Genomic DNA, 57671 nt, shown 5'->3' with positions numbered 1-57671 from the left:
GAGTCGGGGCCCTCGTTGGGGAAGATCCCGGGCTTGAGGCGGGCGATGAAGCGGGTGGCGGTGAAGGAGGTGTCGGCCTTGTCGGTCCACAGGTACACGTTGTCGAGTCCCGCCCTGGCCGCCAGGTAGTGGCGGAGGGTGCCGTGGACGACGGTGACGAGAATGGTGGAGCCGGTCTGCGCGAGGGTGACGGTGGAGGCGCCGAGGCCGGACTCGACGTGCGAGTGCTTGCCGCCGTACCCCTCGTACTCCTTGCCCTTGTACACGAGCGAGGTGAGGTCGCCGGTCGACTTGGAGACCTTGAAGACCAGTCCGGCGCCGGTGTCGACGACGTACTGGGCGCCGTCGTCGCTCCAGCCGAAGCCGGCTGCTCGGGCAGTGCCTCCGACGGTGGTGAGAGCGGCTCCGGCCGCCGCCGCACCGAGGAGGGTGCGGCGGCGGAGCGGGGAGGTGGAGGTGTCGTACGGGCTCATCGGTGCGGCTCCTTCGACGGCGTGCGGGCCTGGTGTCCCTGGGTCGCCGCCGGACGGAGAAGGGTTGCCGCCCCGGGCCCGCGTCAGGGGACGAGGCGGACGACCTGGGGGTCGTGGTCGCTGGCCTGGTCGGCGAACTCGCTGTTGACGTGGACGATGTCGTAGTCGTACGAGGTGAGGGCCGGGCTGGTCAGGATGTGGTCGATGGCCTGGGAGTTGCCCTCGTAGACGTAGGTGTAGCGCTCACCGGCCGGGAGGCTGTTCACGAGCGGGGTGAGGACGCCGCCGGAGGTCAGCGTGGTGACCGTGCCGGAGAACTCGAAGTCGTTGAGGTCGCCGAGGACGACGACGCGGGCGGAGGGCTGGACGGCGAGGAGCTGCTTCACGAAGCCGTTCACCTGGGTGGCCTGCTTGCCGCGCTGGGTCTCCGACGGGCGGGCGGGCGGCTGGAAGCGGGAGTGGAGGGGCTGGTCGCCGCCCTTGGAGGTGAAGTGATCGGCGATGACGAAGACCGTGCTGCCCTGGAAGGTGAACTCGCCGGCGAGCGGCTTGCGGCTGGCGTTCCAGGCGGAGTCGGCCGGGTTGATCCGGCCGGGCGAGGCGGAGAGCGCGGCGGTGCCGCCGTTGTCCACGACGGAGACGGCGGTGGTGGAGGTGCCGCCGGGGCGGTCGGTGAAGCCGACGCGGGCCGGGTTGTAGAGGAAGCCGACGCGGATGTTGCCGCCGGGCTCGCCGCCGTCCTGGTCATTGACCGGGTTGATCTGGCGGTACTGGTAGGCCGGCCCGCCGGCGGCCGAGACGGCGGCGATGAGCTTGGCGTAGGTCTGGTCGGCGGCGACGACCCCGTTGTCCGTCGCACCGTTGTTGTCCTGGACCTCCTCCAGGGCCACGATGTCGGGCGAGGCGAGGTTGCCGACGATTCCTGCGGCGAGCCGGTCGAACTTGGCCTGCGGGTCGGTCGGGTCGAGGTTCTCGACGTTGTACGTGGCCACCGCGAGCTCGCCCGCGGCCTGCGCCCGGGTGGTCTCGGGGGCGAGGGCGTTGTCGGTGAGGGTGCCGAGGGTGGTGGCCTGGATGCCGTAGCCGCCGAAGTCGTCGTAGTCGAGCGGGCCCGCGGTCGTGCCGCTGAGGACGTCGCCGACGTCGGCGACCGGGAAGGCGGAGGTCAGCAGGGACTCGATCTTGACGCGGCCGGCGTTCTGGGAGGCGTACGAGCCGTAGACGGTGCCGCCGCGCGGGGTGGGGTGTTCGGCGGGGTCCGCGGTGACGAAGAGCTCGCTGTAGGGCGTGGTGGCGCCGACGACCCCGGTTCCGCTCACCTGGACGCGCATGCCCTCCAGGGACTCGTACCGGTCGAGCGCGTACGTCGACGGGGAGAGGGTGAGGCCCTCGATGGAGGCGCCGCCGGCGTCGGGGGCGTAGGTGTCCGGGACGGAGGCCGCGTCCAGGGTGAAGGCGGCGGGGAGCGCGTTGCCGGTGGAGAGGGTGGCGGTGATGGTCGCGGAGGTCAGCTCGGTGAGGGACTGGCCGCCCTCGGCGGAGCCGCCGGGGTAGTACTCGGAGACGGTGCCCCGGACGGTGATCCGGTTGCCGGCCTTGGTGGAGGGGGTGGTGGATCCGGTGTACACGAAGAGGGCTTCGCTGGTGGCCGCGTTGCCGTCGCCGGCCGGATCCTGGATCCAGTATCCGCGGGAGGTGCCGGTGGAGCGGATCGCGGTCACGATGCCGGTGACGGTGACCTGCTGGCCGCTGTAGGGCGAGAGCCGCTTGGTGCCCTGGACGGCGGCGATGGTGACGGTGGCGGCGTGCGCGGGGAGCGCGAGCAGGCCTGCCGTGAGGGAGCCGACGAGGGCGGTGGCGGCGAGCAGGCCGGTGCGGCGGCCTCGGGCGGGTATGTGACGGGGGGTCATGGGGTGCCTTTCGCGAGGGGCGTGGAGGGATCGCGGAGCACCGCGCCTGGCGCGCGTGGGGACGCGCCGTGGCGGCAGGGCAGTTGTAGTGGCGGCGGATGACGCGGAGGGAACCGGCAGGTGTGCGACGCGTGTCACCTCTACGCGCGTCACACGGTGTGGGCGGTTTGCCATGGTCCTGTCATGCTTGCCCGCGGCCGCTCCTGTCATCCATCCTCGCTGCGTAGGCGTCCGGTTCGGTCGGACTTAGCTGCGTACACGCGGGTTCGGTCGGCCCTCGCTGCGTACGCGGGTTCGGTCGGCCCTCGCTGCGTACACGTCCGGTCACGTCAGCCCTCGCTGCGTACGCGTCCGCTCCCGGCGCGCCGCCGCGCGTACGCGACGGTGAGCACCCCGAGCAGCGGCCCCCACAGCACGAGCGGGGCGTAACAGACGTAGTACGAGACGGCCATCCAGCCGCCCGTCCGGCTGGGGAAGTCGGCGGGGAGGGCGTCGCCGCGGATGGTGGTGCCCATGATCTCCGTGGCGAAGGCCAGCACGGTCCACAGCAGCGTGAGGGCCGTGGCCCCGAGAGCGGCGGGGACGAGCACCGCCGCCGGGGGGATCCGGCGTCCGCGCAGCACCGGGACCCAGGAGGGGACGACCTCGCCCCAGCGGGCGACGAGCCCGATCGCCGTGAACGCGACGGCCTCGGAGAAGAGCGAGAGGAAGACGATGTACGCCCGCTCGCCGATGCCGATCCCCGCGTCGAAGGCCGCCGGGAGCCGCCAGAGTCCGGCGGGAAGGACGGTGAACGGCACGGCGAGGGCGAGGGCCCGGGTGCGGCGCGAGACACCCGGGACGGGAGTGTGGGCGGCGCGCCAGGCGGCACGGAGCCGCCCGGGAGCGACCGGTACGCGGCCTTCGCTGCGGGAGAGCGTCTTCATCGCGCGGTCCTCGGTGTCGGTGGACCGGTGGTCGGCCCGTCGCCGACGACGATTCCGTCCGCGGGCGGTCCCGCGGATCGCCCGACGGACCGAACCCCCTCCGCCGCACGGGCGAGAGGGGGTCGGCCGGGAGTCGCGGGGCGCACCCCTCGACCTCAGCTCAGCCGGGTGTCCGCGTACACGTTCATCGCCTGCTGCTGGTACTCGGCGAGGCCGACGGCGATCCGGTCGAAGTTCTCGCGGAACCGCGGGTCCTCGGCGTAGGTCCTGGCCAGACCCCGGTACGCCTCGGCGTTCGGGGTCCAGAAGCGGCTGACGCCCGCGTGGTGGGCCTCCACCTCGGCCTGGACCGCCGGGTCGGCGACCGGCGTGCCGGCGGCCATGTGCTCGGCGAAACGGATCATCTGGGCGGTGGCCTCGCGCTGCCACTCCTCGGTGGTCTCGGGGGTCATCCCCTCGATGACCTGCTGGGTCCGCTCGTACGCCTCCGGCCACTTCTCCCGCGCCTCGGCCTCGATGTCCGGGTCGGCCTGGAAGCCCTCGAAGAGGTTCTCGGGGCGGTTGATGCTCACCATGTCCTGGTCCTCGCTTTCCTCGAGTTCGGCGATGGTGCGGGCGACCGTGCGGGCCAGGGTGCCGAGCCGGTCCTGCTCGGCGAGCAGCCTGGCGTGGTGCTCGCGCAGGACGGTCACGCGGTCGGCCCCGCTGTCCAGGACCTCCCGGATCTCGCGCAGGCCGAGGTCCAGCTCCCGCATGACCAGGATCTGCTGGAGGCGCAGCAGCTGGGGCTCCTCGTAGTGACGGTGCCCGTCGCTCGCGGTCCACGCGGGCGTCAGCAGGCCGATCTCGTCGTAGTGCCGCAGTGTCCGGGAGGTCACCCCGGACATCCGGGCCACGTCCACGATCGACCAGGCCATGACGGTGTCCTTCCTTCGCCGGGGACCGGTGTCTCCGGCCCCGTACGAAGACCGTAGGAGTTGACGCCGCGTCAACCGCAAGTCCTTCAGTCTCCGCCGCCGGGGCCGAAGCCGCCCCGGAGGGTGGTGCGGCCGCCGTCGGCTCCGGTGAGGAGCACGGTGTACGTGTCGGCCGAGGCGTCGCGTACGCCTTCGGCGTGGTTGTACTGGGCGGCGAAGGTGTGGGGGCCGGGCGGCACCGTCCGGCCCGGTTTGAGCACCCACCGGTAGACCAGGGCCCCGGGCTCCTCGGTCACCGTGACGGTGAAGTCCTCGGCGGGGCGGGTGCGCCAGTGGCCGGTGCTCACCATGCCGGGCGTGCGGGCGATCCGCAGCTCGACGGTGAGGCCGGCGACCGGCGATTCCGTCGTGAGCGCGAGGTCGGTCTGCGCCCACCAGCGGTTGCTGCCGGGGTCGATCGTGCCGGCCGCCCGTGCCGTCGGGCCGGGTGCGGGCAGGGTGGTGGCGGGTCCGGCGGGCCGGTCGCCCAGGGTGGTCACCGCGAGGCCGCCGAGGCCGACGACCCCGGCGACGGCCGCGGTGACGGCGACGACCGCGGTCCAGCGGCGGCCGTTCCACGCGCGCGGGGGCCTGGTCGGAGGGGTGTCCGGGGCGGGCGCGGCGAGGCCGCGTTCGACGCGGGCGAGGATGCGGGCGTGGTCGGGCCGGTGCGCGAGCGCGGCCTCCCGCAGTTCGCGGCGGAGCTGTGTCTCGTCCATCAGCGCCCTCCCGCGGCGAGTTCGGTGGTGGCGGCCCGGTCGCCGAGCAGCCGCTGGAGTTCCGCCATGCCCTTGGCGGTCTGGCTCTTGACCGTGCCGACGGAGACGCCGAGTGCGAGGGCCGTGTCGCGTTCGGAGAGGTCGAAGGCGTGCCGGAGCACGACGCAGGCGCGCTTGCGGAAGGGCAGGGCGCGCAGCGCGGTGCGGACGTCGAGGACGGCGGGGACGTCCGGGTCCTCGGTGTGTTCCGGGCGGCGGTCCCAGAAGGCGGCGATCCGGCGGCGTTCGCGGACGGTGCCGCGGATGCGGGTGCGGACGAGGTTGGTGACGACGCCCCGGGCGTAGGCGGCGGGGTGGTCGGCGGCGCGGACCCGGTCCCAGCGGTTCCAGAGGGCGAGCATGGCGTCGGCGGCGAGGTCGTCGGCGGCGTCGGACTCGCCGGTCAGGAGGTGGGCGAGGCGCGCGAGTTCGGCGTAGTGGCGCTCGAAGAAGGCCCGGAACTCCGTCGCGCTGTCGTCGGCCTCAGTGTCCGCCGTGATCACGACGGTCCTCGGTGCGGGGCGTGCCGGGCGCGGCAGGGCCCGTGCTGGCGCGGGCGGTCAGGCGGGGCGCGATGAGTTCCGTGCCGCGCGGGGCCTCGCCGGACAGGCGGGCGACGAGCCGTTCGACGGCGAGGCGGCCCATCTCCTGGGCGGGTACGGAGACGGCGGTGAGCGGGACGGAGGCGTGCAGGGCGACCTGGTCGGGGCAGATGGCGACGACGGAGACGTCCTCGGGCACGGCGCGGCCCTGGTGGCGCAGGAGGGCGAGGAGCGGTTCGACGGCGGCCTCGTTCTGGACGACGAGGGCCGTGGTGCCGGGGCGCTCCTCGAAGACGCGGGTGACGGCGGCGGCGACGGCCGCGTAGGTGCCCTCGACGGGCCGGTGGAGCAGTCCGAGGCCGTGGGCGCCGGCGGCGGCGCGCAGTCCGGTGAGGGTGCGGGCGGCGAAGCCCGTACCCCGCTCGTACACGGTGGGCGGTTCGCCGAGGACGGCGATCCGGGTGTGGCCGAGGCCGGCGAGGTGCTCGACGCAGCGGGCTCCGGCGGCCTCGAAGTCGAGGTCGACGCAGTCGAGTCCGGTGGCGTCGGCGGCTTCGGGGGTCTCGGCGGGCAGGCCGATGAGGACGGAGGGCCGTTCGGCCTGCTGGAGGAAGGGCAGCCGGGGGTCGTCGAGCCCCACGTCCATGACGATCATGGCGTCGGCGACGGCGCTGCCCTCGACGCGGCGGACGGCCTCGGGGCCTTCCTCACCGGTGAGCAGCAGCACGTCGTAGCCGTGGGAGCGGGCCGTGGTGGTGACGGCCATCGCGATCTCCATCATCACCGGGACGTAGAGGCCGGCGCGGAGCGGCATCATCAGGGCGAGGACGTTCGTCCGGCTGCTGGCGAGGGCGCGGGCGCCGGCGTGCGGCCGGTAGCCGAGGGTGTCGATGCTGTGCTGGATCCGCTCGCGGGTGGGGCCGGATATGGAGCGTTTGCCGCTGAGCACATAGCTGACGGTGCTGGCCGACACCCCGGCGTGGCGGGCGACATCGGCGAGGGTGACCACGTGCGTTCTCCTGGACGGTTCCCGGCGTTCCGGGCGGCCGCCCGACGATTCGGCTCCCGACCCTAAGCGGCGCTTCGACGAGCTGTCCAGGCGGGGCGCGAAGAGTCCAAGGGGCGGGGGGCCGGGCGGGGTTGTGCGCGGGCTTCCGGCGCGGTGGGATGGACACCGTCCGGCAAGCGCTTTCTGCGCTGCCACGGAGTTCCCCTTCCTCTCTCCGACAGGAGGACCGTGTCCGCCCTGCCCTGGTACGAAGACGTCTCTCCCGGTCGCGGTACGCTCCCGCCGCGCGCCTGGTACGCCCGCTCCGACGCCGCCGCCCTCTCCCTCGACGGCGACTGGGCCTTCCGCCTCTCCCCCACCGCCGGGACCGAGGACGCCTCCTTCGCGGCACCGGACTTCGACGCGAGCGCCTGGGGGACGGTCGCGGTGCCCGGCCACTGGGTGCTCCAGGGAAAGGGCGGGGAGTACGGCGGCCCCGCCTACACCAACGTCCGCTACCCCTTCCCCGTCGACGCGCCCCGCGTCCCCACCGAGAACCCGACCGGCGACCACCTGCGCCGCTTCGACCTGCCCGACGGCTGGCCCGCGGAAGGCGGGGCCGTCCTCCGCTTCGACGGGGTGGAGTCCTGCGCCCGGGTCTGGCTCAACGGCACGGAACTCGGCGACTTCAAGGGCTCCCGGCTGGCCCACGAGTTCGCCGTCGGCCCCCACCTCAAGCCTCGGGACAACGTCCTCGCCGTCCGCGTCCACCAGTGGTCGTCCGGCTCCTACCTGGAGGACCAGGACCAGTGGTGGCTGCCGGGCGTCTTCCGGGGCGTGACGCTGCTGCACCGGCCGGAGGGCGCGCCGGGCGACTTCTTCGTGCACGCCTCGTACGACCACGTCACCGGCGGCGGCACCCTGCGGGTCGAGTGCGACGTGCCCGGCCGGGTCACCGTGCCGGGGCTCGGCCTCGACCTCGCCACCGGGGAGGCGGCGACGGTGCCGGTCGAACCGTGGAGCGCCGAGGTCCCCCGCCTCTACGAAGGCGAGCTCGCGACCGCCGGCGAACGGATCCCGCTGCGGATCGGCTTCCGGACGGTCGCGGTCGAGGACGGCGTCCTCAAGGTCAACGGACGGCGGATCCTCTTCCGGGGCGTCAACCGGCACGAGTTCCACCCGGAGCGCGGCCGCGCCCTCGACCTCGCGACGATGCGCGCGGACGTGGAGCTGATGAAGCGGCACAACATCAACGCCGTCCGCACCTCCCACTACCCGCCGCACCCGGCCTTCCTCGACCTGTGCGACACCTACGGACTGTGGGTGATCGACGAGGGCGACCTGGAGACGCACGGCTTCGAGGACCTGGCCTGGCAGGGCAACCCGGTCGACGACCCGCGCTGGACCCCGGCCCTGCTCGACCGGGCGGCCCGGCTCGTCGAGCGGGACAAGAACCACCCCTCGGTCGTCCTGTGGTCGCTCGGCAACGAGTGCGGCACCGGCGCCGGGCTCACCGCGATGGCTCGTTGGATCCGCGACCGGGACCCGTCCCGGCTCGTCCACTACGAGGGCGACCGTTCCTGCGCCGACACCGACGTCTACTCCCGGATGTACCCGCCGCACGCCGAGGTCGAGGAGATCGGCCGCAGGGCCGACGAGGGCCCGGAGGCCCGGCGCGCGCTCCCCTTCATCCTGTGCGAGTACGCCCACGCCATGGGCAACGGGCCCGGCGGGCTCTCCGCTTACCAGCGGCTCTTCGAGACGTACGAGCGCTGCCAGGGCGGCTTCGTCTGGGAGTGGATCGACCACGGACTGCCCCACCCCGTCCACGGGTTCGGCTACGGCGGCGACTTCGGGGAGGAGCTGCACGACGGCAGCTTCGTCTGCGACGGGCTGTTGTTCCCCGACCGGACGCCGTCGCCGGGGCTCCTGGAGTACAAGAAGGTCATCGAGCCCGTCCGCATCGCCCCCGGCGGACCGGGCTCCGTGCTCGTCACGAACGGTCACGACGTCGCCGGTCTCGCGCATCTCGCCTTCACCTGGTCCTTCCTGGCCGACGGCGAGCCCCTCGCCACCGGCCCCCTCGAAGTGCCGGCGCTGGCCGCCGGGGAGAGTGCCCGCGTCGCGCTGCCCGCCCCACCGACGCATCCGGCGGGGGCCGAGACGCTGTGGACGGTACGGGCGACACTCGCCACCGACACCGTCTGGGCGCCGGCCGGGCACGAGGTCGCGTGGGGGCAGCTCCCGGTGTCGGCGGCCCCGCCCGCCCCGTACGGGACGACGGCTGTACGGCCTGACCGTGGGGCGGACGGGGAAGCCGTGGCCCGGACCGTCCCCGCCCCGCGCGAGACCGCGGCCGTGCGGCCGGTCCGCGCGGCGGACCGGATCACCCTCGGCCCGGGGGTGTTCGACGCCCGCACCGGAGCGCCGCTGGCCCTCGGCTCCCTTCCGGTCAACGGGGGCCTCCGCCTCGACGTCTGGCGGGCGCCCACCGACAACGACGAGGGCGCGCCCTGGCAGCCCGACGAGCGGCACGGGCCGCTCTGGCGCGAGCTCGGACTGCACCGGATGCGGCACCGCGTGGACGAGGTCGCCCTCGACGGCGACGCCCTCACCGTACGGACACGGGTGGCGCCGGCCGCGGAGGCCCTCGGCCTGCGCACCACGTACCGCTGGACCTCGGACGGCACCGCGCTGCGGCTCCGGGTGGAGGTCGAGCCCGAGGGCGACTGGCGGGTGCCGCTCCCCCGGCTGGGCGTCCGCCTCGGTCTGCCCGCCGCCCTGGACCGGGCCGTCTGGTACGGCGGCGGGCCGGGCGAGGCGTACCCGGACACCCGGGCCGCCGCCGGGCTCGGCCGCTGGGAGTCGACGGTCGCCGGGCTCCACACGCCGTACGTGCGCCCGCAGGAGAACGGGGCCCGGATCGACACCCGGTGGGTGGAACTGACCTCCGGGACGGAGGGCGTACGGGTGGCGGGCGACCCTGTCTTCGCGTTCACGGCCCGCCGCTGGACCACCGAGCGGCTGGACGCCGCCGCCCACGACAACGAGCTGGTGCCGGGCGACACGCTCTGGCTGCACCTGGACCACGCCCAGCACGGCATCGGCTCCCAGTCCTGCGGACCGGGGGTGCTGCCCGAACACCGGCTGGACGCGGCCCCGGCCGCGTTCTCCCTGACGTTCACCCCGCTCGGCTGACCGCCTCCCCGGTCCCCCAGGGGGCCGGGCTCAGGTCATGTTGAAGTACGGCAGGGGGCCGGCGGGCTGGTCGGCGGTCACCCGGCGGATGACCGCGAGCGCGAGGATCGTGCAGAGGATGTTGAGGCTCTCGTCGACCGGGTTGCGGTAGTCCGTCTGGTCGAGGATCAGGAGGTGGACGGCGACCGAGAGGGGGCCGTCGCAGAGCCAGGCGAACCACCAGGCGTTGATCAGCCAGGCGTCGCGGGGCGGACCGCCGGCCCGGCGGATGTCGAGGGTGATGCGGCGCGGCAGCCACCACATGGCGAGCGGAATGATCCAGGCGCCGAGGGCGAAGCCCGGGCCGTACCTGTGGGTGCCCGGGGCGAGCACCTCGGCGTTGCAGCGGACGCGATGGAACCAGACCAGGAACGCGATCCAGCACGCCACCTGGAGCACGGCCGGGAACGGGACCATCTCCTCGGAGAGCCAGGGCGAGTCCTGGCCCCCGGTCGCGAGGATGTAGACGTCCGCGAGCCCGGACGTGGCGATCAGCGACTGGGCGACGAGCGCGGGCCCGTTCGGGTTGCGGAATCTGTAGCGCGGCCCCCGCACGGCGGCCGGCCCGACGGGCACGTTGTACGCGTCCATGAACTGCTTTCCCCCCGGGATACGGTGCCGCCGCCGTGGTCCGCCACGGCGGCGGTGATCACCGCATCGTAGGTGCGCCCCGGAGGGGTTTCCAAGGGTCGGCGCCCCTGGGAAACCGTCTAACGGAACTGCGGTTCGGGGACGATGCCGCGGGCCCGTAGCTCGGCCGCGACGAGCGCCGCGTACTCCGTCGCCCCGCGGACCGAGGTGTGGGTGTTGTCCCGCTTCTCGGCCGTCAGGTAGAGCGCCTTGGACGCCTCGGGCCCCAGCTGTTCGACCCGGGCCTTCGTGAGGGCGGTGAGGTCGATCAGCGGGGTGCCGAGGGAGCCGGCGAGGGCCCGGATCTCGGCGGGGTGGTCGACGCCGAGGCCGTTGACGAGCAGGGCGATCCCGTTGTCCAGGGTGCCGTCGGCGTTGAACCAGCGGCGGACGATGGGGGTGACGAGGACGGGTTCGCCGCCCCTCGCCCGTACCCGCTCGACCAGGGTGGTCAGATTGGCCCGGTAGGTGGCCGCATCGGTCTGCTTGTCGTTGTGGGCGAGCTGGATCAGCACGGGGTCGCCGGGCCGGATCTCCGCCTCGACCCGGTCGAAGAGCGCCGGGTTCGCCAGGAAGGTGACCGTGCTCTCGCCGGAGTCGGCGTGGTTGGCGACGGCGACACCCCGCTCGAGGTGGACGGGCAGCATCTGGCCCCAGCCGGTGTACGGATCGCCCGGCTGGTCGCAGACCGTCGAGTCCCCGACCAGGAAGAGGCGCCGGGCGGCAGGGGCCGGGGTGATCCGCAGCGAGGTCACGCGCGGGGCGGACCCGCCGAGGACCAGGTCGAGGCCCGGGCTGCCGGCGGGCCCGGTGGGCTCGCCCTCCGGGTCGCGGACGTCCACGGTGAAGGAGCGCCGGAGCCGCTCCCCCGCCCCGGTGGCGGTCTCCGCGAGCAGCGCCCGCCGGGTCTCGCCGGTGACGGCGGTCGCCCCGGCGCTCTCGCCGCCGAGGGTCACGGTCACGTCGTACGTACCGGGGGCGACGTCGAAGTGGCAGGCGAGCGCCCCGGTTTCGGTGGGGACGCAGTGGTCGAGGCCCTGGCCGTAGGGACCGTCGGCGTGGGCGGCGGGTGCGGCGGCGAGCGTCCCGAGCAGGGTCGCCGCGGCGGCGAGGAGTGCGGTCTTCCTCATCGTGCGCCTCTCTGTGGTCACTTGGGGAGCTGGTCGCCGACGAGGGCGAGGTTCTGTATGGCGGCGAGGCCGAACAGGGCGGTGGTGTTGGTGCTGATCCACAGGTGCTCGTAGCCGGGTTCGAGGGCGGCGGAGCCCTGGACGGGGGTCTTGTCCCAGACCATGGCCGCCGTGTAGCCGTCGCTCTTGTCGAACTTGGCCCAGGCCCGCTGGGCGAGCTTGACGTCGTTCACCTGGGCGGCGGCGTAGGCGTCCAGGCGCGAGTGGCCCTGGAAGAGGAGGAGGGTGCCGAAGTTCTGTCCGTAGCGGGCGGCCTGTTCGGTCTTACTGGCGTTGAAGTAGCGGCAGTAGTCCAGCCAGGCGCTCTTGAACGCCGGCATGTCGACGAGGTCGATGAGTTCGGCGCACATCTCGACCAGGCCGAACATGGCGGAGAGGTGGGAGACGCCGACGACGGGCTTGTCGGCGACGGCGAAGCGGCCGGTGTCGAGGTCGTAGAGGCCGGTGCCCTGGACGAAGCCGTTGGGCTGGGCGGCGATCGTCTCCATGGTGGAGCGCAGCCGGGCCTCCGCCTTGGCGGCCTTCGGGCCGCCGCGCTCCCACTCGGTGAGCCATGCGGCGGCGAGACCGCTCCAGTCGGTGCCGAAGCCGACGGAGAGGGCGTGCCGGTCGGGGGTGTAGGGCTCGGTGCGGATCTTGCGGATGGGGTCGAGGACGAGGAAGGTCTCGTCGGAGTCGACCTGGTCGTGCATGAGGTCGCCGACGCGTTCGTCAGCGGTGAGGAAGTAGTAGGGGCGGCGGTAGACGGCGGTGGAGATGCGCTGCTGCTTGGCGCTGTCGGCGAAGTGCTGGACGCCGTGGCGGGTGCCGAGGCCGGCCCACTGCCCGAGGTGGTAGACGTCGACCTCCCCGGTGTGGCGGGTCATGGCCTCGGCGAAGCGGAAGACGTCGGCGCGGCCGGAGCGCAGGTAGGCGTACCAGAGCCAGAGGTCCGGCGAGAGCTCGGAGTTGTCCCAGGCGTAGCCGCCGACGTCGTACCGCCACTGGTGCCGGTCCTCGTCGTAGGTGTGCATGATGTCGCCGTAGTCCCAGAAGCCGTACCAACGGCGCTGCTCAGCCTGGTCCTTGTAGTAGGTGAAGAGGTAGTCGAGGTGGTCCTCGATCCTCGCCTTCGCGGGCGTGGAGCGGTCGACGGGCGAGAAGAGCCCGCCGAACACCCGGGCGCGGACGAGGTCTTCGGGGCTCACGGCCAGCTGCGGCGGGGTACGGACGGCGGCGGCCTGGGCGACGAGCGCGCCGGCGGTCGGCGTGGCGGCGTTGGCCCAGAACATCAGCTCGCTGGTACGGGCGATGCCGTACGGGGTGCCGAAGCCGGGCTCGTGGTCCTCGTAGGTGATGTTGAGCCCTTCGAGCTGCTCGGCGTACGTGTCCTGGCCCATGCCGTCGTGGTAGAAGCGCAGGTCCATGGGCTGGGCCTCGGGCGACCACAGCCAGAGGGTGACCTCGGCGGCGTCGCCGGCCGCGCCCCGGATGTCGAGCTGGGCGGGGTGCTTCTGCCAGAAGTCCCGCAGGCCGAAGGAGAGTCCGCCGGTCACGCCGCCGACGTAGCCGAAGCCGCTCGCGCGGCGGCCGCCGCCGGCCGCGATCCAGCCGTGGCCCGGCTTGGTGCGCTTGCGGAGGGTGAAGCCGTCGGCGGAGAGCTGGGCGAGGGTGTAGTCGCCCCAGGTCGGGACGTACTGCATGCGGGTGGTGACGCGCTGGTCCCAGGTGGCGGGGTCGGGCAGCTTCTCGCCCTTGACCTGGGCCGTGCGGACGGCGGCGCCGGGGTCACGGCGCAGCCCGGTGACGCCCTGGACGGCCTCCGTGAGGAAGCCTTCGCCCTCGCCCGCGATGCGGACGTGCCGGTCGTAGGCGGCGTCGCGCATCGGGACGGTGAAGCGGACGCCGAGGCCGCGGATGAAGTCCTTGTTCTGGTCGCCGTCGTAGGTGATCGTGTGGACCATGCGGAAGGACTCGGAACCGGCGTAGAAGTACAACCGCACGGAGAACGGCAGCCAACTCCTGCTTCCCTTGCGGTGCTTGCCGTCGATACGGACCACGGCCCGGACGGGGCCGCTCTGTTCGACGGTGGCACCGGAGATCTCCCCGTCGAACCGCTCCCACTTGGCGTTGCCCTGGTCGCCGTCGTCGAGGTCGCTCTGCCGGAGGAGGACGAGACGGCCGTCGGTGGCGATCTTCACACCGTCCCGGGTGACGGACTCGACGAGCTTCCCGCCGTCCTTGGACACGACGGCCCGGACGGTGCCGGTGTCGACGGTGATCCGGCGACCGGACTCGGAGACGGAGACGGTCTTCGCGGCGGCGGCGGGGACCCCCGGGGCGAGGGTGAACCGCTCGGCGCCCGCGGCCTCGGGACCGACGGCGTGCGCGGTCCACTTGAGGGAGCCGTCGGGCCAGCGGGCGGTGGTCCAGGTCTGCACGGGGACTGCGGCGCCGTCGGCGGTGGTCAGCGCGAAGGCCTGGTCGCCGGGGTGCACGCCCTTGGGCCAGGCCACACCGAAGGTCGACCCGGCGGCCGCCCCGAGCCCACCGGGCTCCAGCCACGCGACGGTCGCGGGCCGGTCGTCCGACGGGGCCTCGGCAGGCACGGCGGCCCGGGCGTCCCCACGCCCGAGCGCCCAACTGAACTGCGCGGCGGCCCCGGCCACGGCGGCGGCCTTGAGGAGAGAACGACGAGGTAGAGAGGACACGGGAACTCCTTTCAGGGGCATGCACGACGGCATGCCGGGGGAAGCGGGAGGTACGGGAACGGGGCCGACGGGGCGGCGGTGACAGGGCCGGCGGCCTGGGCGCCCGAAGGCGGGGCGGGAGCGCCCGGCGCCGGCGCCCGAGCCCGTCGCCCCGCCGTGTACGCGCCCGGCGGGGCGGCGCCCACCCACCGCGTGAACGCACGCCCGGCGGGGCGGCGCCCACCCACCGCGTGAACGCACGCCCGGCGGGGCGGCGCCCACCCACCGTGTGGGCAATCGTCCCGCTGGGGCGATGGGGGTCCCCCTGCCCGAGCGAAGCCGAGAGCTTGGGGGAGGGTGGGCACACGGGACGGCGCCCTCAGCGGCGCCTCCGCCTTCTGCGCCCTGACCCGCACCTTCTTGCGCGCCGTACCTGCGGTGCGGGTTCAGGCGCGGAAGCCTAGGCCCGGCAACGGGCGCCGTCCGTTGTGCCCACCCGTTCCGCCCCAGCGGAACAACTGCCCACAACGGGGGTGGCGGGGCGTGCCGGCCCAGCGCGGCGGCGGCCACAACGGGGGGGCGCGGCCCCCGGACCTGCGCGGCGGCTGCCCGCAACGAGGGCGGGCGCACCGCCCCGCCCAGGTCACCCCGGCGTCAAGGGCGTCCCGCGGTGTTCCGCCGCCACCGTCGCGGCCACCAGGACGCCCACCGCCGGCAGAGCCAGTGGCGCGGAGAACCAGGCCGACGCGGCGATCACCGCCAGGCCGCAGACCACGAGCAGCGAACCCGCCGGGTCGCGCAGCGTGCGGCGCGCCGCGGGGCCCAGCAGACCCCGCCAGCGCAGCCCCGCGCGCCAGGCCGTGGCCGCCCGCAGGACGGTGACCGTCAGCCAGAGCGCCGCGAGGATCGCCACCGCGCCGGCCGCCCGTCCGCCCGGCACGGGCAGCGCCCGTACGAGCATCAGGTCGGCGGCCGCCAGGGCGAGCGCGGCCGCGTAGCCGAGGCCCGTCGCCCAGCCCCCGCCCCGCAGGGCGCCGCGCAGGTCGGCGGCGTAGTACCGCAGCCCGGCGTCCTCGCCACCGGTCCAGCGCCGCAGGTGCGCCGCACCGGCCGCGAGCGCCGCCGGGAGCGTGACCAGCGGCAGGGCGGCGAGGGCGGTCCACACCCCCACGAGGAGGCTCTCGGCGAAGACCGCGAAACGGGCCCGGAAGCGTTCGCCCCTCATCTGGGCCCCCTCGTCCGGGCCCTCTCGTCCGGGCCCTTCATTTGAGCCCCGACGTGGCCATGCCGTCGATGAGGTACCGCTGGAAGGCCAGGAAGAAGGCGACGACCGGAAGCAGCGCCACGAGCGACATCGCGATCATGCCGCCGTAGTTGGCGACGCCGTCCTGGTCGACGAACATCTTCAGTCCGAGCGAGACCGTGTACTTCTCGGGTTCGTTGAGGTAGATCAGCGGGCCCATGAAGTCGTTCCACGCGTTGATGAACGTGAAGATCGCGCTGGTGATGAGCGCCGGCCGGCACAGCGGCAGCACGATCGACCAGTACGTCCGCAGGTGCCCGCAGCCGTCGAGGCGCGCCGCCTCGTCGAGTTCCCTCGGCAGCCCGCGCATGAACTGGAGCATGAGGAAGACGAAGAAGGCGTCCGTGGCCAGGTACTTGCCGAGCAGCAACGGCGTGTAGGTGTTGATGAGTTCGAGCTTCTGGAAGAGCACGTACTGCGGGATGAGCAGGACGTGGTACGGCAGCAGCAGCGTGCCGATCATGAGGGTGAAGAGCAGTCCGCGTCCGGCGAAGCCGATCTTGGCGAAGGCGTACGCGGCGAGCGAGCTGGAGATCAGTACGCCGATGACCGAACCGACGGCCAGGAAGAGGGAGTTGCCGAAGAACGTGGAGATGGGGATGTCGGCGATGCCGTCGGCGAGGCGCCGGTAGTTGTCGGTGATGGGGTCGGTGGGGAGGAGGTTGAGGCTGCCGACGATCTCGTCGTTCGGCTTGAAGGATCCGCCGATGACCCACACCACGGGGTAGAGGATGACGGCGAGGACGGCGAGGGCGCCGAGGTGCCAGGCGACGGAACCCGCCGTGCGCGACCTCCCGGCAGCACGTGTTGCGAGGCTCATCGGCCCGCCTCCTCGTAGTGCACCCAGCGCCGCTGGGACCAGAAAAGGACCGCCGTGACGAGGCCGACGGCGAGCAGCAGCATCCAGGCCATCGCCGAGGCCAGGCCCATCCGGCTGTTCTCGAAGCCCTGGATGTAGAGGTAGCAGGTGTAGACGAGGGTGCCGTCGGCCGGTCCGCAGGCGTTGCCCTGGCTGCCGATGATGTAGGCGGAGCCGAAGATCTGGAAGGAGTGGATGGTCTCCAGGAGGACGTTGAAGAAGAGCACCGGCGAGATCATCGGCAGGGTGATGTGCCAGAACCTCCGCCAGGGGCTCGCCCCGTCGACCTGCGCCGCCTCGTACAGCTCGCGCGGCACCTGTTTGAGTCCCGCGAGGAAGATGACCATCGGGGCGCCGAACTGCCAGACGGTCAGGGCGACCAGGGCGTAGATGATGCGGTCGGGGTCGCCGATCCAGCCGCCGGCCTCCATGCCGAAGAGCTGCTGGGTGCGGTCGACGGCGGCGCCGTCGGAGAAGATCGCGCGCCAGACGATGGCGATGGAGACGCTGGCCCCGATGAGCGAGGGCGCGTAGAACGCCGCCCGGTAGAAGCCCTGTCCGCGCCTGCTCTGGTTGAGCAGGAGGGCGACGCCGAGCGCGGCGCCGAGTTTGAGGGGGGTGCCGATGACCACGTACCAGCCGGTGACCTCGACGGAGGTGCGCCAGCGGGGGTCGCCGAACATCTCGGTGAAGTTGTCGAGGCCGATCCACCGCGGGGCGTCGAAGAGGTTGTAGTCGGTGAAGGCGAAGTAGAGCGAGGCGACCATGGGTCCCGCGGTGAGCAGGAGGAAGCCCGCGATCCAGGGGGACATGAAGAGGTAGCCGGCGAGGTTCTCCCGGCGGGCCCTGCCGGTGCGGGAGGTGCCGCGCGACGGGCCTCCCCTGCGGGGGGCGCCGCGCGGGTGCCCGCCGCCGGACGGGGAGTCCGCGGGTGCGGTCTCCCCGTCGGGGCGGGCCGGCCCGGCGGGACGGGGTACGGGGGTCACGGCGGTGTCCATCAGGAGGAGAGCGCCGTCTTCGCCTCGGTGAAGTACTGCTTCACCGCGTCGGCGACGGGCCGCTTGCCCAGGGACATCTCCTCGGAGAGCCGCAGGAAGGCGGCTTCGCAGACGTCGGCGCCGGCCGGGTGCGGAGTGATGGGCTCCAGGACTCGGGACTCGACGAGTTGCTTCTCGTACGCGGCGATCTGCTTGCCGACCTCGTCGGTCGGCACGTACGCCTGGTACTGGGCCTCGGTGGCGGGAACGCCCCGGTCGTAGCCCATGATCTTGCCGACCTCGGGGTCGTGGACCATGAAGTCGATGAACTGGGCGACTTCCGCAGGGTGCTTGGTGCGCTTGGAACCGCTGAGCATGAGGGAGCCGAGGTACTGGCCGGTCTTGTGGCCGTCGGTGGTGGGGATGGGCGCGAGGCCGTACCGGCTCTTGCCCTCGGCGGTGTAGCGGACGGCGAAGTTGTCCCAGGTGAACTCGGCTCCCGCGAGTTCGGCGGTGACGGCCGACTTGGGCTTGGCCTGGATGGTCTTCTTCGGGTCGGCGTAGACGCCGGACTTCACGCGTTCGAAGGCCTTGGTCCACCAGTCGGTGAGGTCCGCCTCGGTGAAGCCGAGGCCCGAGGTGGTGAAGAAGGCCTTGCCGTGCTGGCGCAGGTAGAGGTCGTAGAGGTACATGATCCCGTACGGACCCGCGTCCCCGGCCCGGCCCTGGCTGTCGTGGATCCTGGCGAGGGCCGCGTGGTACTCGTCCCAGGTCCAGCCGGGCTTCGGGGTGACGCCGGCCTTGGTGAAGACGGTCCGGTCGATGACGAGGGCCATCGAGTTGCTGCCGACGGGTATGCCGAGGAGCTTGCCGTCGACCTCGCCGAACTTCTCCAGGCCGGCCCGGAACCCGTCGAGGCGGAGGTGTCCGGCCTCGGCCTGCTCGCGCAGGTCGAGGAGGACGTTCTTCGCGTCGTACTTGCGCAGGAAGCCGATGGCGTTCTGGAAGACGTCGGGGGCGTTGCCGCCCGAGGCCTGGGTGTTGAACTTCTTCCAGAAGTCGGCGTAGGGCTGGAAGTCGGTCTTGATCTTGATCTTCGGGAACTTCTTCTCGAAGAGGGCGATCGACTGGTTGATCCGCTTGGCCCGGTCGTCGGAGCCCCACCATGCGTACCGGAGGGTGACGGTGCCGTCCCCGGATCCGGAGCCGGTGCCGCACCCCGCTGCGGTCAGACCGAGGGCCGCGACGGACCCGCCCGCGAGCTTCAGCAGACCTCGACGGTCAACAGTGCCTTGAGTACGCACAGTTCGTCCTCCGCGCGTTATTAGAACGTTTCAGGAAAGCGCTTGCTGGGACAAAGTAGGGTCGCCCGCCAGCCACGTCAACGCTTCGGACAGGATCTTTCGAAGCGCTTCGAGGAGCGACACGCGGCAGCCCTACTGAAAGGATTCAACAAGGGGCCCGTCAGAGCAGCCTGATGACGTTCCAGGACATCGGCTCCAGGACGGCCCGCAGCACCCCGTCCACGAGGCTCGCGCCCTCCACCGGGTGCGGCACGACCCGCTCCGGCTCTTCGAGGGTGTTGCGGGCCTCGGGGTCCGCGTCGGCGAGCGCGCTGTGCTCCACGACCCGGCTCAGGTCGAGACCGCGCAGCGCCACCTCCAGGGGCAGGGGCGCGCTCCGGCCACGGTTGACCGCGAAGACCGTCACCCCGCCGTCCTCGCCGCGCACGGCGGTGGCGTACAGCAGCGGGACGTCCCCGAAGCGGTCCGTCGGGTACGTCGGCGAGTCCACGCGCACGTCGAGGACGGTCCCGCGGCCGTGCCGGGAGGCCTGCGCGAAGGGGTGGAAGGTGGTCTGGCGCCAGGCGGGGCCGCCGGGCTCGGTCATGATCGGCGCGATCACGTTGACCAGCTGCGCGAGACAGGCGACCGCGACCCGGTCGGCGTGCCGCAGCAGGGCGATCAGGAGGGTGCCGAACACGACGGCGTCGGTGACGGTGTAGACGTCCTCCAGGAGGCGCGGGGCCTCCTGCCAGTCCTCCACCGGGTGCGGGTTGGGCCGGCGCTGGTACCAGACGTTCCACTCGTCGAAGGAGAGGGTGAGCTTCTTCGGGGACTTGAGCCGGGCGCCGACGTGGTCGCAGGTGGCGACGACCTCCTCGATGAAGGCCTCCATGTCGACGGCGGAGGCGAGGAAGGAGTCGCGGTCGCCGTCCGTCTCCTCGTAGTAGGCGTGCAGCGAGACGTGGTCGACGACCTCGTACGTCTCCGCGAGGACGGTGGCCTCCCAGGCGGCGAAGGTCGGCAGGCCGCGCGCCGAGCTGCCGCAGGCGACGAGTTCGAGCCCCGGGTCGATCTGGCGCAGCGCCCGCGCGGTCTGGGCGGCGAGCCGGCCGTACTCCTCCGCCGTCTTCTGGCCGGTCTGCCAGGTGCCGTCCATCTCGTTGCCCAGGCACCAGAGGCGGATGCCGAAGGGGTCCTTGTCGCCGTGGGCGATGCGGCGGTCGGAGAGTTCGGTGCCGCCGGGGTGGTTGGCGTACTCGACGAGGTCCATGGCCTCGGCGATGCCGCGGGTGCCGAGGTTGAGCGCCATCATGGGCTCGGCCTGCGGGCCGGCCTTGCGGAGGAAGGCCATGAACTCGCTCAGACCGAAGCGGTTGGTCTCGGTGGACCGCCAGGCGACGTCGAGGCGGCGCGGCCGCTGCTCGACCGGGCCGACGCCGTCCTCCCAGCGGTGTCCGGAGACGAAGTTGCCGCCGGGATAGCGGATGGCGGTGACGCCCAGCTCGCGGACCAGCTCCAGGACGTCGGTGCGCAGACCGTCCTCGTCGGCGGCGGGGTGGCCTGGCTCGTGGAGGCCGGTGTACACACAGCGCCCGAGGTGCTCGACGAAGGAGCCGAAGAGGCGGGGGTCGACGGGGCCGACGGTGAAGTCGGGGTCGAGGGTGAAGCGGGCGGCGGGCTCGGGAAGTGACACGCGGATCCCTCTCGTTCGAGACGTTCGAAATATCGACCATCGGTCGTATGTCCGAACGAGAACGTAGGAGCGGCGCCCGTGTGCGTCAATGGGCCCGATTCCGCGTGAACGTCGCAGGTCGCGGGGGCCTGCACGGATGAGCGGGCGCGGGCTTCGCGGAGGCCCGGCGGCGCGGGCGGCTCGGATGACCGGGCCGGCCATGGCGCGCGGAAGGCACCGGCCAACGGAGCTGACGGACCGTCAATCAGTATGCTCGGCCCGTGACCAGCCGTTCAGACCAGGCCACCGCCCGCACCGCCCTGCCCAGGATCGGGGTGGAGGAGGAGTTCCTCCTCGTGGACCGGACGAGCCGGACCTCGTTCGGTTCCGCGGCCGCGGTGGTCAAGCGCGCCCGTGACCGACTGGCCGACCGGGTCGGGCCGGAGATCTTCACCGACATGGTGGAGACCCGCACCCGACCGGTCGCCGATCTGGCGGGTCTGCGCGCGGAGCTGACCGAGCTGCGCGCGGGGGTGGCCGGGGCCGCCGACGAGGCCGGCTGCCTGGCGCTGGCCTCCGGCACCGCCCCGCTGGCTCCGCGCGGCGGCCAGGAGCTCACCGACGAGGCGCGGTACCGACGGATCGCCGACCGCTACGGCCCGCTGGTGACCGCTGTGAGCGGGATCGGGGTGTGCGGGTGCCATGTGCACCTGGAGGTGGCGGACCGCGAGGAGGCGGTGCGGCTCAGCAACCGGCTGCGCCCCTGGCTGCCCGCGCTGCAGTCGCTGGCCGCCAACTCCCCGTTCCACTGCGGCCGGGACAGCGGCTACGCGAGCTGGCGTTTCATGCGCTGGGCCCAGCTGCCGGGAGCGGGACCGGCCCCGCTGCTGGCCGACGCCGCGGAGTACGACCTGCTGGTGGACCGGCTGGTCGGCTCCGGCATGCTGGTCGACCGGCGGACGGTCTACTGGCACTGCCGGCCCAATGAGCACTGGCCGACCCTGGAGGTCCGGGTCGCCGACGTGTGCGCGGGGCTCGACACCGTCCTGCTGCTGGCCGGATTGCTTCGTGGGCTTGCGGCCGCGCTGCTGACCGAGGTCCGCCAGGGGGTCCCCGCGCCGGAGATCAGCGACGCGTTGCTGCGCGCCGCCCACTGGCGGTCGGCGCGCGACGGCTTGGCGGGGCACGGTCTCGACCCGCTGAGCGGGACGCCGCGACCGGCGGTGGAGCTGGTCGAAGACCTCCTCGCGAAGGCCGCCCCGGCCCTGGCGGCAGCCGGCGAGATCGATCTGGTGCGGGAGTTGTGGGCACGCCAGCGGGTCGCCGGGTGCGGCGCCGCCCGGCAGCGCGCGGTGTTCGCGCGGCGGGGCAGGCTCGCCGATGTGGTCGACGAGGTGGCGCTCCGCGCGGACGCGTAGCGCTGTGCACGCGGAATGACGACACCCGATGACGGGTGCCCGGCGGCGCCGGGGAACCGTCCGAAGGCCGGGCGGACCTCCTGGGGGGAGGGCCGCCCAGCCTAGGGCCTGCCTTTCGGATCACGCCGGGCTGACCCGAAAGACAGGCCCTAGTCGTACGCGGAGCCCGCTCTCGCGGGGCGGGCTGTTATTCGAGCAGCTCCGCGTACGAGCCCATGGCCAGGGCGATGTCCGCCTGGGCCCAGAACCGGTGGTAGGTGAAGACGGGGGCGGCGCCGCCCGCCAGGTAGGCCTCGACCTTCGGCCAGGCCGGGTCGTTCTTGTAGAAGGAACGGATCGAGGCGAAGGTGGACGAGGAGTTCACCGTGTCGCCGTTCGGCATGACGCCGGTCCAGCCGCTGGGCACGTACACGGGGTCGTCGAAGCGGTTGTAGTCGGCGCGGGTCTCCGGGACGGCGATGCCCAGCGGGTCCTGGTGGTGGTCCCACATGCCGTCGAGGAGGGCCTTGGCGACGCGCTTGGCCTCGGCGTGGCCGGACTTGGCCGCGTAGTAGGTGAGCGTCTTGGCGTAGGCGGCGGCCACGCCGACGTCGTCGGTGTAGTCGGCGACGGTGACGTGCAGTCCGGCGTTGGCGCCGGGGTTCGCCGCGTTCCAGGTGTCGGGCGCTCCGGACCACTGGAGGGTGGAGGGGATGCGGTAGGTGCCGTCGGGGTTGATCGTGGTCTTGGACAGTGCCCAGGAGACCCACTTGTCGAGGACCGTCTTGGCCTCGGCGTCGCCGGTCTGCTGGTAGTACTCGGCGACCCGCTCCATGGACCAGGCCTGGAAGCCGAACCACTGGTTGGACGCGGGGTCGTGGTAGACGGGCTTCTCGTCGTAGTACATGCCGTGGAAGGTGGGGGTGCCGGCCGGCGGGGTGGCGTAGCGCCCCTGCCAGCTGTTGGTGGCGCCGCCCGCGATGGCCCCCTCGTCGGACTGGAGCCAGCGGTAGAACTCCAGCTGCCGGTCGAGGCTGGTCGCCCAGTCCGTGGCGCCCGTCGCCGACTTGGGCTTCAGCGGGGCGTAGGAGCTGAGGGCGTAGGCGGCGAGCGGGTTCTGGTAGCCGCCGTGGGTGTGGCTGGAGCCGATGCGCCAGGACCAGCCGGCCGAGGTGTCGGTGGCGCCGCCCCAGGCGTAGTACCAGGACATCAGGTAGTGGGCGCTGTCCTTGCCGGTGCCGGCCGGGCAGGTGGTCGGCCCGACGCAGTCGCCGATCTTCTTGAAGTACTTGTCGAACATGGCGTACCGCAGGTAGTCGCCCATCTTGGCGGCCTTGCCGACGGTCGCGGACACCTGGCCGCCCTTGCCCTGCTGCTTGGCCCAGAGGTCGGCCCAGTAGGCGGCCTGGACGGCGCGGGCGTCGGCGTCGGGGGCGTCGGTGTACTTCCACTGCTTGGCGTAGGAGGAGTCCCCGGTGAAGAGGTCCAGGTAGCCGTTCTTCCCGCCGAAGGAGAAGTTGTCGCAGGTGGGGTGGGTGACGGTCTCCCAGACGGACTCCTGCGGGCCGCGTTGGAAGGTGTTGATGTACGAGGGGCCGGTCGCCGTCGGTCCGGCGGAGCACTTCCCGGGCTCGTTGCCGTAGCCGTAGACGTTGTCGACGTCCTGGATCCAGTGCATGCCGTAGATGTCGTCGGTGCCGTAGGCGCTCTTGAGCTCGGCGGCGATCGGGTCGGATCCGGAGGTGACCCCGGAGTCGAGCTTCGCCGGGTACTGGGAGGGGAGGTCCCACTCGGGGGCGTACGTCGCCGGCTTGGCGGCGTTGTAGGAGGAGGTGGTGGGCTGGTCGGCGTGGGTGGGGATCATGAATTTCTCCATGGTCTCCCAGGCGCCGTTGAACTTGGTCCAGTCGCCGGTGATCTTGCCGTACATGGCCTGGAGCCAGATCAGGTAGCTGTACGCCTCCGAGGTCGTCTCGTGCCCCTGGTCGGGGGCCTCGACGATCAGGGTCTCCACGGAGTGGTACGGGATGCCCTCGGGCGAGAAGTAGCCGTTGGCCGGGTTCGTGATCTTCCCGTGGAGGTCGAGGAAGCGGGCGTCGTACGTGGAGTTCGCGGCCAGCTGGGCGACGGTGACCTCGGCCTTGGCGTGGCCGGGGGCGGTTGCCGTGAAGACGGCGGAGCCGGTGCCGGTGGCCGCGGCGGCGACGGTCACCTTCTGGGCGGTGTTCCAGTTCGCCGGGGTGAAGGTGAGGGTGGCCGGGGTGGCGGTGAGGTTGGTGTTGCCGGAGGTACGGGCGACGCTCACCGTGACGTTCGCGGTGGGGGCGGTGGAGAGCTTCAGGTCGAAGGTGCCCGTGGCGCCCTGGCGTACGGAGAGCTGGCTCGGGGCGGCGACGAGGGCGGGTCCGGCGGCGACGGTGATGCCGACGGGTGCCGACTCGGCGGAGGCGCCGAGGGTGTCGTAGGCCTTGGCGTAGAGCGAGTGGGCGCCGGTGGCGAGGCCGGTGGCGCTGTAGGTGAAGGGCGCGGTGGTGTCGGTGCCGAGGAGGGTGGTGTCGCTGTAGAACTCCACCTTGTTCACGGTGGCGCTGTCGGCCGCGGCGGCGGTGGCGGCGAGCGGCACCGCGTCGCCCGCGGTGTAGACGGCTCCCGGGGCGGGGCTGGTGAGGACCGCGACCGGGGCCTGGTGGGCGCCGGCGCAGGTGGTGCCGTTGACGGCGAAGCCGGTCGGGGCGGCGTTGGTCCCGCTGTAGGTGAACTGGGCGCCGGTGGTGGTGGCGGCGCCCGCGGCGAGGGTGCCGTTCCAGGACGCGTTGGTCACCGTGACGTTCTTGCCGGACTGTGACCAGACGCCGCTCCAGCCGTTGGTGAGCTTCTGGTCGCCGGCGTAGGAGTACGTCAGCGTCCAGCCGTTCAGCGGTTCGGCGGCCCGGTTCGTGAGGGTGAGTTCGCCGGTGAAGCCCGAACCCCAGTCGTTGGTCTTGTAGTCGACGCTGCACTGGACGGCGGCGGCCTGGGCCGTGGTGGCGCCGACGGCCGTGAGGCCGAGGGGGAGGGAGAGCGATGCGGCCAGCGCGGTCAGCTGCCGGCGGGTGCGCGTTCTCGGTCGGAGGCGTGGCATGAGGGTGGTTCTCCTCGCGGCTCGGGAGGTCGGGGATGCGAAGAGCTCGAAGGTGCGACAGTCAAGCTTTGAACCAGTGGGAGCGCTCCCACTGTGCAGTTGAGGCCCAACGCCGTCAAGATGCATGAGGAAGTCGAAGCCAAAAGCCGGGGAATTTACCCAACTCCTCTTTTGCTTGGCGGCTGTTGACGCTACGGTCTGCCCCGACCCAGTGGGAGCGATTCCATCCAGTCGGCACACCGTCAAGGGGTGTGCCCTCGCTGTGAGGACTCGCTCATGCGACATCCCCCACGTCTGTCCGCGCTGCTCGCAGGAGCAGCGCTCACGATGGCGAGCACCGCTCTCGCCGTCATGGGTACGGCCGCCGGAGCCTCGGCCGCATCCGCCTGCACGGTGGAGTACTCGGTCGTCGGCCAGTGGGCCGGCGGCTACCAGGGTGCCGTGACCATCACCAACAACAGTGCCGCGCTGAGCGGTTGGAGCCTCGGCTTCGACTTCCCGGCCGGCCAGGTGGTGAGTCAGGGCTGGGGCGGGAAGTGGTCCCAGTCCGGGAAGACCGTCACGGTCGTCAACGAGAACTGGAACGGCGCGCTCGGTACGGGCGGCAAGGTCTCGGGCGGCTTCATCGCCTCCTGGACGGGCGCCAACACGGCACCGACCGCGTTCACGCTCAACGGCACCCCGTGCAGCACCGACTCACCCCCGACGCCCACACCGACCCCCACGACGCCGACCCCCACACCCACACCCACCCCCACCGACCCGACCACACCCCCGACGACCCCGCCGACCACACCCCCCACCCCGGTCACCGGCGCGCCCGAACTCGGCGTCTCCGGCAACAGGTTCACCGATCAGAACGGCGCCACCCGCCGCCTCCTCGGTGTCAACCGCTCCGGCGGCGAGTTCATGTGCGTCCAGGGCTACGGCTTCTTCGACGGTCCCGTCGACGACGCCTCCGTCCAGGCGATCGCCGACTGGAAGGCGAACACGGTCCGCATCCCCCTCAACGAGGAGTGCTGGCTCGGCCTGGACAACATCAAGCCCGAGTACCGGGGCGCGAACTACATCAGCGCGGTCAAGGACCTGGTGGCCAAGGTCCTCGCCCACGGCATGACCCCCGTGGTCGAACTCCACTGGACCCACGGTCAGTACACCGGGAACTCGGCGGGCTGCTCCGACGTGCACGCCTCCTGCCAGAAGCCGATGCCGGACGCCCAGTACACCCCGGCGTTCTGGACCTCGGTCGCGAACACCTTCAAGAACGACAGGCGGGTCGCCTTCGACCTGTTCAACGAGCCCTATCCGGACCGGGCGACCTCCACCGCGGCACAGGCCTGGTCCTGCTGGCGCGACGGAGGCACCTGCCCCGGCATCGGCTACGAGGTCGCCGGCATGCAGGACCTGGTGGACGCCGTCCGTGCCACGGGGGCGAAGAACCTCGTCCTCGTCCCGGGCCTCGCGTACTCCAACGACCTGAGCCAGTGGCTCACGTACCGCCCCACGGACCCGGCGGGCAATCTGGCCGCCGCCTGGCACGTCTACAACTTCAACACCTGCTCCGACGAGACGTGCTGGAACAACACCCTCGCCCCGGTGGCCGCCGACGTGCCCCTCCTCGCGGGCGAGATCGGTGAGAACACCTGCGGACACGCGTTCATCGACCGCGTCATGAAGTGGTTCGACGACCGCGGCCTCTCGTACCTGGGCTGGACCTGGAACACCTGGAACTGCAGCTCCGGTCCCGCGCTGATCAGTTCGTACGACGGCACCCCCACCGCATTCGGCCTCGGGCTGCGCGACCACCTGCGCAGCCTCACCCCCTGAAAGGAATCCCCACCCGCATGAGCCGCACCAGTCGCACCAGCCGCACCGCCCTTCTGGCGGCACTCGGCCTGATCACCGCCACCGGCGCCACCGCCACCGTCTTCGGCACCGCCACCGCCGGCGCCGCCACCCCCGGCTGCAAGGTCGACTACCAGATCACCAACCAGTGGAACACCGGCTTCGGCGCCAACGTGATCGTCACCAACACCGGTGACCCGGTGGCCGCCTGGACCCTGGAGTGGTCCTACGCCGGCAACCAGCAGGTCACTCAGGGCTGGAACGCCACCATCACCCAGTCCGGCGCCGCCGTCACCGCCAAGAACCTCTCCTACAACGGGGCCCTCGCCACGGGCGGTTCGACCTCCTTCGGCTTCAACGGCTCGTACAGCGGCACCAACGCCGTACCGGCCACCTTCAAGCTGAACGGAGTCGTCTGCAACGGCGCCACCGAGCCGACGACGCCCCCGACCACCCCGCCCACCACTCCCCCGACGACCCCGCCGACCACGCCGCCCACCACCCCGCCGGCCGGCACCAAGGCGGACAACCCGTACGCCGGCGCCAAGGTGTACGTGAACCCCGAGTGGTCCGCGAAGGCGGCGGCCGAGCCCGGCGGCACCAAGGTCTCCAACCAGCCCACCGGCGTGTGGCTCGACCGGATCGCCGCGATCAACGGTTCGAGCACCTCCATGGGCCTGCGCGCCCACCTCGACGAGGCCCTGAAGCAGAAGGGCTCCGGCGAGCTCGTCGTCCAGCTGGTCATCTACGACCTGCCCGGCCGCGACTGCGCCGCGCTCGCCTCCAACGGCGAGCTCGGCCCGACGGAGATCGGCCGCTACAAGACCGACTACATCGACCCGATCGCCGCGATCCTCGCCGACTCCAAGTACGCCGGCCTGCGGATCGTCACCACCGTCGAGATCGACTCGCTGCCCAACCTGGTCACCAACGTCTCCGGGCGTCCCACGGCCACCGCCAACTGCGACGTCATGAAGGCGAACGGCAACTACATCACCGGCGTCGGCTACGCGCTCAAGAAGTTCGGCGCGATCGGCAACGTCTACAACTACATCGACGCCGGCCACCACGGCTGGCTGGGCTGGGACGACAACTTCGGCGCCTCCGCCGAACTGTTCAAGCAGGCCGCCACGGCCGAGGGCTCGACCCTCTCCAACGTGCACGGCTTCATCGTCAACACCGCCAACTACAGCGCCCTGAAGGAGGACCACTTCACGATCGACGACAGCGTGAACGGCGTCTCCGTGCGCCAGTCCAAGTGGGTCGACTGGAACCGGTACACCGACGAGCTGTCCTACGCCCAGGCCATGCGGAACAAGCTGGTCTCGCTCGGCTTCGACAGCAACCTCGGCATGCTGATCGACACCTCCCGCAACGGCTGGGGCGGCACCGCCCGGCCCACCGGCCCGGGTGCCCTGACCAGCGTCGACACATACGTCAACGGAGGCAAGTACGACCGTCGGATCCACCTCGGCAACTGGTGCAACCAGTCCGGTGCGGGTCTCGGCGAACGGCCCCAGGCGGCCCCGGCCGCGGGCATCGACGCGTACGTCTGGATGAAGCCCCCGGGCGAGTCCGACGGCGCCTCCAAGGAGATCCCGAACGACGAGGGCAAGGGCTTCGACCGGATGTGCGACCCGACCTACACGGGCAACGCCCGTAACGGGAACAGCATGTCGGGCGCGCTGCCGGACTCCCCGCTCGCGGGCCAGTGGTTCTCGGCCCAGTTCCAGGAGCTCCTGAAGAACGCCTACCCGGCGCTGTAGCTGTAGCCCCCCGTACGAGGACTGCGGCCGGCCGGACCCCTCAGGTCCCGGCCGGCCGCGGTGCCGTACGAAGCCCCGTACGCCTCAGGACGAGTCGCGGACCACGAGCTCCGTCGGCAGCACATGCCGGCGCGGTTCCGCCGGGGCGGCCTCCGTGCTCTCGTGGATCTCCTGGATCAGCATCCGCGCCATCGTGCGGCCCATCTCCTCGATGGGCTGCCGCACACTCGTCAGCGGCGGGTCCATGAGCCGCGCCACCGGCGAGTCGTCGACCCCGACGAGCGCCACGTCCTGCGGCACCCGGCGGCCCGCCTCCCGCAGCACCCCGCGCGCGCCCGCCGCCATCACGTCGGAGGCGGCGAAGACGGCGTCCAGGTCCGGTGCGCGGTCGAGGAGCAGCCGCATGGCACGGCGGCCGCCCTCCTCGGTGAAGTCGCCCGCGGCCACGAGGCCCTCGTCGGGCGGCAGTCCGGCCTCCGTGAGACCGGCCCGGTAGCCGCCGAGGCGGGCGCGCGCCACGTACATGTCGAGGGGGCCGGTGACGGTCGCGATACGGCTCCGGCCGCGCCCCACCAGGTGGGCGACGGCCGCCCGCCCGGCGCCGATGTTGTCGGAGTCCACGTACGGCACGGGCTCGGCCTCCGTGCGGCGGCCGTTCATGACGACCGGGAGGCCCAGTTCCCTGATGCGGTCGGGCAGTGGATCGTCGCCGTGGACGGAGGCGAGCAGCACGCCGTCGACGCGCTGGGCGGCGAGGTACTGCTCGAAGCGCTGCCGCTCCTGCTCGCTGCGGACCAGGGTGAGCAGGAGCTGTTTGTCGGCCTCGGCGAGTTCGGCGCTGACCCCGCGGATGAGGTCGAGGAAGTAGGGCTCGGCGAAGAGCCGGGCCTCCGCCTCGGGGATGACGAGCGCGATCGCGTCGGTGCGGCTGCCCGCCAGGGCGCGGGCGGCCTGGTTGGGTACGTAGCCGAGTTCGGCGACGGCTCGGGCGACGGCCGTTCTGGTCTGCTCGCTCACCCGGGGCGAGCCGTTGATCACCCGGGAGACCGTGCCCCGGCCGACGCCGGCTCGGGCCGCGACCTGTTCCAGGGTGGGTCTGCCGCTCTGCCGTCCGCTCACAACTCCCGAACTCCCCTCGTGGGACAACACGCCGCTCACCACGGGCAGCATCACATGGGAGCGCTCCCACCCTAGCCCACCACGAACTCCCCGCACCACGAGCGTGCGTTCAGGAGATGACGCCGCGGCGACGACAGGGCGGCGCGAAACCCCCGGAAAACCTTCCGGTAACGAATCCGCGTTCATGTCTTGACACTCACGCCCGTCAGGCAGCAACCTTCCGGCAACGACGTGGGAGCGCTCCCATCGGGGACGCGACACAGCCTTGCATCAGGTCCTGGCAGGCGCCGCCGAGCCGCGATCAGCCGGCCGGGCCTCTTGGCGCACAAAGAGCACCACCTTGGACGAGGAGAGTGGAATGCGCACTTCCAGCAGCAGACGCGGACCCCGTGCGGCGATCGCGGCGGTCGCCGTCGTCGTGACCGGCACGACCCTGCTCACCGGTTGCGGCAGCGACGAGGACAACGGCGGCAAGGGCGGCGCGAGCGGCCAGGGCTCCGGGAAGATCACGCTGCGGATCGGGACCTTCGGTTCCTTCGGCTACGACGACAAGACCGGCGCCAAGCTCTACTCCGAGTACGAGCGGCTCCACCCGAACATCAAGATCGAGGAGTCGAACGTCTCCGACGGTCAGAAGTACTGGGACACGCTGAAGCTGCGCCTCGCCCAGAACAGCGGCGTCGCCGACATCCAGGCCGTCGAGGTGGGCTACATCGCCGAGGCGACCGGCCCGGCCATGGCGAACAAGTGGGTCGACCTCGGCAAGGAGGGCGGCGCGAACCTCGGCGACTTCCTCGACTGGAAGGTCAAGCAGGCGTCGACGGGCGACGGCAAGGTCATCGGCCTCGGCACCGACATCGGCCCCATGGCCATCTGCTACAACAAGGACCTCTTCGCCAAGGCCAAGCTGCCCACCACCCGCGAGGAAGTCGCCAAGCTGTGGTCGGGCGACTGGTCCAAGTTCCTCGCCACCGGCGAGAAGTACAAGGCCGCCGCGCCCGCCGGCACCGCCTTCCACGACTCCGCGAGCGGCCTCTTCAACGCCGTCGTCTCCAGCGACCCTGTGCAGTACGCCAACCAGAGCGGCGAGCTCGACTGGGAGAACAGCCCCGGCGTGAAGAAGGCCTGGGACACCGCCGTCAAGGCGGCCCAGGGCGGACTCACCGCCAAGCTGCGCCAGTTCGACGAGAAGGGCACCTGGAACGCGGCCTTCAAGAACTCGAAGTTCGCCACGGTCGCCTGCCCGAGCTGGATGACCGGCATCATCAAGGACCAGGCAGGCCCCGCCAACCAGGGCAAGTGGGACATCGCCGCGCCGCCCGTCGCCGGCAACTGGGGCGGCTCCTTCCTCGCCGTGCCCAAGGCCGGCAAGCACACCAAGGAGGCCGCCGAGCTCGCCGCCTGGCTGACCGCCCCGGAGCAGCACGCCAAGGTGTTCGCGGTCAACGGCAACATCCCCTCCTCCAAGGACACGCTCCTCTCCTCGGCGGTCCAGGAGGCGAAGCTGCCGTACTTCGGCGACACCCCGGTCGGCAAGATCTTCTCCAGCGCGGCGGCCGGCATCACCCCCGCCGTCATCAGCCGCTACGACGGCCAGGTGAAGACCTTCCTCACCGACAACGGCATCCTCGACATCGAGCAGCGCGGCACCGACCCGGCCAAGGCCTGGGAGAACGTCAAGAAGCTGGTCGACGACAAGATCGACCAGTAGCGGGGGCGCCTGCCGGTCCGCCGCCCGTGGGCGGCGGACCGGCACCGTCCGCACCACCGCACGCATCGACCTGGAAGGACGCCCCCGTGGCCACCTCCGTTCGGGCGAGGTCCGACGGCTCCCCGCCGCCCGCCGCACCGCCCTCCTCCGCCGGCTCCCGGAGCCGCCGCGCCTCCCCCGGCGGCCTGCGCAGCACGCTCTACCGCTGGGACATCAAGGCGATCCCGTACGTCTTCATCGCCCCCTTCTTCCTCACCTTCGCCGCCTTCGGCCTCTTCCCGCTGATCTACACGGGCTGGCTCTCGCTGAACCGGGTCGAGCTCGGCGGCGACCCGACGTGGAAGGGACTGGAGAACTACACCGACCTCGCGACCAGCGAGTTCTTCTGGAACGCACTCCTCAACACCTTCACCATCGGGCTGATCTCGACCGTTCCGCAGCTGCTCATGGCCCTGGGCCTGGCCCACCTGCTGAACTACAAGCTCCGCGGCCGCGGCTTCTTCCGGGTCGCGATCCTCGCCCCGTACGCCACCTCGATCGCGGCGGCGACCCTGGTCTTCGCCCAGCTGTTCAACACCGACTACGGGATGATCAACGGCCTCCTCGACTGGATCGGCATCGGCCCGGTGGACTGGGAGTCGTCCAAGTGGCCGGCGCAGATCGCGATCTCGGTGATCGTCACCTGGCGCTGGACCGGCTACAACGCGCTGATCTACCTGGCCGCCATGCAGGCCGTGCCGCAGGACCTCTACGAGGCGGCCTCCCTCGACGGCGCCTCGCGCTGGCGCCAGTTCGTCAGCGTCACCATCCCGTCGATCCGGCCCACGATCCTCTTCACGATCATCGTCTCCACCATCGGCGCCACCCAGCTGTTCGGCGAGCCGATGCTCTTCGGCGGCAGCGTCGGCATCAGCGGCGGCAGCGGCAACCAGTTCCAGACGCTGAGCCTGCTGATGTACGAGAAGGGCTGGGTGACCGGCGCGCTCGGCCAGGCCTCCGCGATCGCCTGGGTCATGCTCCTGCTGCTGCTCCTGATCGGCGGCGTCCAGGCCCTCGTCTCCCGCCGCAACCGCACGAAGCTGGGGGGATGACCTCATGGCCCGCACACTCGACACCACGCCGATCGGCGCCGGGGTCCCGGCGGCCCGGCCCGGCCGCCGCTTCCGCCAGTCGGCCGGCCGCCAGCACCACGCGGGACCCCTGACGTACGTCCTGCTCGCCGTCGCCGCCGTCGTCTCGCTCTTCCCGCTGTACTGGAACGTGGTCGCCGCCTCGCACACCGGCGAGCGGGTCGTGGAGGCCCCGGCGCCGCTGCTGCCCGGCAAGCGGCTCCTGGACAACCTCAGCTTCGCCTGGAACCAGGTCGACATGGGCGAGGCGCTGGTCAACACGACGATCGTGGCGAGCCTTGTGGCGCTGTCCACCGTGCTGTTCTCCACGCTCGCCGGCTTCGCCTTCGCCAAACTGCCCTTCCGGGGCCGGGGGATGCTGCTCTCGCTCGTGGTCGCCACGATGACGATCCCGCCGCAGCTGAGCGTCATCCCGCTGTACCAGATCATCACGGACCTCGGCTGGTTCGACCAGCTCCAGTCGGTCGTGCTCCCGTCGCTCGTCGCCGCCTTCGGCGTCTTCTTCATGCGCCAGTTCCTGGTGGAGGCGCTGCCGATGGAGCTGGTGGAGGCCGCCCGGATGGACGGGGCGCACAGCCTCCGGATCATCTGGCACGTGGTCTTCCCCGTGGCCAGGCCCGCCATGGCCGTCCTCGGCATGCTGGTCTTCGTCCAGGCCTGGAACGACTTCTTCTGGCCGTTCATCGCGCTCACCCCGGACGGCAACCCCACCCTGCAGGTGGCGCTCGCCGGCCTCGGCGCGGGCAACCACACCGTGGACCACGCCGTGGTGCTGACCGGCGCCCTGATCTCCACCGTGCCGCTGCTGCTCGTCTTCGCCTTCCTCGGCAAGCACATCGTCGGCGGCATCACGGCCGGCGCCGTCAAGAGCTGACCGGCCGCCGTTCTCCGTACCGCACGTTCCGAACGTACCGACCCCGTACCCGTGTTGGGAGCCCCCTCCTATGACCGCGTCCGAAACCCGGCCGCTCACCGCCACCCGCTCGTTCCCCGCCGACTTCCTGTGGGGCGCCGCCACCGCCGCGTACCAGATCGAGGGAGCGGCGGCGGAGGACGGCCGCACCCCCTCCATCTGGGACACCTTCTCGCACACCCCCGGCAGGGTCTTCGAGGGCCACACCGGTGACGTGGCCGTCGACCACTACCACCGGTTCCGCGAGGACGTCGCGATCATGGCCGAACTCGGCCTGAACGCCTACCGGTTCTCCGTCTCCTGGTCCCGCGTCCAGCCCACCGGCCGGGGCCCGGCCGTCCAGCAGGGTCTCGACTTCTACCGGCGGCTCGTCGACGAGCTGCTCGCCGCCGGGATCGAGCCGGCCCTGACCCTCTACCACTGGGACCTGCCGCAGGAGCTGGAGGACGCGGGCGGCTGGCCGGAGCGGGCGACCGCCGAGCGGTTCGCCGAGTACGCGGGGATCGTCGCCGGTGCCGTCGGCGACCGGGTGAAGCGGTGGACGACGCTCAACGAGCCCTGGTGCAGCGCCTTCCTGGGGTACGGCTCCGGGGTGCACGCCCCGGGCCGCACCGACCCGGTGGCCTCGCTGCGCGCCGCCCACCACCTCAACCTCGGGCACGGCCTCGCGGTGCAGGCGCTGCGTGCCTCGCTGCCGACGGACCGGCAGCTCGCGGTCTCGCTCAACCTGCACGAGATCAGGCCGCTGACCTCTTCGGCCGAGGACCTGGACGCGGCCCGCCGCATCGACGCCGTCGGCAACCGGGTCTGGCTGGGCCCGATGCTGGAGGGCGCCTACCCGGAGGACCTGCTCGCCGACACCGCGCACCTGACCGACTGGTCCTTCGTCCGGGACGGCGACACCGCGGCGGCGAACCAGCCGCTGGACCTGCTCGCGATCAACTACTACACGCCGACGGTGGTCTCGCACGTCCCGGAGGGCGCGGAGAAGCCGCAGGACGACGGTCACGGCAACAGCGAGCACTCGCCGTGGCCCGGCGCGGACGCGGTCGCCTTCCACCGGGCGCCGGGCGAGCCGACGGCGATGGGCTGGGCGGTCGACCCGAGCGCGCTGTACGACCTGCTGCGCCGGGTGTCCGCCGCGTACCCCGGTCTCCCGCTGGTGATCAGCGAGAACGGGGCGGCGTACGAGGACGTGGTCGGTCCGGACGGTTCGGTGCACGACCCGGAGCGCGCCGCCTACGTGCACGCGCACCTGGAGGCGGTGCACCGGGCGATGGCGGACGGGGTGGACGTGCGCGGCTACTTCCTCTGGTCGCTGCTCGACAACTTCGAGTGGGCGTACGGCTACGCGAAGCGGTTCGGCGCGGTCCGGGTGGACTACGACACCCTGGAGCGCACCCCGAAGTCCAGCGCCCGCTGGTACGCGCGGGTGGCGCGCTCGGGCGAGCTGCACGCGCCCGACGGGGCCTGATCGAGGACGGGGAAGGGCCGTGCCGGCCGCCCGGCACGGCCCTTTCCCAGGGGCCGCGCGCCTGCCGTCCCTGTTCCCGGTCGTCGGGCGCCGGCGTTCCGGTCCCGGCCGCCGCACGCCCCCCGCCCGTCTCCATGAGTCCCCCGACTCCGCGCGCCCGGCCGCGGTCCCCGACGGCACGGCTCCGGGCACGTCCCCACCACGCCGCAGCCCGGACCGTTCCGGCGAAGGGCTGGCGCCGCCGGTCGTGTCGCCACGAGCCCGGCCCGATCGACGGGGCACCCCTTAGGGTGGGCGGACATGAGAGACGCTCAACCGCCCGCCGCCCGGACCCGACGGCGCACGACCGCCGGAGCGGTCGCCGTGGCCACCGTCGTCGCGGGGCTCGCGACCGTGTTCGTCGTCGCCGCACCGCCCTCGCGGTCCGCGCCCCGCCCGGTGGCGGAGGCCGCCGCGGCGGCGAGCCCCTGGATGCGCGCGGCGGGGGCACCGCTGACCGTGATCGCCCACCGGGGCGCCCCGTCCGCGGCGCCCGAGAACACCCTGGTCTCCGACGAGGTGGCCCGGCGGGGCGGGGCCGTCTGGATCGAGAACGACGTCCAGCCCAGCAAGGACGGCGTGCCGTACATCCTCCACGACACGACCGTCGACCGGACCACGGACGGCACGGGCCCGGTACGCTCGCTGACCGCCGACCAGCTCGACGCCCTGGACGCCGGCTCCTGGTTCGCCCCCGCCTACACCGGCACCCGGGTGCCGACCCTGGCCGCCCAGCTCGCGGACCTCAGGGAGCGCGGCGGGAAGCTGCTCCTGGAGATCAAGGGCCGGCACAGCCGCGCCGAGGTGGCCCGGATCGTCCGGGAGGTCCGGGACCAGGGCATGACGGAGCGGGTCTTCGTCCAGAGCTTCGACATCCCGTCCCTGCGGTACGCCCACGAGCTGGCGCCCGAGCTGCCGCTCGGCCTGCTGCGCGGCACCCTGGACGCCGATCCCGTCGCGCTCGCCCGGGATCTGGACCTCGCCGCGTACAACGTCGCGGACGCCGCGCTCGCCACCCGTCCGGGACTGGTCGGCGACCTGCACGCGGCCGGTGTGGCCGTGAACGTGTGGACGGTCGACGCCCCGGCGCGCTGGAAGGCCCTGGACGCGCTCGGGGTGGACGGCGTCATCACGAACCGCCCCACCGAGCTGGGCGGCTGGCTGTCCGGCCGGACGAGCTGAGCGGCGCGGGCGCGACTCCCGTCAGCGGGTGGCCAGTTCGTGCAGGAGGCCGGGGTTGACCACGCGCAGGATCGTCGCGATCCGCTCGGGGTCGGCCGCCGGCCACAGCACGTCCCGGGCGGCGCGGTACTTGGCGGCGAGCCGTTCCCGCTGCTCGGGCGGCAGGGCGGCGGCCCGGTCGGCGCGGCTGTTGTGCGCGTTGTCGGCGATCTTCACGAGGACCGCCTCGGGGTCCCGCGCGATCCGGCGGAGCTTCTCCTCGTAGGCCGTGTCGGGGTCGTTGGTGACGGCTTCGACGAGGGCGACGACCCGGGAGGGGATGCCGGCGGCGCGCAGCCGCTCCGACGTCCACTCCGTGTCCTCGATGACGTCGTGCAGCAGACCGGCCATGGCCAGGTGCGGGCCGATCGGCTCCAGGCCGGCGGCGACCGCGCGGACGTGGGCGATGTAGGGGACGCCGATCTTGTCGACCTGTCCGGCGTGCGCGCGGTCGGCCAGTTCGTCCACCTCGGCGAGAGTCTTCATGTCCGCCATCATCGCGGAGACCGGTCCTGTGCCTCGTCACGGTGCCCGGTCCCGCGCATCGTCGCGGAGCCGCTCGGCGCATCGTCGCGGAGCCGCCCTGCGCCTCATCGCGGAGCCCGTTCCCGCGCATCGTCGCGGAACCGCCCTGCGCCTCATCGCGGAGTCCGGTCCGGCGGACGCGGCCGCCACATGCTGTTCACACGGAAACGGGAATGGCGGTGCCGCGACGGCCGGTTGCCGAGTGCATGACTCTTGGAGTGACGCTCAGCTCGACCGGCCGGCAGCTTCCGATCGACGACACGGTGCGGCTCGCGAGGGAGGCGTACGACGCCGGTCTGCACTCGGCGTGGTTCGGCCAGTCCTTCGCGTACGACTCGCCCTCGCTCGCCGCGATCGTCGGTCGCGAGGTGCCCGGCCTTCAGGTGGGGACGTCCGCGATCCCGGTCTTCGGCCGCCATCCGCTGCTCGTCTCCAGCCAGGCGCAGACCGCCCAGGCCGCCACCGGGGGCCGCTACCACCTCGGGCTCGCCCTCGGGACCCGGCACCTGACCGAGACCGGGTTCGGCCTCCCGTACCAGCGGCCCATCGGGCTCCTCAGGGAGTTCCTCACGGCCCTGCGGCCGCTCCTGGAGACGGGCGAGGCCGACTTCCACGGCGAGCTGCTGACCGCGACGACCCCGTACCCGGCGGCCGTCCCGGGGGCGCGGCCGCCCGTGCCGGTGCTCGTCGCCGCGATGGGCCCGCAGGCCCTGCGGGTCAGCGGTGAACTCGCCGACGGCATCCTGCCGTTCCTGGCGGGTCCGCGTGCGCTCACCGAGCACGTCGTCCCGGCGGTGACCGCCGCCGCGGAGGCGGCGGGCCGGCCCGCGCCCCGGATCGTGGCCCTGGTGCCGGGCGTGGTGACGGCCGACCCCGAGGGCGTGCGGCAGAAGGCGGCGGATGCGCTCGCGCTCTACGAGCGGATTCCCTCCTACCAGCGCGCGATCGAGCTGTCCGGCGCCGGCCGGGCGGCCGAGGTGGCCGTGATCGGGGACGAGGAGACCGTCGCCGCCGAGGTGCGGCGCTACCGCGAGGCGGGGGCGACGGAGGTGGTGTTCACCGCGACGGACCTGGGCGGCGAGGACGACCGCCGCCGCACCTGGAAGCTCCTCGGCGAGCTGTCGCGCGGCTGAGCCGCCGGGTCAGCTCCTTCCGGCGGTCTCGACGACGTCGTGACTCTCCTCGCCCTCGGTGTCCAGGTGCGGCAGGATCCGGTCCAGCCAGGTCGGTGTCCACCAGGCGCGGCTGCCGAGGAGGGTCATCACGGCGGGTACGAGCAGCAGGCGGACCACGGTGGCGTCGATGAGGACGCTGGCGGCGAGGCCGAGGCCGAGCATCTTGACGACGATGTTGTCCGAGACGATGAAGGCCGCGAAGACGCTGACCATGATCAGTGCGGCGCAGGTGATGACGCGGGCGGTGATCTCCAGGGCGTGGGCCACGCTGGCCTTCGAGTCCCCGGTGCGCAGCCAGGCCTCGCGGACGCGGGAGAGCAGGAAGATCTCGTAGTCCATGCTGAGGCCGAAGACGATGGCGAACATCATCATCGGCACGTAGCTCTCGATGGGCACCTTGCCGTTGACGCCGAGCGCGGGGCCGCCCCAGCCCCACTGGAAGACGGCCACGACGACGCCGTACGAGGCGGCGATGGAGAGCACGTTGAGCACGGCCGCCTTGACCGCGACCAGGAGTCCGCGGAAGACGATGAGGATGACGAGGAAGGCGAGCCCCACCACGACGGCGATGATCAGCGGCAGGCGGCTGGAGACGATGTCGAGGAAGTCGACCTGGGCGGCCGTGTTCCCGGTGACGTAGGTCTGCGCGTCGGTTCCGGCCACCGCCTGCGGGAGGACGTCGTCGACCAGGTGGTTGGTCAGTTCGGTCGTCTTCTCGTCCTGCGGGGAGGCCACCGAGTAGGCGGTGCCGACGAGGACGTCACCGTCGGAGGTGGCCTGCAGCGGGGTGATGAAGGCGGCGTCGGGGACGCCCGTCAGCGACTGCTGGAGTTGGGTGGCGAGGGCGGCCCGGTCGGCCGATGGCACGGCCGACTGGTCGACGACGACGGTGAGCGGCCCGTTCACGCCGGGGCCGAAGGCGGTGGAGATCAGGTCGAAGGCCCGCCGGTCGGTGAACGATTCGGGGTCGGCGCCGTCGCCGATGTGGCCGAGTTGGATGAAGAGCAGGGGGAACGCCAGGACGAGCAGGACCAGGACGCCGCCGGTCAGGAACCACCAGGGGCGCCTCTCGACCCGTTGCGCGTACCGGTGCCAGGTGCCGTGCGCGGGTGCTCCGGGCTCGGCGTCGGTCTCCGCCACGGGCTTGCGGACGTGGTAGCGGTCGATCCGGCGGCCGACGAGTCCGAGCATGGCCGGGACGAGGGTGAGCGCGGCGATGACGGCGGTGACGACCGTGAAGGCGGCCGCGAGGCCGAGTTTGCCGATGAAGGTGACGCCCGAGACCCAGAGGCCGGACAGGGCGATGATGACGGTGCAGCCGGAGACGAGGACCGCGCGGCCGCTGGTGGTGGTCGCGAGGGCGGCCGCCTCGGCGGGGTCCTTGCCGTTCATGAGGTTCTGGCGGTGGCGGGTGATGAGGAACAGCGCGTAGTCGATGCCGACGCCGAGGCCGATCATGGTGGCCAGGGTGGGTGAGACGGTGCCGAAGGTGAAGGCGGCCGCCATCAGGCCGAGCAGGGCGAGCCCGCAGACCGCTCCGAGGAGTGCGGTGACCAGCGGCATGACGGCGCCGATGACGCTGCCGAAGCCGATGAGGAGGACGACGATGGCGACGGCGAAGCCGATGGCCTCGCTGCTGCGGTCGTCGGCCGTCGGCCGGGCGAGTTCGCCGAGCGAACCGCCGTATTCGACGTCGACGCCGGCGTCCCGGAGGGGCTGGACGGCGGCGTCGACGCCGTTCAGGTAGTCGGTGCCGAGGGTGGAGGGCGCCACGCTGAAGCGGACGGTGATGTAGGCGGTCTTGCCGTCCGTGGAGAGCGGGCCGGTGTTGGGCGTCCCGGCCGGGAGGGCGGGCGGGGTGGTCCCGGGCGGCGGCAGCGGGTTCTGGGCCCCGATGACGTCGGGGAGCTTCGCCAGGGCGGCGACGGCGGAGTTGACCGCGGACGACTCCTGAGTGAGGGGTTTGGAGGGGTCGTTCAGGACGACCTGGGCGCTGTAGCCGCCGGCGGCGGGATCGTGCGCCTTGAGGACGTCGAGGCCTTCGGCCGACTGCACTCCGGGGAGCGCGAAGTCGTCGGAGAACATTCCGCCGACGGCCCGGTCGGTGATCTGGAGTCCTGCGACGGCCGCCAGCCAGAGGGCGATGACGACGAGGAAGTGGCGGGCACACCAGTGACCGAGTCGGTAGAGGACGCCTTTGGCGGGTGCTGACCGGCCCTGGGCCGGGCTTCCTGCGTTCATGGCGTGGCCGTGTACGGATAGGGAAGTCCCCGAGCGGTTTCCGGCACCGACGTCGTGCGGGCCTACGCCGTCCATGGTGCGCCTGCCGGGGCGCTCCGGCATCTCGGCGGGCAGGGTGTCGCGGGCGGGTCCGCCGGCCTCAGGTCGGCAGGTGGTCGGGGTGGGAGGCGCGGCGGGCGGCGGTGAGCAGGGCGTGGATCCGGGGCCCCGCCTGGTCGATGTCCGTGAGGGGGGTGGGGAAGGGCAGCCGGGCGTCCTGGTGGTGGCCGGTGCGGTGTTCGAGGCGCAGGGTGAGGCCGTACCGGTCGAGGGCGAGGGGCAGGGCGCGGACCATGTCCCGGTCGGGGCGCGGCCGCACGAGGCGGAGGAGCAGGGGGACGAGTTCGGCGTGGCGGTCGGCGAGGTGGGTCAGCATGGTCGCCTCGGACGTGGCCATCGGGTCGGGTTCGGTGGCCCGGATCTCGTCGAGCGTGACGAAGGTGCGCCCCTCGTCGTCCTGGAGGAGGGCCTGGCCGAACTCCACGCAGGTGCTCGTGGTCGTCTCCGAGGTGTACGGGGCGGAGAGCAGTCCCGTCAGGGTGAGGCGTGCGCGCACGCGCCGGCGGACGGGGGTGGGGGCGATGTCGGTGAGTTCGAGGCGGACGGGGATGCGCGCGGTCCGCCCGGCGGGGCAGTCCTCGGAGGGGTCGTGGAGGTGGAGGTGCCCCATCGGCCCGGTGCCGTCGAGGCGGTGGACCTCCTCGTGGAGTCCGTCGGTGACGACGGTCATCGACTGTGCGGCGGTCAGGATCGTCCGGACGCGTTCTGCGGGCGTGGGCCGCGCGGCGTGGGTGCTGAAGGGACGCATGCACGTTCTCCCGGGGTGAGATGACGGAGACGCCTCGGCTCTCCACTTAGGCGAGCCTAACCTAACTCATGGAGCGAAGAGAAGAAGGTCACAGTCGTACGCCCTCCTGATCCTTTGTCGATCTCCCCTAGCATCCGAGCCATGACGGTCCTGCCTGACGACGGGCTCTCCCTGGCGTCCGAATTCCCAGACGCGCCACATGAGCAGTGGCAACACCTCGTGGCGGGTGTCCTGCGCAAGTCGGGCAAGGAGGTATCCGGCGCCGCCGCAGAGGACGCCCTGTCCACCCTGCTCGAGGACGGCCTCGGCACCCGCCCGCTGTACACCGCGCGCGACGCCGCGCCCGACCCCGGCCTCCCCGGCTTCGCACCCTTCGTGCGCGGCGGGCGCGCCGAGGGCAACACCACCGGTGGCTGGGACGTGCGCCAGCGCCATGTGACGGCCGACAACGAGGCCGTCCTCTCCGACCTGGAGAACGGCGTCACCTCCCTCTGGCTCGGCGTCGGCGGCACCGGCCTCCCGGTGTCCTCGCTCGACGGCGTCCTCGAAGGCGTCTACCTCGACCTCGCGCCCGTCGTCCTCGACGCGGGCGACGAGACCGAGGCGGCGGCCGAGCGGCTGCTGCGGCTGTACGAGGAGCGGGGCGTCGCCCCGGAGACGGCCCGGGGCAACCTGGGCGCGGACCCGCTGGGCCACCAGGCCCGCACCGGCCGCCCGGCGTACGACCTCGCGTCCGTCGCCGGTCTCGCGCGCCGCTGCGCCGACGGCTACCCGGGGCTGCGGGCCCTGACCGTCGACGCCCTGCCGTACCACGAGGCCGGCGGCTCGGCCGCGCAGGAGCTGGGCTGCTCCCTCGCGACCGGCGTCGCGTACCTGCGCGGCCTGACGGAGGCCGGACTGACCGTCACGGAGGCCTGCGGGCAGCTGGAGTTCCGCTACGCGGCCACCGCCGACCAGTTCCTGACGATCGCCAAGCTGCGTGCCGCGCGCCGCCTCTGGGCCCGCGTCGCCGAGGCCTGCGGAGCCCCGGAGGCGGGCGCGCAGCGCCAGCACGCCGTGACCTCGCCGGTCATGATGACGCGCCGCGACCCCTGGGTGAACATGCTGCGCACCACCATCGCGACGCTCGCCGCCGGAGTGGGCGGCGCCGACAGCGTCACCGTGCTGCCCTTCGACGACGCGCTGGGCCTGCCGGACGCGTTCGCCCGCCGGATCGCCCGCAACACCTCCACCGTCCTCATCGAGGAGTCCCACCTGGCCCGGGTGATCGACCCGGCCGGCGGTTCCTGGTACGTGGAGCGGCTCACCGACGAACTCGCGCACGCCGCCTGGGACTTCTTCCAGAGCATCGAGCGCGAGGGCGGCCAGGAGGCCGCGCTGCGCTCCGGCACGATCGGCGAGCGGCTCGCCGAGACCTGGGCCGCGCGCAGCAGGAAGCTCGCCACCCGCCGCGAACCGATCACCGGTGTCAGCGAGTTCCCGCACCTCGCGGAGAAGCCCGTCGACCGCGCGCCCGCGCCCGAGCCGCTCTCCGGCGGACTCCCCCGCGTCCGGCGCGACGAGGCGTACGAGGCGCTGCGCGCCCGCTCCGACGCCCACCTCGCGGCGACCGGCGCCCGGCCCCGCGTCTACCTGGCCGCGCTCGGCCCGGCGGCCGCGCACTCGGCCCGGCTCACCTTCGCCGCCAACCTCTTCCAGGCGGGCGGCATCGAGGCCGTCACGGAAGGCACGTTCGAGGAGAGCGGCGCCGTCGAGGCCTGCCTCTGCTCCAGCGACGCGCTGTACGAGGAGGGGGCGGAGACCGCCGCCGGGGAGCTGCGCGCGGCCGGGGCCGGGCACGTCCTCCTCGCCGGGCGCCCCGCCTCGTACGCCGGTGTCGACTCGTACGTCTTCGCCGGCTGCGACGCCGTCGCCCTGCTCTCCACCGCCCTCGACCGCATGGGAGTGTCCTGATGTCCATCCCCGATTTCTCCGGGATCGAGCTCGGGGCGCCCACCGCCGACGGCGGGCCCGACGAGTGGCGCGCCGCCGTGAAGAAGGCGGCGGGCGGTGACGACCTGCTGTGGGAGACCCCGGAGGGCATCGCCGTCAAGCCGCTCTACACCGGGCAGGACCTGGAGGGCCTGGACTTCCTGGACACGCTCCCGGGCATGGCCCCGTACCTGCGCGGCCCGTACCCGACGATGTACGTCAACCAGCCCTGGACGATCCGTCAGTACGCCGGTTTCTCCACGGCCGAGGAGTCGAACGCCTTCTACCGGCGCAACCTCGCCGCCGGCCAGAAGGGCCTGTCGGTCGCCTTCGACCTGCCGACCCACCGCGGCTACGACAGCGACCACCCGCGCGTCACCGGTGACGTCGGCATGGCCGGCGTGGCCATCGACTCGATCTACGACATGCGCCAGCTGTTCGAGGGCATCCCGCTCGACAAGATGACGGTGTCGATGACGATGAACGGCGCGGTCCTTCCGGTCCTCGCGCTGTACATCGTGGCCGCCGAGGAGCAGGGCGTTCCGCCCGAGAAGCTGGCCGGGACCATCCAGAACGACATCCTCAAGGAGTTCATGGTCCGCAACACGTACATCTATCCGCCCGGTCCTTCGATGCGGATCATCTCCGACATCTTCGCGTACACCTCGCAGCGGATGCCGCGCTACAACTCCATCTCCATCTCCGGGTACCACATCCAGGAGGCGGGCGCGACGGCCGACCTGGAGCTGGCGTACACGCTCGCCGACGGCGTCGAGTACATCCGCGCGGGTCGCGAGGCCGGGCTCGACGTGGACGCGTTCGCACCGCGCCTGTCGTTCTTCTGGGCGATCGGCATGAACTTCTTCATGGAGATCGCCAAGCTGCGCGCCGCCCGTCTGCTGTGGGCGAAGCTGGTGAAGCAGTTCGACCCGCAGAACCCCAAGTCGCTGTCCCTGCGTACGCATTCGCAGACCTCCGGCTGGTCGCTGACCGCGCAGGACGTCTTCAACAACGTCACGCGGACCTGCGTGGAGGCGATGGCGGCCACCCAGGGCCACACCCAGTCGCTGCACACCAACGCCCTCGACGAGGCGCTCGCGCTGCCCACCGACTTCTCCGCCCGCATCGCCCGCAACACCCAGCTGCTCCTCCAACAGGAGTCGGGCACCTGCCGGACCATCGACCCGTGGGGCGGCAGCGCGTACGTCGAGAAGCTCACCTACGACCTGGCCCGGCGCGCCTGGAAGCACATCCAGGAGGTCGAGCAGGCCGGCGGCATGGCGAAGGCCATCGACGCCGGCATCCCCAAGCTGCGCGTGGAGGAGGCCGCGGCCCGCACCCAGGCCCGCATCGACTCCGGACGCCAGCCGGTGATCGGCGTCAACAAGTACCGGGTGGCCTCGGACGAGCAGATCGACGTCCTCAAGGTCGACAACTCCTCCGTCCGCGCCCAGCAGATCGCCAAGCTGAAGCGGCTGCGCGAGGAGCGCGACGAGCAGGCCTGCCAGGACGCGCTGGCCGCGCTCACCCGCGCCGCCGGCGGCGACGGCAACCTCCTGGAGCTCGCGGTGGAGGCGGCCCGCGCGATGGCGACCGTCGGTGAGATCTCGGACGCCCTGGAGAAGGTCTACGGACGGCACGCCGGCCAGATCCGTACGATCTCCGGCGTGTACCGCAACGAAGCAGGCGAGTCCCCCAACGTCGAGCGCACCCGGGCCCTGGTCGACGCCTTCGGCGAGGCCGAGGGGCGCCGGCCGCGCATCCTGGTCGCCAAGATGGGCCAGGACGGGCACGACCGCGGCCAGAAGGTGATCGCCACCGCCTTCGCCGACCTGGGCTTCGACGTGGACGTCGGCCCGCTGTTCCAGACCCCGGCCGAAGTGGCGCGCCAGGCCGTCGAGGCGGACGTGCACATCGTCGGGGTCTCGTCGCTGGCCGCGGGGCACCTCACCCTCGTGCCGGCGCTGCGCGAGGAGCTGGCGGCGGAGGGCCGCGAGGACATCATGATCGTGGTCGGCGGCGTCATCCCCCCGCAGGACGTGGCGACGCTCCTGGAGATGGGTGCGGCGGCCGTGTTCCCGCCGGGGACGGTGATCCCCGACGCGGCCCACGACCTGGTGACCCGGCTCGCGGCCGACCTCGGGCACGGCCTGTGATCGGTCTCGACACGTATGTGAAGGGCGTGCTCGACGGGAAGCGGGCGGTGATCGCCCGCGCGATCACCCTCGTCGAGTCGACGCGCCCCCAGCACCGGGCCCTCGCGCAGGAGCTCCTCACCGAGCTCCTGCCGCACAGCGGGAAAGCCGTGCGGATCGGGATCAGCGGGGTGCCCGGTGTCGGCAAGTCGACCTTCATCGACGCGTTCGGGACCATGCTGACCGGGCTCGGCCACCGGGTGGCGGTGCTCGCCGTCGACCCCTCGTCGACCCGTACGGGCGGCTCGATCCTCGGCGACAAGACCCGCATGGAGCGGCTCGCCGTCGACCCGGCGGCCTTCGTCCGCCCCTCCCCCAGCGCGGGCACGCTCGGCGGGGTCGCGAAGGCGACCCGCGAGTCGATGGTCGTGATGGAGGCCGCGGGCTACGACGTGGTGCTGGTGGAGACGGTGGGTGTCGGCCAGTCCGAGACCGCCGTCGCGAACATGGTCGACTCGTTCCTGCTGCTCAGCCTGGCCCGTACGGGCGATCAGCTCCAGGGCATCAAGAAGGGCGTCCTGGAGCTGGCCGACGTGGTCGCCGTCAACAAGGCGGACGGCCCGCACGAGCGCGACGCCCGCGCCGCCGCCCGGGAACTGGCGGGCGCGCTGCGGCTGATGCACGGCGCCGACGCGGCCTGGACGCCGCCGGTCCTGAGCTGCAGCGCGCGGGAGTCGGCGGGCCTCGACGAGGTCTGGGAGCGGCTGCGGCAGCACCGCGCGCTCCTCGACTCGACCGGCCGCCTCACGGCCAAGCGCCAGGACCAGCAGGTCGACTGGACCTGGACGATGGTCCGCGACGAGGTCCTCCGGCGGCTGCACACCGACCCGGCGGTGCAGGACGTCACACCCGCCCTCGAGCGGCGGGTCAGGGACGGCGAGCTGACGGCGACCCTGGCGGCGGAGGAGATCCTGAGGGCGTTCGGGGAGCGCCGGGACTGAGACGGGGTACGGGCGCCTGGACGGGATCTCCCGTCGGGCGCCCTTCTCCATGCCGGGATCAGGCGCCGCCATCCACGTCCGGGCTCAGGCGCCGGCATCCACGTCCGGGCTCAGGCGCCGGCGTCCGGGCTCAGGCGTTCTTCTCCATGCCCGGGCGCAGCCGGGCGAGCAGGGCGTACAGGGTCGCGCTGTCCTCCACGCCGAGCGTGTCGAGGGCGCCGTGGGTCGCCTGCATCTCCTCGCGGACCCGCCGGATGACGTCCCGGCCCTCGTCGGTGGCCACGACGTTCTTGACGCGCCGGTCGGAGGCGTCGGGTTCGCGGCGCACGAGACCGCGTCCCTCCAGGCGGTCCACGATCCCGGTGACGTTCGACGCGTCGCAGACCAGCAGGGTGGCGAGCGCGCGCATCGGCAGCGGGCCGTTCAGCTGGGCGAGGACCTTGGCCTGCGTGGACGTCAGCCCGTGGTGGGCGGCGGCCGCGGCGAAGTCCCGCCACTGGGCCGTGCCGATGGCGGCGAGGAGCTCAAGCAGCTGGAGCTTGGTGGGCGTCTCGGGGGTCGTCGCGCTCATGGTTCGAGCGTACTCAGGATCCTTGACATTATCAATTGTTTACTTAACCGCCTCAAGCATTTACTTGACCTCCTCAAGCATCGGGGCCTACCTTCGTCCTATTACTTGATGACATCAAAGATCTACGACCTGAAGCACCGAGAAGGCACCCACACATGAGTCACGAGACCACCCAGCCCGCCGACCCCAGGCGCGAGACGCTCGTCGTCTTCGCCCTGAGCCTCGCCGCCATGGTCGTGTCGATGATGCAGACCCTGCCGGTCCCGATCCTCGGCCTCATCCGCGCCGACCTGGGCACCTCGACCGCGAACGTCAGCTGGGTGACCACCGCCACGCTGCTCTCCGCCGCCGTCTTCACCCCGCTGCTCGGCCGCTTCGGCGACCAGCACGGCAAGAAGCCCACCCTGGTCGCCGTCCTCGGCGTCATGGTCGCCGGCTCCGTCGTCGCGGCCCTGGCGACCTCGCTCCCCCTGCTGATCCTCGGCCGCGTCCTCCAGGGCGCCGCCACCGCGATCTTCCCGCTGGCCCTGTCCGTGCTGCGCGAGGAGGTCCGCCCGCAGAAGCTGCCCGGTGCGATGTCCCTCGTCAGCGGCACCCTCGCCTTCGGCAGCGGCCTCGCCCTCGTCGCCACCGGCCTGCTCACCTCCGGCTCCGACGCCGACTACCGCAGCGCCTTCTGGATGGCCACGGGCTTCGCCGCGATCGCCCTGCTCGCGGTCGTGTTCCTGGTCCCCGCGACCCGCCACAAGACCGGCGGCCGCACCGACTTCCTCGGCGCGCTGACCCTCGGCGTCACCCTGCTGCTCCTCCTGCTGCCGATCTCGCAGGGCCACGAGTGGGGCTGGACCTCCGGCCGCACCCTCGGCAGCTTCGCCGCCGCGGCCGTCATGACCGTCGTCTGGGTCTTCACGGAGCTCAAGGTCCGCGAGCCCCTCGTCGACATGAGGATGTTCGTGCACCGGCCGGTGCTCATGGCCAACCTGGCCGGCATCCTCGTCGGCTTCGGCATGTTCGCGAACTTCCTGGGCGTCTCGTACCTCGTCCAGATGCCCGAGGCCCTCACCGGCTACGGCTTCGGCGCGTCCATCCTCCGGGCCTCCGTGCAGTTCCTGCTGCCCGGCGCGATCGTCTCCCTGCTCGCCTCGCCGATCGGCGGCAGGCTCGTCCGCCACCGCGGCCCGCGCACGGCACTGACCCTGGCCGCCGCGCTCGGCGCCGTGGGCTTCGGCTGGCTCGCCCTCGACCACGGCCACACCGCCTCGGTGATCGGCGCCGGAGTGATCGTCGGCGCGGCCGTCAGCTTCGGATACGCGGCCATGCCCGCCGTCATCATGGCGAGCGTCCCGCACCACCAGAGCGGCATCGCCAACGGCATCAACTCCATCTCCCGCTCCACCGGCAGCGCGATCGGCAGCGCCGTGGTCACCACGATCCTGGCCTCGAAGACGATCGAGCACCTGCCCGCCGGCGTCCCGGCGCTGCCCGCCGAGTCCGGCTTCACCCTCACCTTCGGGATCGGCGCCGTGGCCTTCGCGCTCGTCGCGGTCATCGCCCGCGTCGGCCTGCGGGCCGGTCAGGCGCCCCGTACCGAGCGCGTGAGCACCCCGGCCGCCGAGAAGGAGACCGTGTCCGCCGCATGACGTGACACGAAGGGCGGGCCCGTCGGACGACGGGCCCGCCCTTCTTCGTACGTCGGGTCAGACGCGGTCGGCCGCGATCAGGACGTACTGGAAGGAGCCGTCCTTGTACGACTCGATGAACGCCTCCTCGATGCCGGTGACCAGCGAGGACGTGGCCCGCAGCTCCCAGTAGGGCAGGGTGTCCGGGGTCAGGTCGATGACGGCCTGCGGGACGAGCCGGTTGTCGGCCATCGCGCGCAGGTACTCACGGCGGGAGTGGATGTTGCACTCGAAGTGCGCGTTGATCTGGGAGACCCACTTCGAGGGCTGGCCGTACCTCGGGTTCCAGCAGCCGGTGATCGTCACGTAGCGGCCGCCGACCTTCAGGAAGCGCGCGTGCTCGGCCATGAGGTCGTCCAGGTCGACGTACATGCTCGACTCGTTGTTCCACGAGGCGGCGATGCTGCCCTTCTCGAAGGGGGTGTCCAGCATGTTGCAGACCTGCGCGCGGACATGGCCCTCGATGCCCAGCTCCTTCGCGCGCCGGTTGCCGAACTCGGCCTGCGTGGAGGAGAGGGTGACACCTTCGACCTTGCAGCCGAAGCGCTGGTGGGCCATGACGCTCGAACCGCCGCGGCCACAGCCCGCGTCGACGAGGGTGTCCTCGCTGCCGATGACGCCGAGGTGGTCCAGGAGGACCTCGGCCTGGGCCGACTCCAGGCGGTGCAGCTCGGTGATCAGCTTCTTCTCGTACTCGCTGTCCTCGACGTCCCCGAGGCCGGCGTGGTCGACGGCGCCGATGCCGTAGTGGTGGTGGTACAGCCCGTCGACGTCACCCAGGCGCAGGTTCACGGGCCTGGCCTCGGAGTTCCAGTAACGGGCGATGTCTCCCTGGTACGGCGTCGCCGGGCCGGGAACGAACGCGGAGGTGCCGTTGACGGTGGGGAGCTCAATGTTGGTCACAGATGAATCCGTTCTTACCAGAAATCGGGCAGGCTGTAGCGGTACGTATTGGTCTGGTGCCAGTAGTGGTTGCCGTCGACCCACACGGCCACTCCCCGGAGGAAGCGGAGCACGCTCGGGACGGGGCAGGCGGCGGCCAGTTCGGCGGACGCGGCCTCGAAGTCGCGCATGAGGTCGTTGTGGACCTCGACGGCCTTCAGATAGGCGTCCTTCTCCGAGAGGGACTCCCGGTCGGCGAGCACCACGGGCAGGTTCATGTGCCGGCCGGGGCTCGCGAGTTCCTTGGTGTACGAGTACAGGTCGTTGACGATGGTGCTGGCGTTGCCGGCGAGCGCCAGGACCCGCTGCATGGCCGGCTGGGCGTGCAGGTCGGCGGGCAGCTCGTAGCCGCCGACGGTGTCCGTGATGGTGGGGCAGGGGCGGAAGTTGTTGAACTGCCGCATCACCAGGTACTCCCACACCTCCGGCACGTGGTCCGTCTCGGCCCACGCGGCCTCGGCGAGGTAGCCCATGTGCAGCCGGGCCATGTCGTGCCGGAACCGGTCGGCCTGCGACGGCGTCGACAGCCGGACCAGGTACTCCATGGCCGAGCGGTAGGCGCGCCGGGGCGCGTCCGCGTGGAGCGACTCCGCCCACTCCGGCTGGTACTCCGCCGTGGAATGCAGCGGGTCCAGGGCGGTGTGCGCGAGGAGGAGCCGTCCGCCCAGGCCGATGGGCGAGCCGCCGTGGTCCTCGCAGTAGCAGTCGTCGACGGCGTTCTCGGCGACCATCAGCCGGGTGGCGACCATGAGGTGCTCGATGGTCGGGGCGTCCGGGTGGCAGGCCACCATGTAGCGCCCGACGGAGAACCCGTCGAACTGGCCCTCCCAGTCGTCGGGGTAGAGCTGGACCTCGTCGACCGCCCAGGACTTGATCCGGCTGCTGACCTCCGCCACGCGCACCGGGTCGGGCTCCGGCACCGGGTGCCAGTAGAGCCCGGGGATGATGAGGGCGTCGGCCGGAGCCGACGGCTCCAGGTGCGCTCCCGCCGCCGGGAGTTCACCGCGCGGGGCGAGGGAGAGGCCCGCCGTGCCCAGACCGGTGGGGCCGCGCAGGATCCACTCCGGGCCGGGCGCTTCGGCCCCCGGGTGTACGTCCACGGGCGCGGCCCCCGTCACCGGGGAGGTGCCGAACGGCAGGGTGGGCGCGGAGGGCAGGACCGACCGGGCGACGCCGGGTTCGGCCACGGGGGCTTCCGTGCCGGTTCCGGCGGGCGTCCCGGCCGGTGCCTCGACCGGGACCTCGGTGGGGATGTCCTGCGGGTGCCCGAGGGCGAGGGCCTCGGCGCGGGCCGCCGCGGCGGCGAGGACATGGGCCCCGAAGTGGGCCGCGGCGCCGGGCAGGCTGGACTGCAGAGGGGAAAGCCCGGGATCGGGCATCCGTGACTCCTTGGAAAGAGGGGTGGGCCGTCCCGGACTCCGGGCATGCCGACCCGGCCCGGGTGGTCCGGGTGACGGTGGCCTGCGGGGCGGGGGCTAGTCGCGCCTGCGCGCGATCTGCACGTTCTCCAGCACGCCGAGCGCGTTCGGGACCAGGACGGCGGCGGAGTAGTACGTCGTGACGAGGTACGACATGATCGCCTGCTCGCTGATCCCCATGAACCGCACCGACAGGCCCGGCTCGTACTCCTCGGGCAGGCCGGTCTGGCGCAGACCGATCACGCCCTGGTTGTCCTCGCCGAGACGCATGGCGAGGATCGAGCTGGTGTTCTCCTTGCTGATGGGGATCTTGTTGCAGGGCAGGATCGGCACCCCGCGCCAGGCCGGGACCTGGTGCCCCTGGAGCTCGACGGTGTCCGGGTAGAGGCCGGCGCGGTTCCACTCGCGTCCGATCGCCGCGATCGTCCGCGGGTGGGCGAGGAAGAGCTTGGTGCTGCGGCGGCGGCAGAGCAGCTCGTCGAGGTCGTCCGGGGTGGGCGGACCGGAGTGCGGCTGGATCCGCTGCTTGAAGTCGGCGTTGTGGAGCAGGCCGAACTCGCGGTTGTTGATGAGCTCGTGCTCCTGGCGCTCGCGCAGCGCCTCGATGGTGAGCCTGAGCTGCTCCTCCGTCTGGTTCATCGGCCCGTTGTAGAGGTCGGCGACCCGGGTGTGGACCTTGAGGACGGTCTGGGCGACGGAGAGTTCGTACTCGCGCGGCTTGAGCTCGTAGTCGACGAAGGCGCCGGGGATGTCGGCCTCGCCCTTGTGGCCGGCCGACATCGCGATCTCGGCCTCGCCGTACTTGTTCTGCCGCTGGTCGGGCAGCGAGCTGAACTCGTGGATGTGGGCCTGGAGGCTCGGCGCCGAGGAGAGGATGTTCGCGAAGTCGGCGCGGGAGAGGGTGAGCAGGGTGCCGGAGGTCTCGGCGGTCGCGGTGTAGTCCCAGCCGGCGTCGCCGTCCAGCAGGGCGTTCTCGCCGAACCGGTCGCCGTCGGCGAGCGTGGTGACGGCGACCTCGTCGCCGTACTTGCCCACGGAGGTCTGGCTGATGCGGCCGTGGGCGATCAGGTGGATCTGCTCGGCGGGCGCACCGCGCTGGACGAGGATCTCGCCGGCGTTGAAGTCGCGCTGGACGCACCGGTCGGCGAGCGCGTTGAGCACGTCGACGTCCTCGAAGCCGCGCAGCAGGGCCAGTTCGCCGAGCTCGCGGGGGATGACGCGGACGCGGCCACCGTCCTGGACGAACTCGATGCGGCCGTCGCCGACGGTGTAGCTCAGCCGGCGGTTCACCCGGTAGGCGCCGCCCTTGGTCTCCACCCAGGGGAGCATCCGCAGCAGCCAGCGGGAGCTGATCTCCTGCATCTGCGGGGCGGACTTGGTCGTGCTGGCGAGGTTGCGGGCGGCCGCGGTGCTCAGACTGGACTGCCGGGGCGGCTCCAGCTGTACGTCCGGGCGGTCGTCAACGGTCATCGAGCGAGCTCTCTTTCGCAAGGGCGGCGATCGGCGCAAGGACACAGAAAGCCGGTGAAAGAAGATAAAAGGGGGCGAAGATCCGGGAATCCGTCCAGATCTCGGGGAACAGTAACGGCCGCCGAGCCCGCCTCGCTCAGAGAGTCCGAGGGCATTAACTCCTTGCAGTGATCTTGCTCGAAATGATGTTTATCCAGGTGACCGGCCGGGTTCCGGCCAACCCTCAGGGAGTCGGCCAGCGACGCGCCTGGGGCTCGTCGATTCGGTCGCCCGTTCGGCCCCCCGAGTCGGGGGGCCTACGGGCCCGCGCACGCGCGACCGGTCCATACGGGGGAAGCTTTCGCCGTCGCGTGCGTCGTGTTGACGGGGGGTCAGCGCTTCAGCTGTCCGTCCAGCCACTCGACGACCTCGGGAGTCACCGGGTCGGTGATGTCGGCGAACTCCTCGTGCTTCTTCAGGAACTTCGCCACGTACGGGCAGACGGGGACGATGCGCATCCCGGACGCGCGGACGTCGGTGAGGGCCTGCTCGACGAGGATCGCGGCCAGACCCTGGCCCGCATAGGCCTCGTCGACCTCGGTGTGGAAGAAGACCCGCCGGTCGTCACGGTCGCGGTAGGCCGTCAGGCCCGCGCGCTCGCCGTCGACGAGGATCTCGTACCGGTGCCGGGGGTCGACCCGCCGGACGACGGGGGTGGCGGCCTGCTCGGTCATGGGAGTGCCTTTCGTGTGGTGGAGCTCGGGAACGGGGAGGAGCCGCGGGTCAGCGGCGTGCGGGGTTCTTTCGGGGTGCGATGCGGGCGTTGGGCAGGGCCGGGGCGGGGAGGCGCTCGCCGGGGTGACCGTCCACCTCGCCGAAGCGGTCGGAGGCCTTCTCCCACTCCTCGCGGGCCTCGACGATGTCCTCGTGGCTGCGGCCGATGAAGTTCCACCACAACCCGCGTGGACACCGCATCATCACAGGTCAGCGACCCTTACGCCAGGCAGGGGTCAGCAAGAGGTCAGCCTCAGCGCCTGGCTGTTCCCGCAGGCGTCCAGCCTGCGTGTGACGCAGTCATCCGCCGATCCCCGGCCAGGGAGACGGGCCGGGGATCCACGGGCAGGCTCCGGACAGGGAGCTGGAAGAGTGCGAGCGCCGGCGGCGGCGACTGTCGAGGCGGTCATCGAAACCTGCACGGGACGGCCTGCCCGCACCGGAGTTCACGATGAGGGAGAGCAGGTCGTGCGCACCCCCTGCAGGAGTGCTCCGCTGAAGCTGGTCAGGAGTGCCGGGAGGGTAACCGCTGACCGGATCCGTCCGGAAGATACCCGCACCCAGAAGGCCGACCGCCCATACGCCGATCAGCACCGCACCCCAGCGGGAAGGCCCGATCCGCCACAGGCCCACAGCGAAGAACAACGACAACAAACCCGCGAAGAGGAAGTTGGCGGTCTGCACCCACCCCGCACGGCCAAGGGCGAGCGAGCTGACGGGATGGCGGAGCGGCTTGTAGTCCGCCCGCATGGCACCCGCCAAGAGATAGACGACGGTGAAGAGAGGGCCGACAGCCACCCCGTAGGCAAGCAACACTTGACCACCCATGACGTCAACCTATGTTGACACCCTGGGTGATGTCAACATAGGTTGACATGAAAGTGGACACTGGAAGATCAATCACGGACGGCAACCCCGGCCGCGGCGGTGAGCCTTCTTGCTCATGCCCAAGCGATCTCCCCGCATCTCCGAGCCGCCGCTGCTGGAGGGCCGCAGAACGCTCAGTGGCGTGAGCGTCCTGTTCGAGAGCTGGTCCGTGACGGTGGGACCGTGCGATCAGTGCCACACCTGGTTCAGGCCTCCGTTGCCAGGCTCCGTGTACGTGCGCGAGCCGTCGCTGTCGAGGTAGAAGCCGGCCACCCGGTCGGCGCCCCGGTGCTGGAGCTTCCAGCCGTTCGGTCCCCCTTCTCCGGCATGGGCGCGAACCTCGCCATGCGCGACGGCGCCGGCCTTGCCCAGGCCCTCGCCGCACACGCCGCCGTCGACGACGCCGTCACCGCTTACGAGAAGATCCTCATTCCCCGCTCCGTCGAAGCGGCCGAGGGAGCTGCTGAAGGCATCGCCGGCGCCTTCGCCCAGACAGCGCCAAGCAGACCCTCGCCCACATGACCACCCACCACCGACGCCCACCCCCGGGTTCCGCCCAATCCCCCTGCAACAGCGGCGACGGCGGGGTGTGTCGGCGTCAGCGAGGCCGTCGGCCAGCAAGCCGCACTCACCCCTCAAAACAGGACCACGCATGCCAAGCCGGCCCCTCCATACGGCTTGCCTCTGTGGGAGCCAAGCCCCTGCCTGCCCCGCGGCCGGGGCAGAGACGGCGCGTGGGGGTGGTGGTCTCGGCTGCGTGAGCGGAGACCACCACCCCCACGGGCTGTGAGCCCTAGCTGTGGATGAACCACCAGTCGTCGGCCTGGTTCGGCTCGACGTAGTCCAGCCGCTCGGACACGGTGACGTCGCCGACGCAGCCCTCACTGTGGTAGCCGACCCAGTGCAGGTCCCCCTTCCACCACCAGCCGCCTATGTAGTTGTCCTTGACGGGGGTGCTGAAGCAGGCGGTGGTGTATACGCCGTCCTGGTTCCATCCGGCCACGCGAATGGAATAGGTGGAGCCCACGGTGTCGTAGAAGCGCAGCTGCTGGCCGCTGCCTCCGGCGAACGCGGAGCCGGAACCGAGAACGGCGAGGGCCGCACCGGTGGCGGCCACGGTGCCGATCTTGGCGAAGGTGGTTTTGACGCTCATCATCTTCCCTTCCGGGGTGGAGGTACGGCAGTCGGCGCGGTCAGTGCCGTCAGTGCCACACCTGGTTCAGGCCTCCGTTGCCAGGCTCCGTGTACGTGCGCGAGCCGTCGCTGTCGAGGTAGAAGCCGGCCACCCAGTCGGCGCCCCGGTGCTGGAGCTTCCAGCCGTTCGGCGTCCAGATCTCCTCCCACTGCTGCCACCAGTTGCCGGCCTGGCAGGTCTCCAGGTAGACGAGGGTGTTGTAGGACGTCAGGCACATGTTGACGTCATGACCGTTCACCGTGTCGTCGGGACGGAACGTCCAGTACTTGCCGTCCACCGACACCTCCTTCCACTGCGACCAGCCGTGGTAGGACGTGTCGCAAGGCCCCGGCGGGTCCAACCGGTAGTTACCGAAGACGTCGTTGCCCCAGTTGAGGCACTTGCCCGTCGCGGCGTTCTGCCAGTGGACGGTGTCGCTCTGAGTCGCGGCCGATGCCGACGTGGACATCGTCAACGCGAGCGCCGGAGTTGCCACGGCGATCGCAACCATCCGGGCTATTGCATTCTTCAGCATGAACGTGCCAGCTCCTTGTTCGAGTCGAACGGAGAATGATGTGGCAGCCGGTGGTGATGCAGGGGAGCTTCCGCAGGAACCACCAGCCCTTGAGGCTGTGCTCCGAAGCGCCTCGGCGATCGTCCTCGTGGCCGCTTGATCCGCCGCTCACTCTTCCAAGTTCCGACGCACTGGGCATTGGCACGCAGTGCACAGTGTCTTGACGGTCAGTCGACCCCCCGCTCGCGCCATGGGAACGGCGACCGGTGAAGCCTCCGAGGGCCGCTGGTTCGACCAGCCTGCCGCCGCCCCACCACCCATGGGTGAATGTTGAATTACCGGTCGAGCGGGAAGAGGTTTCCGGTTCAGCCCCCCACGGCCTGCCCGGAAGCAGCCAGGGACCCAAAGAACTCCCTTGCACGGGCCGCTTCCACGGGTGTAGATCCGTGATCATGCTGCCTGAGATGACGTTTCGCAGTGCCGAATTGCCACCTGCCGACCGGTTCGAGTGCTGGCGGGCCCTCATGTCGGAGACGCATGCACCCATGGACATGCGGAGTGAGTGCGCTGCCGATTTCTGGGTGAACCAACGAATCGTTTCACTCGGCGAGATAACCGTCTACCCTCTCGAATGCATTCCCCTCACCTTCCTTCGCACGCCGAAGCTGATAGGGCGGTCAGATCCCGAGGCCTATCATCTTTCACTCGTCAAACGTGGGGGCGGAATGGTCACCTTGGGCAAGGAGACCGTCGCGCACAGCGCGTTCAGCTACCACACCAGCGATACCTCACGTCCGTTCGAAATCATGACCGGCCGAGAATCCTTCGAGATCATCGGAGTCGAGGTACCCAAAGCCCTCCTTCCGCTGCCCCCACGTACCGCCAGCCAGATCATCGGCAAGCACATATCGGCGCGAGACGGAATGGGAGCCCTGCTGGCCATGTTCCTCAGCCAGGTGACGAGAGACAGCCACTCCTACCACCCGACCGACGCCCCGCGCCTGAGCAGCGTTCTGGCCGACCTCGTCGCCTCGCTCTTCGCCGGCGTCCTCGACGCCGACCGGTCCTTGACACCGGAGACGCACCGACGGACCTTGGCGCTCCAAATCATGGCCTTCATTCGGAACAACGCCGACGACCCACAGCTGGATGTCCCTGCGATCGCCGCCGCGCATCACATATCCGTCAGCTATCTCCACCGTTTGTTCCAGCGGGAAGGAAGCGGCGCGACGGTCGCGGCATTCCTGCAACAGCAACGACTCGCGCGAGCGCGCCGAGACTTGACCGATCCCCTGCATCAGGGGGTGCCCGTGCACGCCATCGCCGCCCAGCGGGGCTTCAGCCACGCGTCCGCGTTCAGCAGGGCATTCCGCGATGCTTACGGCATGCCCCCCGCGACTTTCCGCAGGCAGTTTCTGGGAATCGAACGCTCATAAGATGGAATCGCCACGGTTGGACGTGTCGCCCCCGGCCTGACACGACACCCGTGCCAGGCCGGCTCGACAACCTCGAAGACAGTGGCCTGGCCTCTGTCGCCGGCCTCGCCAGACCCCGGCGCGAGGACCGGCAAGCCGCGGCCCAGATCTTCGTTCGCCGGAGCGCCCGCGTTTACCCCACCGCCTGCCCGCCGGCACAGGCGTGCTGAACGGTGGGTCAGCCGGCTGCTGGGACGGGGCATCAGGGGGTCAGGAGGCGGTTTCGTCCTCTGCGGGCTGTTCGACGTGGACGGTGCCGTGCTCGTCAAGGCGCGGGTGGAGGACCTGAGGCGCGTGGGTGTTGATGTCGGACGGACGAGGGCCTTCCGGTCCGTCGGGGCCCCAGCGCAGCAGACGGCGGGCGCGGGCGATCCGGGAGACGGTGCCGTGGACCTCGACCTGGTTGAGTCGGCCGACGCGGAGCCGTTCCGCGGCCTCGGCGAACACCGCCAGCTCTCCGACCGTGGGGCCGGTGTTCTCGGCGACGACCGTGCGGGCGTCGACGTCGCTCTCGGCGTCGTAGGGGATCAGGCCGCGCCGGCGCGGTTCCAGCCAGGTCAGGGCGAAGGCCAGTGTCCGGCGGGCGTCGTGGGCGGTGGCTTGCAGGCCGCTGCCCGGTGTCCAGGGCTCGTTGCCGGACCGCTCGACGATCAGGAACGCCGTCGGCATGAGCAGCACGTCGGGGTGGGTCTCCAGGGCTCGCGCGGAGTCGTGCAGTACGGAGTCGGGGAATCTGGTGCCGGTGTAGGCCAGGGAACGCAGCGACAGCCGCTCCGCCGCCTGCAGAGGGGAGAGCGGGGC

45 protein-coding genes and 1 pseudogene (2 of these 46 only partly in view) are annotated in these 57671 nt (G+C 71.7%); 16 read left to right on the top strand and 30 right to left on the bottom strand.

The genetic code is table 11. The features are described 5' to 3' along the window. From ACN9M0_RS32050 to ACN9M0_RS32020, 7 genes are all read right to left on the bottom strand, one after another. Positions 1-473, bottom strand: partial view of a rhamnogalacturonan lyase B N-terminal domain-containing protein gene (locus tag ACN9M0_RS32050; RefSeq protein WP_426404645.1) — the start only. Its footprint begins 1195 nt before the window's first position; 473 of the gene's 1668 nt are visible here — the first part of the coding sequence; it begins with the start codon at positions 471-473; its stop codon lies off the left edge, out of view. Positions 474-556: 83 nt separating this feature from the next. Continuing rightward, positions 557-2383 carry an endonuclease/exonuclease/phosphatase family protein gene (locus ACN9M0_RS32045; protein WP_426404644.1) on the bottom strand — a complete coding sequence of 609 codons (1827 nt, stop codon included), beginning with the start codon at positions 2381-2383 and terminating at the stop codon, positions 557-559. Between the two features lie 329 nt (positions 2384-2712). Next, positions 2713-3309, bottom strand: coding sequence for a hypothetical protein (locus ACN9M0_RS32040; RefSeq protein WP_366038964.1), 597 nt, complete (start codon positions 3307-3309; stop codon positions 2713-2715). 155 nt (positions 3310-3464) lie between these two features. Continuing rightward, complete coding sequence (locus ACN9M0_RS32035; protein WP_366038963.1) at positions 3465-4226, bottom strand: MerR family transcriptional regulator; 762 nt, start codon at positions 4224-4226, stop codon at positions 3465-3467. Between the two features lie 86 nt (positions 4227-4312). Further along, on the bottom strand, positions 4313-4984 hold the full coding sequence (locus ACN9M0_RS32030; protein WP_426404643.1) for a hypothetical protein: 672 nt from the start codon (positions 4982-4984) through the stop codon (positions 4313-4315). Continuing rightward, positions 4984-5526, bottom strand: a complete 543-nt coding sequence (locus ACN9M0_RS32025) for a SigE family RNA polymerase sigma factor (protein ID WP_426404642.1) — start codon at positions 5524-5526, stop codon at positions 4984-4986. Before ACN9M0_RS32025 ends, ACN9M0_RS32030 begins: the two co-directional genes overlap by 1 nt. Then, a complete protein-coding gene (locus tag ACN9M0_RS32020) occupies positions 5507-6574 on the bottom strand; it encodes a LacI family DNA-binding transcriptional regulator (RefSeq protein ID WP_366038960.1) in 1068 nt (355 codons plus the stop codon). Before ACN9M0_RS32020 ends, ACN9M0_RS32025 begins: the two co-directional genes overlap by 20 nt. Positions 6575-6802: 228 nt before the next feature. On the opposite strand from ACN9M0_RS32020, the gene ACN9M0_RS32015 reads away from it, so the two are divergent. Further along, a complete protein-coding gene (locus tag ACN9M0_RS32015) occupies positions 6803-9751 on the top strand; it encodes a glycoside hydrolase family 2 TIM barrel-domain containing protein (protein ID WP_426404641.1) in 2949 nt (982 codons plus the stop codon). Between the two features lie 30 nt (positions 9752-9781). Here ACN9M0_RS32015 and ACN9M0_RS32010 read toward each other — a convergent pair whose 3' ends face one another. From ACN9M0_RS32010 to ACN9M0_RS31975, 8 genes are all read right to left on the bottom strand, one after another. After that, complete coding sequence (locus ACN9M0_RS32010; RefSeq protein ID WP_426404640.1) at positions 9782-10381, bottom strand: DUF4328 domain-containing protein; 600 nt, start codon at positions 10379-10381, stop codon at positions 9782-9784. Between the two features lie 119 nt (positions 10382-10500). Further along, positions 10501-11550 (bottom strand): rhamnogalacturonan acetylesterase, encoded by a 1050-nt coding sequence (locus ACN9M0_RS32005; protein WP_366038956.1) that lies wholly within the window; start codon positions 11548-11550, stop codon positions 10501-10503. Between the two features lie 17 nt (positions 11551-11567). Continuing rightward, the gene (locus ACN9M0_RS32000) at positions 11568-14300 is read right to left on the bottom strand and encodes a Tat pathway signal sequence domain protein (RefSeq protein ID WP_426404639.1); all 2733 of its coding nucleotides are present in this window, start codon (positions 14298-14300) and stop codon (positions 11568-11570) included. A 622-nt stretch (positions 14301-14922) separates the two neighbouring features. Further along, positions 14923-15504: a hypothetical protein gene (locus tag ACN9M0_RS31995; protein WP_366038954.1), complete on the bottom strand. Its 582-nt coding sequence runs from the start codon at positions 15502-15504 to the stop codon at positions 14923-14925. A 37-nt stretch (positions 15505-15541) separates the two neighbouring features. After that, a complete protein-coding gene (locus ACN9M0_RS31990) occupies positions 15542-16402 on the bottom strand; it encodes a carbohydrate ABC transporter permease (protein ID WP_366038953.1) in 861 nt (286 codons plus the stop codon). Beyond that, the gene (locus ACN9M0_RS31985; RefSeq protein WP_366038952.1) at positions 16399-17427 is read right to left on the bottom strand and encodes a carbohydrate ABC transporter permease; all 1029 of its coding nucleotides are present in this window, start codon (positions 17425-17427) and stop codon (positions 16399-16401) included. Before ACN9M0_RS31985 ends, ACN9M0_RS31990 begins: the two co-directional genes overlap by 4 nt. An 11-nt stretch (positions 17428-17438) precedes the next feature. Beyond that, on the bottom strand, positions 17439-18722 hold the full coding sequence (locus ACN9M0_RS31980; protein WP_366038951.1) for an ABC transporter substrate-binding protein: 1284 nt from the start codon (positions 18720-18722) through the stop codon (positions 17439-17441). A gap of 160 nt (positions 18723-18882) precedes the next feature. Further along, entirely contained in the window at positions 18883-20397 is a 1515-nt protein-coding gene (locus ACN9M0_RS31975) for an alpha-N-arabinofuranosidase (RefSeq protein ID WP_426404638.1), read from the bottom strand. 260 nt (positions 20398-20657) lie between these two features. Between ACN9M0_RS31975 and ACN9M0_RS31970 the strand changes: the two genes are divergently transcribed. After that, complete coding sequence (locus ACN9M0_RS31970; RefSeq protein ID WP_366038948.1) at positions 20658-21794, top strand: carboxylate-amine ligase; 1137 nt, start codon at positions 20658-20660, stop codon at positions 21792-21794. 187 nt (positions 21795-21981) lie between these two features. Here the strand turns inward: ACN9M0_RS31970 and ACN9M0_RS31965 are convergent, their stop codons facing one another. Next, on the bottom strand, positions 21982-24894 hold the full coding sequence (locus ACN9M0_RS31965; RefSeq protein WP_426404637.1) for a glycoside hydrolase family 48 protein: 2913 nt from the start codon (positions 24892-24894) through the stop codon (positions 21982-21984). 327 nt (positions 24895-25221) lie between these two features. Here ACN9M0_RS31965 and ACN9M0_RS31960 point away from each other — a divergent pair, with 327 nt between their 5' ends. Both ACN9M0_RS31960 and ACN9M0_RS31955 read left to right on the top strand, forming a co-directional pair. After that, a complete protein-coding gene (locus ACN9M0_RS31960; RefSeq protein ID WP_399697036.1) occupies positions 25222-26721 on the top strand; it encodes a cellulase family glycosylhydrolase in 1500 nt (499 codons plus the stop codon). Between the two features lie 17 nt (positions 26722-26738). Continuing rightward, positions 26739-28505 (top strand): glycoside hydrolase family 6 protein, encoded by a 1767-nt coding sequence (locus tag ACN9M0_RS31955; protein ID WP_366038945.1) that lies wholly within the window; start codon positions 26739-26741, stop codon positions 28503-28505. 84 nt (positions 28506-28589) lie between these two features. On the opposite strand, the gene ACN9M0_RS31950 is transcribed toward ACN9M0_RS31955, so the two are convergent. Beyond that, positions 28590-29675 carry a LacI family DNA-binding transcriptional regulator gene (locus tag ACN9M0_RS31950; protein ID WP_399697112.1) on the bottom strand — a complete coding sequence of 362 codons (1086 nt, stop codon included), beginning with the start codon at positions 29673-29675 and terminating at the stop codon, positions 28590-28592. A 307-nt stretch (positions 29676-29982) separates the two neighbouring features. Between ACN9M0_RS31950 and ACN9M0_RS31945 the strand changes: the two genes are divergently transcribed. From ACN9M0_RS31945 to ACN9M0_RS31925, 5 genes are all read left to right on the top strand, one after another. Continuing rightward, positions 29983-31335, top strand: coding sequence for an ABC transporter substrate-binding protein (locus tag ACN9M0_RS31945; RefSeq protein ID WP_426404636.1), 1353 nt, complete (start codon positions 29983-29985; stop codon positions 31333-31335). A gap of 86 nt (positions 31336-31421) precedes the next feature. Continuing rightward, on the top strand, positions 31422-32426 hold the full coding sequence (locus ACN9M0_RS31940) for a carbohydrate ABC transporter permease (protein ID WP_366038941.1): 1005 nt from the start codon (positions 31422-31424) through the stop codon (positions 32424-32426). 4 nt (positions 32427-32430) lie between these two features. Further along, a complete protein-coding gene (locus tag ACN9M0_RS31935; RefSeq protein WP_366038940.1) occupies positions 32431-33339 on the top strand; it encodes a carbohydrate ABC transporter permease in 909 nt (302 codons plus the stop codon). 70 nt (positions 33340-33409) lie between these two features. Then, positions 33410-34852 carry a GH1 family beta-glucosidase gene (locus tag ACN9M0_RS31930; protein WP_366038939.1) on the top strand — a complete coding sequence of 481 codons (1443 nt, stop codon included), beginning with the start codon at positions 33410-33412 and terminating at the stop codon, positions 34850-34852. A 300-nt stretch (positions 34853-35152) separates the two neighbouring features. Beyond that, complete coding sequence (locus ACN9M0_RS31925) at positions 35153-36073, top strand: glycerophosphodiester phosphodiesterase (protein WP_366038938.1); 921 nt, start codon at positions 35153-35155, stop codon at positions 36071-36073. A gap of 21 nt (positions 36074-36094) precedes the next feature. On the opposite strand, the gene ACN9M0_RS31920 is transcribed toward ACN9M0_RS31925, so the two are convergent. Next, positions 36095-36598 carry an HD domain-containing protein gene (locus ACN9M0_RS31920; RefSeq protein WP_399697028.1) on the bottom strand — a complete coding sequence of 168 codons (504 nt, stop codon included), beginning with the start codon at positions 36596-36598 and terminating at the stop codon, positions 36095-36097. A gap of 245 nt (positions 36599-36843) precedes the next feature. Here ACN9M0_RS31920 and ACN9M0_RS31915 point away from each other — a divergent pair, with 245 nt between their 5' ends. Beyond that, positions 36844-37770: an LLM class F420-dependent oxidoreductase gene (locus tag ACN9M0_RS31915; RefSeq protein ID WP_366038935.1), complete on the top strand. Its 927-nt coding sequence runs from the start codon at positions 36844-36846 to the stop codon at positions 37768-37770. 9 nt (positions 37771-37779) lie between these two features. On the opposite strand, the gene ACN9M0_RS31910 is transcribed toward ACN9M0_RS31915, so the two are convergent. Together ACN9M0_RS31910 and ACN9M0_RS31905 are read right to left on the bottom strand one after the other, a co-directional pair. Then, a complete protein-coding gene (locus ACN9M0_RS31910) occupies positions 37780-40053 on the bottom strand; it encodes an MMPL family transporter (protein ID WP_366038934.1) in 2274 nt (757 codons plus the stop codon). A gap of 139 nt (positions 40054-40192) precedes the next feature. After that, entirely contained in the window at positions 40193-40900 is a 708-nt protein-coding gene (locus ACN9M0_RS31905) for a DUF2470 domain-containing protein (RefSeq protein WP_366038933.1), read from the bottom strand. Positions 40901-41041: 141 nt separating this feature from the next. Between ACN9M0_RS31905 and ACN9M0_RS31900 the strand changes: the two genes are divergently transcribed. Genes ACN9M0_RS31900 through meaB form a run of 3 tightly spaced genes read left to right on the top strand, consistent with a single transcriptional unit; the run spans position 41042 to position 46007 of the window. Beyond that, positions 41042-42853 (top strand): methylmalonyl-CoA mutase family protein, encoded by a 1812-nt coding sequence (locus ACN9M0_RS31900; RefSeq protein ID WP_426404635.1) that lies wholly within the window; start codon positions 41042-41044, stop codon positions 42851-42853. Next, the gene (gene scpA / locus ACN9M0_RS31895; protein WP_366038931.1) at positions 42853-45027 is read left to right on the top strand and encodes a methylmalonyl-CoA mutase; all 2175 of its coding nucleotides are present in this window, start codon (positions 42853-42855) and stop codon (positions 45025-45027) included. The genes ACN9M0_RS31900 and scpA overlap by 1 nt, the downstream gene beginning before the upstream one ends. After that, positions 45024-46007: a methylmalonyl Co-A mutase-associated GTPase MeaB gene (gene meaB / locus ACN9M0_RS31890; RefSeq protein WP_426404634.1), complete on the top strand. Its 984-nt coding sequence runs from the start codon at positions 45024-45026 to the stop codon at positions 46005-46007. The genes scpA and meaB overlap by 4 nt, the downstream gene beginning before the upstream one ends. A 130-nt stretch (positions 46008-46137) precedes the next feature. Here the strand turns inward: meaB and ACN9M0_RS31885 are convergent, their stop codons facing one another. Then, positions 46138-46578 (bottom strand): MarR family winged helix-turn-helix transcriptional regulator, encoded by a 441-nt coding sequence (locus ACN9M0_RS31885; RefSeq protein ID WP_366038929.1) that lies wholly within the window; start codon positions 46576-46578, stop codon positions 46138-46140. 155 nt (positions 46579-46733) lie between these two features. On the opposite strand from ACN9M0_RS31885, the gene ACN9M0_RS31880 reads away from it, so the two are divergent. Then, the gene (locus ACN9M0_RS31880; protein WP_366038928.1) at positions 46734-48218 is read left to right on the top strand and encodes an MFS transporter; all 1485 of its coding nucleotides are present in this window, start codon (positions 46734-46736) and stop codon (positions 48216-48218) included. Positions 48219-48275: 57 nt separating this feature from the next. On the opposite strand, the gene ACN9M0_RS31875 is transcribed toward ACN9M0_RS31880, so the two are convergent. The 6 genes and pseudogenes from ACN9M0_RS31875 to ACN9M0_RS31850 all read right to left on the bottom strand — a co-directional run bounded on the left by ACN9M0_RS31875 (position 48276) and on the right by ACN9M0_RS31850 (position 53668). Further along, positions 48276-49151 carry a geranyl diphosphate 2-C-methyltransferase gene (locus tag ACN9M0_RS31875; protein ID WP_366038985.1) on the bottom strand — a complete coding sequence of 292 codons (876 nt, stop codon included), beginning with the start codon at positions 49149-49151 and terminating at the stop codon, positions 48276-48278. A 23-nt stretch (positions 49152-49174) separates the two neighbouring features. Next, complete coding sequence (locus ACN9M0_RS31870; protein ID WP_366038927.1) at positions 49175-50578, bottom strand: family 2 encapsulin nanocompartment cargo protein terpene cyclase; 1404 nt, start codon at positions 50576-50578, stop codon at positions 49175-49177. 96 nt (positions 50579-50674) lie between these two features. Next, positions 50675-52087, bottom strand: coding sequence for a family 2B encapsulin nanocompartment shell protein (locus ACN9M0_RS31865; protein WP_366038926.1), 1413 nt, complete (start codon positions 52085-52087; stop codon positions 50675-50677). A gap of 371 nt (positions 52088-52458) precedes the next feature. Then, the gene (locus ACN9M0_RS31860) at positions 52459-52800 is read right to left on the bottom strand and encodes a GNAT family N-acetyltransferase (RefSeq protein WP_366038925.1); all 342 of its coding nucleotides are present in this window, start codon (positions 52798-52800) and stop codon (positions 52459-52461) included. A 49-nt stretch (positions 52801-52849) separates the two neighbouring features. After that, positions 52850-53023, bottom strand: a pseudogene (locus ACN9M0_RS31855) (pirin family protein); the annotation flags it as partial. A 117-nt stretch (positions 53024-53140) separates the two neighbouring features. Beyond that, positions 53141-53668 (bottom strand): DUF998 domain-containing protein, encoded by a 528-nt coding sequence (locus ACN9M0_RS31850; protein ID WP_366038924.1) that lies wholly within the window; start codon positions 53666-53668, stop codon positions 53141-53143. Between the two features lie 366 nt (positions 53669-54034). Here ACN9M0_RS31850 and ACN9M0_RS31845 point away from each other — a divergent pair, with 366 nt between their 5' ends. Continuing rightward, a complete protein-coding gene (locus ACN9M0_RS31845) occupies positions 54035-54229 on the top strand; it encodes a hypothetical protein (protein ID WP_366038923.1) in 195 nt (64 codons plus the stop codon). Positions 54230-54500: 271 nt separating this feature from the next. Here ACN9M0_RS31845 and ACN9M0_RS31840 read toward each other — a convergent pair whose 3' ends face one another. After that, complete coding sequence (locus ACN9M0_RS31840) at positions 54501-54860, bottom strand: hypothetical protein (RefSeq protein WP_426404633.1); 360 nt, start codon at positions 54858-54860, stop codon at positions 54501-54503. Between the two features lie 49 nt (positions 54861-54909). Then, positions 54910-55416, bottom strand: a complete 507-nt coding sequence (locus ACN9M0_RS31835) for a hypothetical protein (protein ID WP_426404632.1) — start codon at positions 55414-55416, stop codon at positions 54910-54912. 431 nt (positions 55417-55847) lie between these two features. On the opposite strand from ACN9M0_RS31835, the gene ACN9M0_RS31830 reads away from it, so the two are divergent. Beyond that, a complete protein-coding gene (locus tag ACN9M0_RS31830) occupies positions 55848-56831 on the top strand; it encodes an AraC family transcriptional regulator (protein ID WP_426405356.1) in 984 nt (327 codons plus the stop codon). 249 nt (positions 56832-57080) lie between these two features. On the opposite strand, the gene ACN9M0_RS31825 is transcribed toward ACN9M0_RS31830, so the two are convergent. Beyond that, positions 57081-57671 carry the 3' portion of a DUF5954 family protein gene (locus tag ACN9M0_RS31825; RefSeq protein ID WP_426404631.1) on the bottom strand. It continues 465 nt past the right edge of the window, so only the last 591 of its 1056 coding nucleotides appear in the window; its start codon lies off the right edge, out of view; its stop codon occupies positions 57081-57083.

Origin of the sequence: Streptomyces sp. R-07 (assembly GCF_049913175.1) — a bacterium.
GTDB lineage: Bacteria > Actinomycetota > Actinomycetes > Streptomycetales > Streptomycetaceae > Streptomyces.
Note: the sequence above shows the minus strand (reverse complement) of the source record. Positions and strands in the feature narration are given on the sequence as shown.

Bases quoted from the DNA above. Each gene is read 5' to 3' on its own strand.
- ACN9M0_RS32045 (WP_426404644.1), bottom strand. From the start codon at position 2,383: ATGACCCCCCGTCACATACCCGCCCGAGGCCGCCGCACCGGCCTGCTC.
- ACN9M0_RS32005 (WP_366038956.1), bottom strand. From the start codon at position 11,550: ATGAGGAAGACCGCACTCCTCGCCGCCGCGGCGACCCTGCTCGGGACG.
- ACN9M0_RS31990 (WP_366038953.1), bottom strand. From the start codon at position 16,402: ATGAGCCTCGCAACACGTGCTGCCGGGAGGTCGCGCACGGCGGGTTCC.
- ACN9M0_RS31915 (WP_366038935.1), top strand. From the start codon at position 36,844: ATGACTCTTGGAGTGACGCTCAGCTCGACCGGCCGGCAGCTTCCGATC.
- ACN9M0_RS31905 (WP_366038933.1), bottom strand. From the start codon at position 40,900: ATGCGTCCCTTCAGCACCCACGCCGCGCGGCCCACGCCCGCAGAACGC.
- scpA (WP_366038931.1), top strand. From the start codon at position 42,853: ATGTCCATCCCCGATTTCTCCGGGATCGAGCTCGGGGCGCCCACCGCC.
- ACN9M0_RS31995 (WP_366038954.1), bottom strand. From the start codon at position 15,504: ATGAGGGGCGAACGCTTCCGGGCCCGTTTCGCGGTCTTCGCCGAGAGC.
- ACN9M0_RS31880 (WP_366038928.1), top strand. From the start codon at position 46,734: ATGAGTCACGAGACCACCCAGCCCGCCGACCCCAGGCGCGAGACGCTC.
- ACN9M0_RS32030 (WP_426404643.1), bottom strand. From the start codon at position 4,984: ATGGACGAGACACAGCTCCGCCGCGAACTGCGGGAGGCCGCGCTCGCG.
- ACN9M0_RS31865 (WP_366038926.1), bottom strand. From the start codon at position 52,087: ATGACCGTTGACGACCGCCCGGACGTACAGCTGGAGCCGCCCCGGCAG.
- ACN9M0_RS31950 (WP_399697112.1), bottom strand. From the start codon at position 29,675: ATGCTGCCCGTGGTGAGCGGCGTGTTGTCCCACGAGGGGAGTTCGGGA.
- ACN9M0_RS31935 (WP_366038940.1), top strand. From the start codon at position 32,431: ATGGCCCGCACACTCGACACCACGCCGATCGGCGCCGGGGTCCCGGCG.
- ACN9M0_RS31960 (WP_399697036.1), top strand. From the start codon at position 25,222: ATGGCGAGCACCGCTCTCGCCGTCATGGGTACGGCCGCCGGAGCCTCG.
- ACN9M0_RS31885 (WP_366038929.1), bottom strand. From the start codon at position 46,578: ATGAGCGCGACGACCCCCGAGACGCCCACCAAGCTCCAGCTGCTTGAG.
- ACN9M0_RS31925 (WP_366038938.1), top strand. From the start codon at position 35,153: ATGAGAGACGCTCAACCGCCCGCCGCCCGGACCCGACGGCGCACGACC.
- ACN9M0_RS31920 (WP_399697028.1), bottom strand. From the start codon at position 36,598: ATGAAGACTCTCGCCGAGGTGGACGAACTGGCCGACCGCGCGCACGCC.
- ACN9M0_RS31830 (WP_426405356.1), top strand. From the start codon at position 55,848: ATGCTGCCTGAGATGACGTTTCGCAGTGCCGAATTGCCACCTGCCGAC.
- ACN9M0_RS31945 (WP_426404636.1), top strand. From the start codon at position 29,983: ATGCGCACTTCCAGCAGCAGACGCGGACCCCGTGCGGCGATCGCGGCG.
- ACN9M0_RS32010 (WP_426404640.1), bottom strand. From the start codon at position 10,381: ATGGACGCGTACAACGTGCCCGTCGGGCCGGCCGCCGTGCGGGGGCCG.
- ACN9M0_RS31850 (WP_366038924.1), bottom strand. From the start codon at position 53,668: ATGGGTGGTCAAGTGTTGCTTGCCTACGGGGTGGCTGTCGGCCCTCTC.
- ACN9M0_RS31835 (WP_426404632.1), bottom strand. From the start codon at position 55,416: ATGCTGAAGAATGCAATAGCCCGGATGGTTGCGATCGCCGTGGCAACT.
- ACN9M0_RS32040 (WP_366038964.1), bottom strand. From the start codon at position 3,309: ATGAAGACGCTCTCCCGCAGCGAAGGCCGCGTACCGGTCGCTCCCGGG.
- ACN9M0_RS31870 (WP_366038927.1), bottom strand. From the start codon at position 50,578: ATGCCCGATCCCGGGCTTTCCCCTCTGCAGTCCAGCCTGCCCGGCGCC.
- ACN9M0_RS31955 (WP_366038945.1), top strand. From the start codon at position 26,739: ATGAGCCGCACCAGTCGCACCAGCCGCACCGCCCTTCTGGCGGCACTC.
- ACN9M0_RS31910 (WP_366038934.1), bottom strand. From the start codon at position 40,053: ATGAACGCAGGAAGCCCGGCCCAGGGCCGGTCAGCACCCGCCAAAGGC.
- ACN9M0_RS31965 (WP_426404637.1), bottom strand. From the start codon at position 24,894: ATGCCACGCCTCCGACCGAGAACGCGCACCCGCCGGCAGCTGACCGCG.
- ACN9M0_RS31845 (WP_366038923.1), top strand. From the start codon at position 54,035: ATGGGCGCGAACCTCGCCATGCGCGACGGCGCCGGCCTTGCCCAGGCC.
- ACN9M0_RS31900 (WP_426404635.1), top strand. From the start codon at position 41,042: ATGACGGTCCTGCCTGACGACGGGCTCTCCCTGGCGTCCGAATTCCCA.
- ACN9M0_RS32035 (WP_366038963.1), bottom strand. From the start codon at position 4,226: ATGGCCTGGTCGATCGTGGACGTGGCCCGGATGTCCGGGGTGACCTCC.
- ACN9M0_RS31930 (WP_366038939.1), top strand. From the start codon at position 33,410: ATGACCGCGTCCGAAACCCGGCCGCTCACCGCCACCCGCTCGTTCCCC.
- ACN9M0_RS31860 (WP_366038925.1), bottom strand. From the start codon at position 52,800: ATGACCGAGCAGGCCGCCACCCCCGTCGTCCGGCGGGTCGACCCCCGG.
- ACN9M0_RS31840 (WP_426404633.1), bottom strand. From the start codon at position 54,860: ATGAGCGTCAAAACCACCTTCGCCAAGATCGGCACCGTGGCCGCCACC.